55 protein-coding genes (1 of these 55 cut by a window edge) are annotated in these 56,161 nt (G+C 70.3%); 27 read left to right on the top strand and 28 right to left on the bottom strand.

The features are described 5' to 3' along the window. On the bottom strand, positions 1–1,085 hold the 5' end (the start) of the coding sequence (locus ACFVYS_RS18965; RefSeq protein WP_389503357.1) for a phosphoribosyltransferase. The gene continues 1,591 nt to the left of window position 1, outside the view; 1,085 of the gene's 2,676 nt are visible here — the first part of the coding sequence; the start codon lies at positions 1,083–1,085; the stop codon falls past the left edge of the window. A gap of 26 nt (positions 1,086–1,111) precedes the next feature. Then, positions 1,112–2,287 carry an HpcH/HpaI aldolase/citrate lyase family protein gene (locus tag ACFVYS_RS18960; protein ID WP_389503355.1) on the bottom strand — a complete coding sequence of 392 codons (1,176 nt, stop codon included), beginning with the start codon at positions 2,285–2,287 and terminating at the stop codon, positions 1,112–1,114. A 176-nt stretch (positions 2,288–2,463) separates the two neighbouring features. Here ACFVYS_RS18960 and ACFVYS_RS18955 point away from each other — a divergent pair, with 176 nt between their 5' ends. Continuing rightward, complete coding sequence (locus ACFVYS_RS18955; protein WP_389503353.1) at positions 2,464–3,207, top strand: TerD family protein; 744 nt, start codon at positions 2,464–2,466, stop codon at positions 3,205–3,207. A gap of 19 nt (positions 3,208–3,226) precedes the next feature. On the opposite strand, the gene ACFVYS_RS18950 is transcribed toward ACFVYS_RS18955, so the two are convergent. From ACFVYS_RS18950 to ACFVYS_RS18925, 6 genes are all read right to left on the bottom strand, one after another. Continuing rightward, entirely contained in the window at positions 3,227–3,964 is a 738-nt protein-coding gene (locus ACFVYS_RS18950; RefSeq protein WP_389503351.1) for a Tellurium resistance, read from the bottom strand. Between the two features lie 100 nt (positions 3,965–4,064). Next, the gene (locus ACFVYS_RS18945) at positions 4,065–5,213 is read right to left on the bottom strand and encodes a DUF475 domain-containing protein (protein ID WP_389503349.1); all 1,149 of its coding nucleotides are present in this window, start codon (positions 5,211–5,213) and stop codon (positions 4,065–4,067) included. A gap of 74 nt (positions 5,214–5,287) precedes the next feature. Further along, positions 5,288–5,863, bottom strand: coding sequence for a TerD family protein (locus tag ACFVYS_RS18940; protein ID WP_020126912.1), 576 nt, complete (start codon positions 5,861–5,863; stop codon positions 5,288–5,290). 120 nt (positions 5,864–5,983) lie between these two features. Next, on the bottom strand, positions 5,984–6,559 hold the full coding sequence (locus ACFVYS_RS18935) for a TerD family protein (protein WP_389503347.1): 576 nt from the start codon (positions 6,557–6,559) through the stop codon (positions 5,984–5,986). Between the two features lie 112 nt (positions 6,560–6,671). Continuing rightward, entirely contained in the window at positions 6,672–7,139 is a 468-nt protein-coding gene (locus tag ACFVYS_RS18930; protein ID WP_389503345.1) for a peroxiredoxin, read from the bottom strand. A gap of 145 nt (positions 7,140–7,284) precedes the next feature. Beyond that, positions 7,285–7,722 (bottom strand): DUF3052 domain-containing protein, encoded by a 438-nt coding sequence (locus ACFVYS_RS18925; RefSeq protein ID WP_020126915.1) that lies wholly within the window; start codon positions 7,720–7,722, stop codon positions 7,285–7,287. Positions 7,723–8,129: 407 nt separating this feature from the next. Here ACFVYS_RS18925 and aceE point away from each other — a divergent pair, with 407 nt between their 5' ends. Together aceE and ACFVYS_RS18915 are read left to right on the top strand one after the other, a co-directional pair. Continuing rightward, the gene (aceE, locus tag ACFVYS_RS18920; RefSeq protein ID WP_389503343.1) at positions 8,130–10,877 is read left to right on the top strand and encodes a pyruvate dehydrogenase (acetyl-transferring), homodimeric type; all 2,748 of its coding nucleotides are present in this window, start codon (positions 8,130–8,132) and stop codon (positions 10,875–10,877) included. Between the two features lie 69 nt (positions 10,878–10,946). Then, entirely contained in the window at positions 10,947–11,753 is an 807-nt protein-coding gene (locus tag ACFVYS_RS18915; RefSeq protein WP_389503341.1) for a potassium channel family protein, read from the top strand. 21 nt (positions 11,754–11,774) lie between these two features. Here ACFVYS_RS18915 and ACFVYS_RS18910 read toward each other — a convergent pair whose 3' ends face one another. Both ACFVYS_RS18910 and ACFVYS_RS18905 read right to left on the bottom strand, forming a co-directional pair. Beyond that, entirely contained in the window at positions 11,775–12,080 is a 306-nt protein-coding gene (locus tag ACFVYS_RS18910) for a small hydrophobic protein (protein WP_307163084.1), read from the bottom strand. A gap of 230 nt (positions 12,081–12,310) precedes the next feature. Then, positions 12,311–13,930: an MFS transporter gene (locus ACFVYS_RS18905; protein ID WP_389503339.1), complete on the bottom strand. Its 1,620-nt coding sequence runs from the start codon at positions 13,928–13,930 to the stop codon at positions 12,311–12,313. A 67-nt stretch (positions 13,931–13,997) separates the two neighbouring features. Here ACFVYS_RS18905 and ACFVYS_RS18900 point away from each other — a divergent pair, with 67 nt between their 5' ends. The 3 genes from ACFVYS_RS18900 to ACFVYS_RS18890 all read left to right on the top strand — a co-directional run bounded on the left by ACFVYS_RS18900 (position 13,998) and on the right by ACFVYS_RS18890 (position 16,905). Further along, positions 13,998–14,624, top strand: a complete 627-nt coding sequence (locus ACFVYS_RS18900; protein WP_389503337.1) for a TetR family transcriptional regulator — start codon at positions 13,998–14,000, stop codon at positions 14,622–14,624. Positions 14,625–14,753: 129 nt separating this feature from the next. Then, positions 14,754–15,971: an alpha/beta hydrolase gene (locus ACFVYS_RS18895; RefSeq protein ID WP_389503335.1), complete on the top strand. Its 1,218-nt coding sequence runs from the start codon at positions 14,754–14,756 to the stop codon at positions 15,969–15,971. A gap of 58 nt (positions 15,972–16,029) precedes the next feature. Continuing rightward, positions 16,030–16,905, top strand: a complete 876-nt coding sequence (locus ACFVYS_RS18890) for a DUF4429 domain-containing protein (RefSeq protein WP_389503559.1) — start codon at positions 16,030–16,032, stop codon at positions 16,903–16,905. 25 nt (positions 16,906–16,930) lie between these two features. On the opposite strand, the gene ACFVYS_RS18885 is transcribed toward ACFVYS_RS18890, so the two are convergent. Beyond that, positions 16,931–17,947: an aldo/keto reductase gene (locus ACFVYS_RS18885; RefSeq protein WP_389503333.1), complete on the bottom strand. Its 1,017-nt coding sequence runs from the start codon at positions 17,945–17,947 to the stop codon at positions 16,931–16,933. After that, a complete protein-coding gene (locus tag ACFVYS_RS18880; protein ID WP_389503331.1) occupies positions 17,944–18,438 on the bottom strand; it encodes a MerR family transcriptional regulator in 495 nt (164 codons plus the stop codon). The genes ACFVYS_RS18885 and ACFVYS_RS18880 overlap by 4 nt, the downstream gene beginning before the upstream one ends. A gap of 96 nt (positions 18,439–18,534) precedes the next feature. Between ACFVYS_RS18880 and ACFVYS_RS18875 the strand changes: the two genes are divergently transcribed. Beyond that, entirely contained in the window at positions 18,535–19,014 is a 480-nt protein-coding gene (locus ACFVYS_RS18875) for a GNAT family N-acetyltransferase (protein ID WP_389503330.1), read from the top strand. Between the two features lie 33 nt (positions 19,015–19,047). Next, positions 19,048–19,869 carry a serine hydrolase domain-containing protein gene (locus tag ACFVYS_RS18870; protein WP_389503328.1) on the top strand — a complete coding sequence of 274 codons (822 nt, stop codon included), beginning with the start codon at positions 19,048–19,050 and terminating at the stop codon, positions 19,867–19,869. Here ACFVYS_RS18870 and ACFVYS_RS18865 read toward each other — a convergent pair. Then, positions 19,835–20,533, bottom strand: coding sequence for a pirin family protein (locus ACFVYS_RS18865; RefSeq protein WP_389503557.1), 699 nt, complete (start codon positions 20,531–20,533; stop codon positions 19,835–19,837). The two genes, ACFVYS_RS18870 and ACFVYS_RS18865, sit on opposite strands and share 35 nt — an antisense overlap. 115 nt (positions 20,534–20,648) lie before the next feature. On the opposite strand from ACFVYS_RS18865, the gene ACFVYS_RS18860 reads away from it, so the two are divergent. The 5 genes from ACFVYS_RS18860 (at position 20,649) to ACFVYS_RS18840 (ending at position 25,586) form a co-directional block, all read left to right on the top strand. Then, on the top strand, positions 20,649–21,854 hold the full coding sequence (locus tag ACFVYS_RS18860) for a CdaR family transcriptional regulator (RefSeq protein WP_020126928.1): 1,206 nt from the start codon (positions 20,649–20,651) through the stop codon (positions 21,852–21,854). Positions 21,855–21,943: 89 nt separating this feature from the next. Continuing rightward, positions 21,944–22,861 carry an ACP S-malonyltransferase gene (locus tag ACFVYS_RS18855; RefSeq protein WP_389503327.1) on the top strand — a complete coding sequence of 306 codons (918 nt, stop codon included), beginning with the start codon at positions 21,944–21,946 and terminating at the stop codon, positions 22,859–22,861. 9 nt (positions 22,862–22,870) lie between these two features. Beyond that, positions 22,871–23,872, top strand: coding sequence for a ketoacyl-ACP synthase III (locus tag ACFVYS_RS18850; protein ID WP_389503325.1), 1,002 nt, complete (start codon positions 22,871–22,873; stop codon positions 23,870–23,872). Positions 23,873–23,952: 80 nt separating this feature from the next. Next, positions 23,953–24,201: an acyl carrier protein gene (locus tag ACFVYS_RS18845; RefSeq protein WP_020126931.1), complete on the top strand. Its 249-nt coding sequence runs from the start codon at positions 23,953–23,955 to the stop codon at positions 24,199–24,201. Positions 24,202–24,281: 80 nt separating this feature from the next. Next, positions 24,282–25,586, top strand: a complete 1,305-nt coding sequence (locus ACFVYS_RS18840) for a beta-ketoacyl-[acyl-carrier-protein] synthase family protein (RefSeq protein ID WP_389503323.1) — start codon at positions 24,282–24,284, stop codon at positions 25,584–25,586. Between the two features lie 78 nt (positions 25,587–25,664). Here the strand turns inward: ACFVYS_RS18840 and ACFVYS_RS18835 are convergent, their stop codons facing one another. Beyond that, the gene (locus ACFVYS_RS18835; protein WP_054238125.1) at positions 25,665–26,159 is read right to left on the bottom strand and encodes a DUF3145 domain-containing protein; all 495 of its coding nucleotides are present in this window, start codon (positions 26,157–26,159) and stop codon (positions 25,665–25,667) included. 262 nt (positions 26,160–26,421) lie between these two features. Between ACFVYS_RS18835 and ACFVYS_RS18830 the strand changes: the two genes are divergently transcribed. Both ACFVYS_RS18830 and ACFVYS_RS18825 read left to right on the top strand, forming a co-directional pair. Next, on the top strand, positions 26,422–27,324 hold the full coding sequence (locus tag ACFVYS_RS18830) for an SGNH/GDSL hydrolase family protein (RefSeq protein ID WP_389503321.1): 903 nt from the start codon (positions 26,422–26,424) through the stop codon (positions 27,322–27,324). Positions 27,325–27,339: 15 nt separating this feature from the next. Beyond that, on the top strand, positions 27,340–28,317 hold the full coding sequence (locus ACFVYS_RS18825; protein ID WP_389503319.1) for an aldose epimerase family protein: 978 nt from the start codon (positions 27,340–27,342) through the stop codon (positions 28,315–28,317). 102 nt (positions 28,318–28,419) lie between these two features. Here the strand turns inward: ACFVYS_RS18825 and ACFVYS_RS18820 are convergent, their stop codons facing one another. After that, positions 28,420–30,852, bottom strand: coding sequence for a beta-glucosidase (locus tag ACFVYS_RS18820; RefSeq protein WP_389503317.1), 2,433 nt, complete (start codon positions 30,850–30,852; stop codon positions 28,420–28,422). 103 nt (positions 30,853–30,955) lie between these two features. On the opposite strand from ACFVYS_RS18820, the gene ACFVYS_RS18815 reads away from it, so the two are divergent. Beyond that, positions 30,956–31,549, top strand: coding sequence for a TetR/AcrR family transcriptional regulator (locus tag ACFVYS_RS18815; protein WP_389503315.1), 594 nt, complete (start codon positions 30,956–30,958; stop codon positions 31,547–31,549). Here the strand turns inward: ACFVYS_RS18815 and ACFVYS_RS18810 are convergent. After that, a complete protein-coding gene (locus ACFVYS_RS18810; RefSeq protein WP_389503313.1) occupies positions 31,546–31,959 on the bottom strand; it encodes a RidA family protein in 414 nt (137 codons plus the stop codon). The genes ACFVYS_RS18815 and ACFVYS_RS18810 overlap by 4 nt on opposite strands. A 57-nt stretch (positions 31,960–32,016) precedes the next feature. Between ACFVYS_RS18810 and ACFVYS_RS18805 the strand changes: the two genes are divergently transcribed. Together ACFVYS_RS18805 and ACFVYS_RS18800 are read left to right on the top strand one after the other, a co-directional pair. Continuing rightward, positions 32,017–32,958 carry a LysR family transcriptional regulator gene (locus ACFVYS_RS18805; protein ID WP_389503311.1) on the top strand — a complete coding sequence of 314 codons (942 nt, stop codon included), beginning with the start codon at positions 32,017–32,019 and terminating at the stop codon, positions 32,956–32,958. Positions 32,959–33,033: 75 nt separating this feature from the next. Further along, entirely contained in the window at positions 33,034–34,317 is a 1,284-nt protein-coding gene (locus ACFVYS_RS18800; RefSeq protein ID WP_389503309.1) for a pyroglutamyl peptidase, read from the top strand. Positions 34,318–34,342: 25 nt separating this feature from the next. Here ACFVYS_RS18800 and ACFVYS_RS18795 read toward each other — a convergent pair whose 3' ends face one another. Continuing rightward, positions 34,343–34,957, bottom strand: coding sequence for a LysE family translocator (locus ACFVYS_RS18795; protein ID WP_385562319.1), 615 nt, complete (start codon positions 34,955–34,957; stop codon positions 34,343–34,345). Further along, positions 34,954–35,760 (bottom strand): EI24 domain-containing protein, encoded by an 807-nt coding sequence (locus tag ACFVYS_RS18790; RefSeq protein WP_389503307.1) that lies wholly within the window; start codon positions 35,758–35,760, stop codon positions 34,954–34,956. The genes ACFVYS_RS18795 and ACFVYS_RS18790 overlap by 4 nt, the downstream gene beginning before the upstream one ends. A 244-nt stretch (positions 35,761–36,004) precedes the next feature. Between ACFVYS_RS18790 and ACFVYS_RS18785 the strand changes: the two genes are divergently transcribed. Further along, entirely contained in the window at positions 36,005–37,180 is a 1,176-nt protein-coding gene (locus ACFVYS_RS18785; protein WP_389503305.1) for a serine hydrolase domain-containing protein, read from the top strand. Positions 37,181–37,346: 166 nt separating this feature from the next. Here the strand turns inward: ACFVYS_RS18785 and ACFVYS_RS18780 are convergent, their stop codons facing one another. Continuing rightward, positions 37,347–38,366, bottom strand: coding sequence for an NADP-dependent oxidoreductase (locus ACFVYS_RS18780; protein WP_389503303.1), 1,020 nt, complete (start codon positions 38,364–38,366; stop codon positions 37,347–37,349). Positions 38,367–38,464: 98 nt separating this feature from the next. Between ACFVYS_RS18780 and ACFVYS_RS18775 the strand changes: the two genes are divergently transcribed. Then, complete coding sequence (locus tag ACFVYS_RS18775) at positions 38,465–38,917, top strand: MarR family winged helix-turn-helix transcriptional regulator (protein WP_389503301.1); 453 nt, start codon at positions 38,465–38,467, stop codon at positions 38,915–38,917. A 48-nt stretch (positions 38,918–38,965) separates the two neighbouring features. Here ACFVYS_RS18775 and ACFVYS_RS18770 read toward each other — a convergent pair whose 3' ends face one another. From ACFVYS_RS18770 to ACFVYS_RS18760, 3 genes are read right to left on the bottom strand one after another with little or no spacing between them, the layout of a single operon-like run. Then, positions 38,966–39,172 (bottom strand): hypothetical protein, encoded by a 207-nt coding sequence (locus ACFVYS_RS18770; protein ID WP_389503299.1) that lies wholly within the window; start codon positions 39,170–39,172, stop codon positions 38,966–38,968. Further along, complete coding sequence (locus ACFVYS_RS18765) at positions 39,169–39,963, bottom strand: GntR family transcriptional regulator (RefSeq protein WP_389503297.1); 795 nt, start codon at positions 39,961–39,963, stop codon at positions 39,169–39,171. The genes ACFVYS_RS18770 and ACFVYS_RS18765 overlap by 4 nt, the downstream gene beginning before the upstream one ends. Further along, the gene (locus ACFVYS_RS18760) at positions 39,960–40,502 is read right to left on the bottom strand and encodes a GntR family transcriptional regulator (RefSeq protein WP_389503295.1); all 543 of its coding nucleotides are present in this window, start codon (positions 40,500–40,502) and stop codon (positions 39,960–39,962) included. Before ACFVYS_RS18760 ends, ACFVYS_RS18765 begins: the two co-directional genes overlap by 4 nt. A gap of 181 nt (positions 40,503–40,683) precedes the next feature. Between ACFVYS_RS18760 and ACFVYS_RS18755 the strand changes: the two genes are divergently transcribed. Further along, on the top strand, positions 40,684–41,085 hold the full coding sequence (locus ACFVYS_RS18755; RefSeq protein ID WP_389503293.1) for an ATP-binding protein: 402 nt from the start codon (positions 40,684–40,686) through the stop codon (positions 41,083–41,085). A 41-nt stretch (positions 41,086–41,126) separates the two neighbouring features. Here ACFVYS_RS18755 and yjfF read toward each other — a convergent pair whose 3' ends face one another. From yjfF to ACFVYS_RS18725, 6 genes are all read right to left on the bottom strand, one after another. Then, complete coding sequence (gene yjfF / locus ACFVYS_RS18750; protein WP_389503291.1) at positions 41,127–42,149, bottom strand: galactofuranose ABC transporter, permease protein YjfF; 1,023 nt, start codon at positions 42,147–42,149, stop codon at positions 41,127–41,129. Beyond that, positions 42,149–43,270, bottom strand: coding sequence for an ABC transporter permease (locus tag ACFVYS_RS18745; RefSeq protein WP_389503289.1), 1,122 nt, complete (start codon positions 43,268–43,270; stop codon positions 42,149–42,151). Before ACFVYS_RS18745 ends, yjfF begins: the two co-directional genes overlap by 1 nt. Beyond that, positions 43,267–44,811, bottom strand: a complete 1,545-nt coding sequence (locus ACFVYS_RS18740; RefSeq protein WP_389503287.1) for a sugar ABC transporter ATP-binding protein — start codon at positions 44,809–44,811, stop codon at positions 43,267–43,269. Before ACFVYS_RS18740 ends, ACFVYS_RS18745 begins: the two co-directional genes overlap by 4 nt. Before the next feature lie 94 nt (positions 44,812–44,905). Beyond that, positions 44,906–45,913: an ABC transporter substrate-binding protein gene (locus ACFVYS_RS18735; RefSeq protein WP_389503285.1), complete on the bottom strand. Its 1,008-nt coding sequence runs from the start codon at positions 45,911–45,913 to the stop codon at positions 44,906–44,908. A gap of 153 nt (positions 45,914–46,066) precedes the next feature. Then, positions 46,067–47,113 carry a LacI family DNA-binding transcriptional regulator gene (locus ACFVYS_RS18730; RefSeq protein ID WP_389503283.1) on the bottom strand — a complete coding sequence of 349 codons (1,047 nt, stop codon included), beginning with the start codon at positions 47,111–47,113 and terminating at the stop codon, positions 46,067–46,069. 495 nt (positions 47,114–47,608) lie between these two features. Beyond that, positions 47,609–48,496, bottom strand: a complete 888-nt coding sequence (locus ACFVYS_RS18725; protein ID WP_389503281.1) for a hypothetical protein — start codon at positions 48,494–48,496, stop codon at positions 47,609–47,611. A 256-nt stretch (positions 48,497–48,752) separates the two neighbouring features. Between ACFVYS_RS18725 and ACFVYS_RS18720 the strand changes: the two genes are divergently transcribed. The 6 genes from ACFVYS_RS18720 (at position 48,753) to mmsB (ending at position 56,091) form a co-directional block, all read left to right on the top strand. Continuing rightward, positions 48,753–49,913, top strand: coding sequence for a mandelate racemase/muconate lactonizing enzyme family protein (locus ACFVYS_RS18720; protein WP_389503279.1), 1,161 nt, complete (start codon positions 48,753–48,755; stop codon positions 49,911–49,913). Then, on the top strand, positions 49,910–50,914 hold the full coding sequence (locus tag ACFVYS_RS18715; protein ID WP_054238146.1) for a zinc-binding dehydrogenase: 1,005 nt from the start codon (positions 49,910–49,912) through the stop codon (positions 50,912–50,914). Before ACFVYS_RS18720 ends, ACFVYS_RS18715 begins: the two co-directional genes overlap by 4 nt. 120 nt (positions 50,915–51,034) lie before the next feature. Next, complete coding sequence (locus tag ACFVYS_RS18710; protein ID WP_389503277.1) at positions 51,035–52,006, top strand: hypothetical protein; 972 nt, start codon at positions 51,035–51,037, stop codon at positions 52,004–52,006. Positions 52,007–52,157: 151 nt separating this feature from the next. Further along, positions 52,158–53,267: a multiple monosaccharide ABC transporter substrate-binding protein gene (gene chvE / locus ACFVYS_RS18705; RefSeq protein ID WP_054238250.1), complete on the top strand. Its 1,110-nt coding sequence runs from the start codon at positions 52,158–52,160 to the stop codon at positions 53,265–53,267. A 32-nt stretch (positions 53,268–53,299) separates the two neighbouring features. Then, on the top strand, positions 53,300–54,850 hold the full coding sequence (mmsA, locus tag ACFVYS_RS18700) for a multiple monosaccharide ABC transporter ATP-binding protein (protein ID WP_389503275.1): 1,551 nt from the start codon (positions 53,300–53,302) through the stop codon (positions 54,848–54,850). Next, positions 54,847–56,091 (top strand): multiple monosaccharide ABC transporter permease, encoded by a 1,245-nt coding sequence (gene mmsB / locus ACFVYS_RS18695; RefSeq protein WP_389503273.1) that lies wholly within the window; start codon positions 54,847–54,849, stop codon positions 56,089–56,091. The genes mmsA and mmsB overlap by 4 nt, the downstream gene beginning before the upstream one ends. Positions 56,092–56,161: the final 70 nt, after the last annotated feature.

Below are 56,161 nucleotides of genomic sequence, written 5' to 3'. Positions count from 1 at the left end.
AGGCGGGCCGTCATGGCGGGCAGGGCGGTCTCGAGCCGGGCCCGGTGCTTGGGCGTGAACCCGTGCCGACCGCCGTCGGGGAGGCCGCGGGGCCAGTGCAGATCGACGCGGGTGAGGTGGCCCTCGGGGCGCGTCCGGAGGGTGCGGTCGTCTTCCGGGTGCGGGTCCGCTATGGCTGGTCGCGCAGTTCCCCGCGCCCCTGAGGGGTTGCCCTGCACGTCGGCCTCAGCGCTCTGCCGGGGAGCGGTCGCCGTCCCCTCGGGCCCCGTCCGGGCAGTGCCCCCGACGAACGCGGGGAACCGCGTGACAGGTGCCGACGGACCCGCGGACGGCCGATCACCGCTCGCGGCGGCCTCGGCCTCGTACCGGGCGACCAGTTCCTGGCCCTTTTCCAGCACCCCATCCGGCAGGAGAACCGTGCCGGAGGCGGCGGTGACCAGGTCGACGCGGGCGCCGATCTCGCGGGCGAAGTCGTCCAGACGGCCCGCGTCCGCCGCCGACCGCATGTCGACGAGGGCGACGACGACGTACCGCCGCCGCGGATAGCGCTCGTGCAGGGCCCGGATGGTGTTCAGGACCGTGTTGCCGGTCGAGAACTCGTCGTCGACCAGGACCAGCGGCCCGTCCCCGACCAGCAGCGCCGGGTCCTCCGGCAGCAGCAGGTGAGAGGTCGCGTGCGAGTGGGACTCCTCGAAGCCGCCCGCCTGCGCCACCCCGGCGACCGGGCGGCGGGTGGAGTGCAGGTAGGGGGCGGTGCCGAGGCCGTCGGCGACCGAGTGGCCGAGGCCGGTGGCGGTCTCCGCGTAGCCGAGGACGACCGCCTCGGCCGTCTCCTCGGCGCCGAGCAGCTCGCGCACCCGGCGGCCGAGGGCGAGCCCGTGGCCGTGCACCACGGACGGCGACTGCGGGACGTGCTTGCCCAGGACGTTGGAGACCAGCAGATGCGCCCGCTTGGGGTTGCGGCGCAGGGCCAGCCCCAGCAGGCCCGTCAGCGTGTCGTCGCCCACCAGCTCGACACCGAGCCGCTCGGCGACCCACGTCCCGGACCAGATCCCGTCGTCCCCGTTGTTCACTGCGTTGTTCATGCGTCCCTTGTGAGTGAGGTGGTACTTCAGCCGGGTATTCCGGCGGCGAGCAGGTCGACGAAGCTGACGCTGTCGTGCGCGACACCGAAGACCTCGGCGCGGAGCATGGTGCGCTCGGCCCAGGCGCGGTGCGGCTTCACCTCGTTCATCTTGTTCGTGTACTGCGACCGCAGCACACCCCCGCCGCCGCGTTCCGGCCGCAGGATGTCCGCCGCGTCGCTGTACTCCTCGTGACTGACGACGGACAGCGCGTGCACGGCCGGCACATGCGAGGGGTGGATGCAGGTCTTGCCCAGCAGACCGTTGGCGTGATCCAGGGAGATCTCGCGCAGCAGCCCGTCCATCGCGTGCTCTATCAGCTTCTCGCGCAGCTCGACGGCCTGCCCCTCCAGGAAGGGGCTGTGCCGCAACATCGGCTTGAACATGCGCTCGGGGACCCGGAAGTACTCCCACACGGGACCGGTCACCGTGAACCCGGTGCCGTCGGCCCGGCCCAGCATGTTCACCACGTCGGCGATCACCGAGGCGACGATCTGGACATCGTAGGCGGTCATGTCGGGCGCTCTGCGCAGCCCGTACGAGGAGCAGAAGTCCGTCACGCCGAGGCGCAGCGCGAGGACCCGGCTGCGGTACTTGTCGACTGCACGGGCGATGCCCTCCAGGGCGTCCACCCGTGACTCGCGGTACATCAGCTCGGGCGTCTCCAGGACGGGCATGCCGAACAGCCGCCGTCCGCTCGCCGTCTCGGCGCCCGCCAGCGCCTCCAGGAAGGGGATGCCCCGCTCCTCGGTGAACTTCGGGAAGACGAACCCGCTGAGCAGCTCCACGGTGGCCCCGAGCCGCCGGACCAGGTCGAGGATCTGCTCGGGCGTCCGCACCCGGATGAAGAGCAGCGGCAGCTCCACGCCCTGTGTGTCCCTGCGCCCCGCCAGATCGGCGAACTGCCGGACCAGGTTCTCCTCGCCGGCCTCGACGTCCTCGTCTCCGATGGAGTCCTCCAGGCACAGCACCATCGACACCACGCCGCGCCCGGTCTGCTTGACGATGTCGTCCGCCAGCCGGGGCCGGGTGGCCGGGCTGTACAGCGTGGCGCCCAGAGCCGCGGAGAGCAGCCTGGCCGGCGAGTCGGTGTCGAAGACACACGGCTCCCGGTAGAAGAGGCGCTGTCGCACCTCAGGGGCGAGGTGCCCGAAATGACGCATAAATCTCCCCCGTGGTGCAAGGTAACTCTGTGGATTCGGTATGAGGTGGCCGGTAATAGTACGTAGGGATCCATGTCAGAGGTTCCCACCCGGCATGAATTTCAGGTAACTCGCGGATGAGACTTGCCGTGTACCCCGCGTTGTCGTGAGCAGGCCCGAGAAGGCAGGATGACCGCATGACGCACGCGATGCTGAAGGGGTCGAACGTCCCGCTGAAAGCCACCACGGTACGCGCCGTGCTGCGCTGGACCCCCGGACAGGGGGTCCCGGACGTCGACGCCTCGGCGCTGCTCCTCGGCCTCGACGGCCGTGTGCGCTCCGACGAGGACTTCGTCTTCTACAACCAGCCCCGGCACCCTTCCGGGAAGGTGTGGCGGCTCGGCAAGAAGCGCGTCGCCGAGGGCCTCACGGACACCATCCAGACGGATCTGTCCGGTGTCGAGTCCGGCGTCGGCCAGATTCTGCTGGTCGCTTCGGCGGACGGCGTGACGTTCGACCGCGTACGTTCCCTCACCATCGTGCTGTACGACGCGGCAGCCGACGGCGAGCCGCTGGCCACGTTCGACATCCGCCCCGAGACGGGCGAGGAGACGGCGCTGATCTGCGGCGAGCTGTACCGGCGCGGCGAGGGCTGGAAGTTCCGCGCCCTGGGCGAGGGCTACTCCAACGGTCTCAAGGGCCTGGCCACCGACTTCGGCATCTCGGTGGACGAGTCGGAGGAGGCGTCGGGCGCGGCTCCCGAAGCGGCCCCGCAGACTCCCAGCCTCTCCCAGCCCCTGCCGCCCGAGCAGCCGGCCTCGGCCGTCCCCCAGCAGCAGCCGGCGTACGGCTACCCGGCCAGTCTCCCGACCTACGGCTACGGCTATCCGGACGGGTCCTTCCGGCTTCCCCCGCAGGGCCCCCAGTTCGTCGGACGGTGAGCCGCCGGGGGTCCGGGCGCTACTTCTCGACCTTCGTCTTGTAGCCCCGGCCCCATGTCAGCCCCCAGCCGTACAGACGGTCCAGTTCCGCCTGGAACCCGTAGACGAACCGCACCTCACGCCGGACCATGAGCTCGTCCTTCACGTTCTCGATCATGACCACCGCGCAGGACCGGGCCTGCGGGTGCCGTTCGTCGAGGCCTATCTCGATCCGCGGCCCGTTGCTGGGGTACAGCGTGACGATCGCGTGCGTACGGTCGAAGGCCGGCGTCTGGTCGTAGATGTAGACGAAGACCAGCAGCCGCTTGATCTGCTCCCGGTGGTCGAGGTTGACGTACATCGTCTCGCCGGACGCCGACCCGAACCGGTCGTCCCCGCTCAGCTTCACGTACGGGGCGCCGTTCACGTCCCCCAGCAGGCCGCCCAGCGGCTGCACGACCCCCTTCGTCCCGTCGGCCAGCTCGTACAGGCAGCCGAGGTCGAGGTCGACGTTCACCATGCTCTGGCTGTGTCCGACGACCTCCGGGGGCCGCAGGGCCTTGAAGGGGTGCCGCAGCAGGCTCTCCCGCTGCAGGCCGCCGATGTCGGACGTGCGCATCCGCCAGGTCAGGTTGACGCGCAGGTTGCCGGTCGCGGCACCCTGCTTGGTCAGGGAGACCTGGTGATGCCGCTTGGTCAGCTCGATCGCGTTGGTGGCCGCGTTGCCCGAGTCGAAGTCGGCGGCCCGGCTGCCCAGGAGCCCGTCGAAGATGCCCATTCCCGCCCCCACGTCCACTGATGAAAACCGGCGGGGCGGCCGGTGGAGGACTCGTCCTCACCGGCCGCCCCGCTCAGAGCGTTCCTCGCTCAGAAGGTGATCACACCCCGGACGAGACCTCAGTCTTCTCGTCCGAGCCCTGGGCTTTTCCCTCGGCCGCCGCCAATGCGCGGTTGCGGCGGACGGAGGACAGGAAGGACCACCCGATCAGGACGACACCGACGAGGCCGGTGATGACCTCGTTGATCTGGTACTGGATGGTGACCATGAGGATCACGGCGAGGGCGCCGATCGCGTAGTGCGCGCCGTGCTCCAGGTAGACGTAGTCGTCGAGGGTGCCCTGGCGGACCAGGTACACGGTCAGCGAACGGACGTACATCGCGCCGATGCCCAGACCCAGCGCCATCAGCACGATGTCGTTGGTGATGGCGAAGGCGCCGATCACGCCGTCGAAGGAGAAGGACGCGTCGAGGACCTCGAGGTAGAGGAACATGAAGAACGCGGCCTGACCGGCCAGGACGACCGGCGAACGCTTCTTGCCGGTGCGCGCGGCCTCTTCCTCCTCCTCGTGCTCGCGTTCCTCCTCTTCCTCGAGCTTGTCCTCGAAGTAGCCGGAGAGCCCGCCGACGACCATGTACGTGATCAGACCGGCGATGCCGGAGATCAGTACCGTCTCCGCCTTGTCGGCGTGCGCGCCGCCGTGCTGGTGGGCGTGGGCGGCGAAGGTGAAGGAGGTGATCAGCAGGACGATCAGCGCGATGCAGACCGACAGCATGTCGACCTTGCCGAGCTTGGCCAGCGGGCGCTCGATCCAGCGCAGCCACTGGATGTCACGGTCCTCGAAGATGAAGTCCAGGAAGATCATCAGCAGGAACATGCCACCGAAGGCGGCGATCGACGGGTGGGCGTCGGTGACCAGCTGCTGGTACTGGTCCTTGTCGTTGAGCGCGAGGTCGACGGCGTCGATCGGGCCGATCTTGGCGCTGATGGCGACGATCACGACGGGGAAGACCAGCCGCATGCCGAAGACGGCGATGAGCACACCGACGGTGAGGAAGATCTTCTGCCAGAAGGCACTCATCTTCTTCAGGATCCCGGCGTTGACCACCGCGTTGTCGAAGGACAGCGAGATCTCGAGGATGGAGAGGATCGCCACGATGCCGAAGGCCTCCCACCCCCCGTAGAAGACCGCTGCGACCAGGCCGAGCGCGGTGACCGCGAACGACCAGCCGAAGGTTTTCAGAAGCACTGGCTACCCAATCGTGTCTGGGGGTCCCCCCAAGCGAAGCTTGGGGGAAGTTCTCCCCCGCGCCGTACTCGGTTTTACGAAACGTTGACTCCGAAGTCTAGAGCGATGCCCCGCAGCCCCGACGCGTACCCCTGCCCCACCGCCCTGAACTTCCATTCGCCCTGGTAGCGATAGAGCTCACCGAAGATCATCGCGGTCTCCGTGCTGGCGTCCTCGCTGAGGTCGTAGCGGGCGAGTTCCTGCCCGTCGGCCTGGTTGACGACGCGGATGAAGGCGTTGGAGACCTGTCCGAAGGTCTGACCCCGCTCGTCGGCCATGTGGATGGAGACCGGGAAGACGATCTTGTCGCACTGCGGTGGCACCTTGGAGAGGTCCACGAGGAGCGACTCGTCGTCGCCTTCGCCCTCACCGGTGAGGTTGTCGCCGGTGTGCTCCACCGAGCCGTCCGGGCTCTTGAGCTGGTTGTAGAAGACGAACCATTCGTCCCCCATCACCCGCCCGCTGTTGCACAGCAGCGCACTGGCGTCGAGGTCGAAGGGGGCTCCGGTGGTGGAGCGCGCGTCCCAGCCGAGCCCGATCATCACCTGAGTGAGGTTCGGCGCGGCCTTGGACAGGGAGACATTGCCTCCCTTGGCGAGCGTGACGCCCATGATTGCTGGTCCTCCCCTAGGTGGTGCTCAGGTGCTTCCTCTTCGGTTGTCCTGCACGTCCGGCGCCGCCCGTAAACGGTGCGGCGCCGGACGGTCGGACCTCCGGTCCCCGCGGGTGGCTCAGACGTTGACGCCGAAGTCCTGCGCGATACCGCGCAGACCCGACGCGTAGCCCTGTCCGATGGCCCGGAACTTCCACTCCGCGCCGTGCCGGTACAGCTCGCCGAAGACCATCGCGGTCTCGGTCGACGCGTCCTCGCTGAGGTCGTAGCGGGCGATCTCGGCGCCGCCGGCCTGGTTCACGACGCGGATGAACGCGTTGCGGACCTGGCCGAAGGACTGCTGCCGGTTCTCGGCGTCGTAGATCGACACCGGGAAGACGATCTTGTCGACGTCGGCCGGGACACCGGCGAGGTTGACCTTGATCGCCTCGTCGTCGCCCTCGCCCTCACCGGTGGTGTTGTCACCGGTGTGCTCGACCGAGCCGTCGGGGCTCCTGAGGTTGTTGAAGAAGACGAAGTTGGCGTCACTGGCGACCTTGCCGGCGTTGTTCACCAGCAGCGCGCTGGCGTCCAGGTCGAAGTCGGTGCCGGTCGTGGTGCGGACGTCCCACCCCAGACCGACGATGACCGCGGTCAGGCCCGGGGCCTCCTTGGTCAGCGATACGTTGCCGCCCTTGCTGAGGCTGACTCCCACAAGTCCTCCATTGGTGTCCTGGGGCGGGGAGCCCCTGGTGCGTCGGATATCGGATCAACGAGTCGATCCTAGTGACGGGTTCCCGCCCCACGCAGGCCCTGGAGCCGAAGAATCACAGGGTGTCGAGCGCGGCGACGTACTCGCCGAGGTCCCTGGCGTCCGGGAGCGCGTTGACGACGGTCCAGCGCACCAGGCCCTCCTTGTCGATGACGAAGGTGCCGCGCACCGCGCAGCCCTTGTCCTCGGCGAAGACGCCGTAGGCGCGACTGACCTCACCGTGCGGCCAGAAGTCGCTGAGCAGCGGGTATTCCAGGCCCTCCTGCTCGGCGAAGACGCGCAGGGTGTGGATGGAGTCGTTGGAGACGGCGAGCACCTGGGTGTCCCGGTCGGCGAACTTCGGCAGGTTGTCGCGCACCTCGCACAGCTCGCCGGTGCACACGCCGGTGAAGGCGAAGGGGTAGAAGAGCAGGACGATGTTCTTAGGGTTCTCGCCCCCGCGGAAGTCGGAAAGCCTCACGGCCCGGCCGTGGTTGTCCTTGAGCTCGAAGTCGGGGGCCTTGTCGCCGACCTGGATCGCCATCGCCTGGTTTTCCCTTCGGTGGGGGCTGTCTGGGTGAGTCCACCCTACGCAGCGACCACCGAAGACCGCCGGACGGGCTGAGTACGAGGACCCAGCCCGCCCGGCGTCACTTCACATCACTTCTTCGGACGTCACTCCCTGGACGTCACTTCTTGGACTTCGCGGCCTTGGGCGTCACCAGCCGGCTGCCACTCCAGTCCTTGCCCACGCTGACGCTCTTGCTGGCCGACAGACCCGCAGTCGTCGAGGCTTCGGAGATGTCGCTCGGCTCCACGTATCCCGTACGGCCGGTCTTCGGCGTCAGGAGGAGGATCGACCCGCCTTCTTCGATGTACGTGGTGGCATCCACCAGCGCATCCGTCAGGTCTCCGTCATCGTCGCGGAACCAGAGCACCACGGCGTCGGCGACGTCGTCGTAGTCCTCGTCCACCAGATCGCTGCCGATGACTTCCTCAATGGACTCGCGGAGCTCCTGGTCGACGTCGTCGTCGTAGCCGATCTCCTGGACCACCTGCTCGGGCTGGAAACCCAGCCTGACGGCAGGGCTGGTCCGCTCCTCCGCGTGGTCCGCGGTCGCGCTCACGGGTTGCCTCCTGATCATGTTTTGGGGAATTACTCAGCCACGCGCGTGCGCGAAGCATTGGCCGTAGTCCACACGGACGGGACGGATCGCGCAAGTACCCGGCGGTTCGGACCGCCGAAACGGTGACGATCCTGGCCGTGTCGACGCAACTCCAGGCACGCGATTCGGACGGATGGTGACGTACACCACACCTATCTGCCCTGTTTGCGTATTTGAGAACCATCCAAGGGTACGAGATTCGAACGAGTGCCGGTTACCTCGGGGTAGAGATGACGTTTGCGGCCCCTAGGTACACGATGGGGGGCGGTGCAGGCACTGGAGAGTCAGCGAGAACACCCCGCGAGGCACCCGCGAGGCACGAACGAGAAACACCGTCCCACCCAGCCCTCTGACAGGTAAGGAACAGCGTGGCTTCCGGATCCGATCGCAACCCGATCATCATTGGCGGCCTTCCGAGTCAGGTTCCTGACTTCGACCCCGAGGAAACCCAGGAGTGGCTCGACTCCCTCGACGCCGCGATCGACGAGCGCGGCCGGGAGCGGGCCCGCTATCTGATGCTCCGGCTGATCGAACGGGCCCGCGAGAAGCGTGTGGCCGTGCCCGAGATGCGCAGCACGGACTACGTCAACACCATCCCCACCCGGGCCGAGCCCTTCTTCCCGGGCAACGAGGAGATCGAGCGCCGGATCCTCAACGCGACCCGCTGGAACGCGGCCGTGATGGTGTCCAGGGCTCAGCGGCCGGGCATCGGGGTGGGCGGTCACATCGCCACCTTCGCCTCCTCCGCGTCCCTCTACGACGTCGGCTTCAACCACTTCTTCCGCGGCAAGGACGAGGGCGACGGCGGCGACCAGGTCTTCTTCCAGGGTCACGCCTCCCCGGGCATCTACGCGCGCGCGTTCCTGCTCGACCGGCTGAGCGAGCAGAACCTGGACGCGTTCCGCCAGGAGAAGTCGAAGGCGCCGAACGGGCTGTCCTCGTACCCGCACCCGCGTCTGATGCCGGACTTCTGGGAGTTTCCGACCGTGTCGATGGGTCTCGGCCCGATCGGCGCGATCTACCAGGCGCGGATGAACCGCTACATGCAGGCGCGCGGGATCGCCGACACGTCGAAGTCGCATGTGTGGGCGTTCCTCGGCGACGGCGAGATGGACGAGCCGGAGTCGCTCGGCCAGCTGACCATCGCCGCACGTGAGGGCCTGGACAACCTGACCTTCGTCGTCAACTGCAACCTGCAGCGCCTGGACGGGCCGGTGCGCGGCAACGGCAAGGTCATCCAGGAGCTGGAGTCGGTCTTCCGGGGTGCCGGCTGGAACGTGATCAAGCTGATCTGGGACCGCTCCTGGGACCCGCTGCTCGCCCAGGACCGCGACGGCACCCTCGTCAACCGGATGAACACGACCCCGGACGGCCAGTACCAGACCTACGCCACCGAGTCCGGCTCCTACATCCGCGACCACTTCTTCGGCGACGACCAGCGGCTGCGCGCGATGGTCGAGGGCATGACCGACGACCAGATCCTGCACCTGGGCCGCGGCGGTCACGACCACCGGAAGATCTACGCGGCGTTCAAGGCGGCCGTGGAGCACACCGGCCAGCCGACGGTCATCCTCGCCAAGACGGTCAAGGGCTGGACACTGGGGCCCAACTTCGAGGGCCGCAACGCCACGCACCAGATGAAGAAGCTGACGGTCTCCGACCTCAAGGGCTTCCGCGACCGGCTGCACCTGCCGATCTCCGACAAGGAGCTGGAGGGCGGCCTCCCGCCGTACTTCCACCCCGGGCGGAACTCGGAGGAGATCCAGTACATGCACGACCGCCGCAAGGGCCTCGGCGGTTATGTCCCGACCCGTGTCGTGCGTTCGAAGCCGCTTGCGCTGCCGGACGACAAGACGTACGCGAGTGTGAAGAAGGGCTCGGGCCAGCAGTCCATCGCGACGACCATGGCCTTTGTGCGGCTCCTCAAGGACCTCATGCGGGACAAGGAGATCGGTAAGCGCTTCGTACTGATCGCGCCGGACGAGTACCGCACGTTCGGCATGGACTCCTTCTTCCCGAGTGCGAAGATCTACAACCCGCTCGGCCAGCAGTACGAGGCGGTGGACCGGGATCTGCTGCTCGCCTACAAGGAGTCGCCGACCGGGCAGATGCTGCACGACGGCATCTCGGAGGCCGGCTGCACGGCGTCCCTGATCGCGGCGGGCTCGGCGTACGCCACCCACGGCGAGCCGCTGATCCCGGTCTACGTCTTCTACTCGATGTTCGGTTTCCAGCGCACCGGCGACCAGTTCTGGCAGATGTCGGACCAGCTGGCGCGCGGTTTCGTGCTCGGTGCGACCGCCGGCCGGACGACCCTGACCGGCGAGGGCCTCCAGCACGCGGACGGCCACTCGCAACTGCTCGCCTCGACGAACCCGGGCTGTGTCGCCTACGACCCGGCGTTCGGCTTCGAGATCGCGCACATCGTGCGGGACGGTCTGCGCAGGATGTACGGCAGTTCCGCCGAGCACCCGCACGGTGAGGACGTCTTCTACTACCTGACCGTCTACAACGAGCCGATCCAGCACCCGGCCGAGCCGGACGACGTGGACGTCGAGGGCATCCTCAAGGGCGTCCACCGCTTCAGCGCGGGCACCTCGGGGTCGATCCCGGCGCAGATCCTCGCGTCCGGTGTGGCCGTCCCCTGGGCGGTCGAGGCGCAGAAGATCCTCGCCGAGGAGTGGAACGTCAAGGCGGACGTCTGGTCCGCGACCTCCTGGAACGAGCTGCGGCGCGAGGCCGTCGAGGTCGAGCGGCACAACCTGCTGCACCCGGAGGAGGAGCAGCGGGTGCCGTACGTGACGCGGAAGCTGGCCGGGGCCGAGGGGCCGTTCGTGGCCGTCTCGGACTGGATGCGGTCGGTCCCCGACCAGATCGCGCGCTGGGTGCCGGGCACCTACCAGTCGCTGGGCGCGGACGGCTTCGGCTTCGCGGACACCCGGGGAGCGGCTCGCCGCTTCTTCCACATCGACGCGCAGTCGATCGTGGTGGGGGTGCTGACCGAGCTGGCGAAGGAGGGCAAGGTCGACCGGTCGCTGCTGAAGCAGGCCATCGACCGGTACCAGCTGCTGGACGTGTCGGCGGCGGACCCGGGGGCGGCCGGAGGCGACGCGTAGCGCTCGGCGTGCGAAGGGGTGGTGAAGCCGCGGCTTCACCACCCCTTACTCGTTCTTTACGATGCGGGCATGCAAGAACAATCGGCGCAGAGCCGGTGGGAGCTCTGGACCCAGCGACCGCTGCTGGGCCTCGCCGTGGTGTTCGCCGTCGCCTACGCCGTGCCGATCGTGGACACCTCGGCCGACCACTCGCTGACCACCGCCTGCACCGCCGTCGAATGGGTGGTGTGGGGGGCGTTCGCCGTGGACTACGTGGTCCGGCTGGCGCTCACGTCCGACCGGCGGCGGTTCGTGCGCACCCACTGGCTGGACCTGTGCGCGGTATTGCTGCCGCTGGCGCAGCAGCTCAAGCTGCTGCGGCTGGTCTCGACGCTGCTGCTGGTGGGGCGGCGGGCGCGGATGGCCTCGCAGATCCGGATGACGACGTATGTCGTGGGGGCGGTCGTCGGGCTGCTGATGTTCGGTTCGCTCGCCGTGCTCTCGGTGGAGCGGGAGTCGCCGGACGGGAACATCCGCACGCTGGGTGACGCCCTGTGGTGGTCGTTCACCACGATGACGACCGTGGGGTACGGGGACCACGCGCCGACCACCGGACTGGGGCGGATCATCGCCGTCGGGCTGATGCTCTCCGGGATCGCGCTGCTCGGTGTCGTGACCGCGAACATCGCCGCGTGGTTCATCGCCCGGTTCGACAAGGACGACGTCGAGGAACGCGCCCAGACGGAGGCGATCCTGGCCCTGACGCAGGAGGTACGGGCGCTGCGGGCGGAAGTGGCGGCGCTGCGGGACGGGCCCCGGGAGGTGCTGCGGGACGGGCCGGACGGGGCGCTGCGCCCCGCGCCCCCGTCCGTGCCGACCCACCAGCCGTCCCGGTAGGCCGAAGGGCGACGGTCGGTGCTACAGCAGCCCGTTGCCCGTGCCGGTCGCTCCCGCCAGCCAGATGATCGCCAGCAGGGTGTCGATCGCACCCAGGGCGACGGCGACCAGGGCCGGTACCGGGCGGGAACCCGCCCAGCTGCGACCCATGGCCAGCCAGCCGCAGACGATCGCCGCCGGGCCGAGGATGATTCCCAGCGCGAAGAATCCGGCGACCGCGCAGACGAGGCCGACAATGCCGAGCGTCGCGCGATCCGGCCCGGTCCGTGACCCCATGCGGCCACGTGAGCGGGGGTACCTGCGCGTGCCGTTTCCGAAGCCGGCCATCGAACAACTCCCTGGATTCCGGGGGTGTGTTGTTCTTCGGGTACCCGCGACACGCGGAACATTCCCCGCAGTTGCCGGGCAGTCGGCGCGCTGCCCCCCTCCGGCAGCGCGCCGCGGCCCTGGCCGTCCTCCCATCCGGAGGACTTGACTAACTGTGACCTGCGGCGCGTGCCGGACGCGAGGAACCTTTAGCGCTGTCACCCTGATAGGGGAAAGTTGTTGAAGTTCCGTCAGATATGACCCACGCCCGCGCCCGCCTCCGCGTTCTCGCCCCGCTTGGTGAGCAGCGCGACGAACACGGCGACGACCGCGACCCCGGCGGCGACCAGCGAGGCGAGGCTCATCCCGGAGATGAACGTGTCGTGGGCGACGTCCGTGATCTTCGCGGCGATCGCTTCGGGGGTGCCCTTGGCCACCGGCGCCACGCCGACCTGGACCGCCTCGGAGGCCTGGCCCAGCTGGGCGGGGGTGAGCTCGGGCAGGCCCGCGCCCTTCCAGTTGGCGGGCAGGTCGCCGTCCACCTTGGAGGCCATCACGGCACCCAGGACGGCCGTACCGAGGCTGCCGCCGATCTGCATGGCCGCCTGCTGGAGGCCGCCCGCGACGCCGGACAGCTCCATGGGGGCGTTGCCCACGATGACCTCCGTCGCGCCGACCATGACCGGGGCGAGACCGAAGCCCAGCAGGGCGAACCAGATCGACATGACACCGCTGCCGGTGTCCGTCTCCAGCGTGGACATGCCGTACATGGCGATCGCGGTGGCGGCCATACCGCCCGCCAGCGGGATGCGCGGGCCGAGCTTGGTGATGGCCGCGCCCGCGAGCGGGGAGCCGACGATCATCATGCCGGTCAGCGGAAGCAGGTGCAGGCCCGCGTCGATCGGGCTCATGCCGTGCACGTTCTGGAGGTAGAACGTCACGAAGAACAGGCCGCCCATGAAGGCGATCGCCATCAGGACCATGAGGACCACACCCGCCGACAGCGGGACGGAGCGGAACAGCGCCAGCGGGATGAGCGGCTCCTTCACCTTCGTCTCCCAGAAGGCGAAGGCCGCGAAGAGCACCGCGGAGCCGATGAGGAACGCCCAGGTCAGGCCGTCGGCCCAGCCCCAGGTCGGCGCCTTGATCAGGGCCCAGACCAGGCAGAACATCGCGCCCGAGAGGAAGGCGATGCCGAGGAGGTCGAAGGAGCGCGGGGCGTTCTCGGCGCGGTGGTCGAGCAGGATCACCACGCCCAGGACGAGGGCGAGGGCGCCGACCGGCACGTTGATGAAGAACACCGACTGCCAGTTGACGTGCTCGACGAGGACACCGCCGAGGATCGGGCCGCCGGCGGTGGACGCGCCGATGACCATGCCCCACAGGCCGATGGCCATGTTGAGCTTCTCGGCCGGGAAGGTCGCGCGCAGCAGGCCCAGCGCGGCCGGCATCAGCAGGGCGCCGAACAGGCCCTGGAGCGCCCGGAAGGCGACGACCGCGCCGATGCTGCCGGACAGGCCGATCGCGCCGGAGGCGGCCGCGAAGCCGACGACGCCTATCAGGAAAGTCTGGCGGTGTCCGAAGCGGTCACCGAGCTTGCCCGCGGTGATCAGGGAGACCGCGAGGGCGAGGAAGTAGGCGTTGGTGATCCACTGCACCTCGGCGAAGGTGGCGCCCAGGTCGCTGGCGATGGCCGGGTTGGCGATGGCCACGATGGTTCCGTCGAGGGCCACCATCATGACGCCGACGGCGACGGTGATGAGGGTGAACCACGGATGGCCGCGCAGCCCCTTGGCGGGCAGCCCGTCCGACGGGTCCGCCGGTGCCTTGCCGCCCGGTCCCGTCGCGTCGATGGTGGTCTGACTGGTCATGCGTTCGAGGTTAGTGACAGCCGCTGACAATTGACAAACGAGTTCAGAAGTCGGTAACTGACACATCATGGAAACTCTGCGTGAGCGCAAGAAGCAGCGCACCCGGGACGCGCTGCTGCGCGCCGCGGTGGAGCTGTTCACCTCGCAGGGATACGAGGAAACCACCGTCGACGAGATCGCCGCCGCCGTCGACGTCTCGCAGCGCACTTTCTTCCGCTACTTCGCCGGGAAGGACGAGGCCGCGCTGGCCCTGGTGGAGATGACGGTGGAGCGGTTCGTCGAGGCGGTGCGCGAACGCCCGCCGCACGAGCCGCCGCTGGAGGCGCTGCGCCAGGCGGTGCTGGACGGCTGGTACTCGATCAACGAGGTCGTCGAGTCCGTCGTGCCCGTGGAGCGGTATCTGCGCATGTACCGGGTGATCGAGTCGACGCCGGTGCTGCTCGCCGCGCATCTGCGGCGCTCGGCGGAGGTGGAGGAGGACCTCGCGCGGGTGATCGCCGAACGCGAGGGGCTCGACGCGGACGCCGATCCGCGGCCGCGCCTCGCGGTGGCCGTGTTCAGCGGGGTGATGCGGGTGACGGAACGGCAGTGGTCCACCGGCGCGGACTTCAGCCTGGACCGGATCCGCGCGCTGACGTCCCTGTATCTCGACGGGGTGGGCCCCGCCCTGCTGGGAGACTGGCGCGAGGCCTGACGGACATACGCGAGGCCTGGCGGACAAAGAGACCTAAAGGCCTTTATGACCCTTGCCGCGTCCATCGAAACGTGATCCCCGTCACTTGGGTCACCCGAGACCCTCTCGTTCTCCTAGTGTGTCCTTTCAGTGACTTCCTTCGACACCTCCCCGCAACTCAACGTCTGGCGCGCACTGGCCGCCCTGGCCGTGGTGTTCGTGATGCTGGCGACCACCGGCTGGACGGCCCTGCGCCACCAGCGGGAGACCACCGCTCTGCAGACCTCGCGCTCGGAGTGGGAGCACGGCCTGCTGGCCGGGCACCGGTTGCCGGACCCCGGCTCCGCCCCCGCCCGGCTCGCTCGCTTCTTCGCCTCGCTGAGCGCCCCGCAGCGCACCGTGCTCGTGCACGACTACCCGCTCGCGGTGGGCAACATGAACGGCGCACCCGCCGAACTGCGCTACCGCGCCAACCGGGTGGCGCTGCTCCAGCAGGTGCGGCTCGAGCGTGCCCGCATGCACGACAACCGGCTCACGCCCTCGGGGCAGCAGCTGGCCGGCCGGCGCATGCACCGCTACGAGTCGATGAGCACCGCCGACCGGCAGATCCTCGCCTTCGATCCGGAGGGCTCCGGCCGGGTGGCCGAGGTGTTCGGCAGCCTGGACCGGGCCGAGCGGATCTCCGTCGTCGTCCCCGGCGTCGACACCGACCTGCTCACCTTCCAGCGCACGAACCGCAAGTACTCGGCGCCGGCCGGCATGGCCCAGGCCCTCTACTCGGCCGAGCGCGAGGCGAGCCCCTCGACGCGTACGGCCGTGATCGCCTGGGCCGACTACACCTCCCCCGACGGCCTCGGCATCGACTCGGCCACCGCGATGCGCGCCGAGAGCGGCGCCGTCCGGCTGAACGCCCTGCTGACCGCCCTGCCGGGCAGCGCGCCCGTCTCGATGTTCTGCCACAGCTACGGCTCGGTGGTGTGCGGGGTCGCCGCGCACTCGATGCCGGACCGGGTGGCCGACATCGCGGTGGCCGGCAGCCCCGGCATGCGGGTGGAGAACGCGGCCCAGCTGGACACCGGAGCCCGGGTGTGGGCGATGCGGGACGCCGACGACTGGGTACAGGACGTGCCGCACCTGGAGGTCGGCGGCCTCGGGCACGGCGAGGACCCGATGGCGAGCGAGTTCGGCGCGCGGGTGCTGTCGGCACGGGAGGCCAAGGGCCACGGCGGCTACTTCGAACCGGGTACGGACAGCCTGCGCAACTTCGCCGAGATCGGCACTGGCGCGTACCGCTCGGTGGAGTGTGCCCACGATGATGCCGCCTGCACGGCGGGTTTGTCCGATACGACAGAGGCCGGACGCGCGTAGAGACGCAGGAATTGCGGCGCGCGCGGGGAGGGGACGAAGAATGGGTGTCCCGCATACGATGAGCCGCATGGGTGACGTACTGGCCGGATTTCATGCCGCCTGGGAGTTCGAGTCCGACTCCGTCCTCATCCGCTACGAACGGGGGCTGCGCACGCCCAAGCTGCTGTCGGCACTGGGCGAGCGCCGGATTCCGCTGGCGGCCATCGGTCGGGTGTCCCTGACCGCCGGCAAGCGCGGAACGGTCGTGCTCCAGGCGGAACCGAGGCCGGGAGCCGATCCGTTGATGGAAGCGGCGGCGGGACAGCTCAAGGAAGGGTGCGACCCGTACCGGCTGGTGCTGCCCGCCGAACGGGAGACGCTCGCCGAGTACTACGCCGACGAACTGCGGGCGCGGCTGACCGAGTCCGGGCCGGCGGAACGGTTCCTCGTGGACGCGCCCGAGGCGCCGCTGTCGTTCAAGGCCTACGACGGGAAGGCCTCGTTCGACGGGCGCACCGTGCGGTTCCGGTGGTTCTGGACGGGCGCCTCGTCGGCGAAGTGGAAGGCCGGCGACCAGAGTTTCGCCGTGTCCGCGCTGAGCGGCGTCGAGTGGCGGTCGCCCGAGGTGTTCGAGGGGCATCTGCGGCTGCTGCGCGGCGAGGCCGCTCCGGCCCAGGCCGACCAGGATCCGGCGACCGTCGTCTTCGGGCTGGGATACGGGCCGGTGCACGAGTCCCTGCCGTTCGCGGCGGCGGTCCTCGCGGCGGTCCGCGGACGCAAATCCGCGGCCGCGGTCCAGGCGGCGGCCGTCCCGGCAGCGGCCGTGATCGCGCCGCGCCGGGACCCCGCCGACATCGCCGAGCGGATCCGCCACCTCGGGGAGCTGCATCTGGCCGGGCTGGTCACCGACGAGGAGTTCTCCGCCAAGAAGGCCGAGTTGCTGGCCGAGCTCTAGGGCCCGAACGGGCGGGCCCCGGCTCTCACTCGCGTCCGGCGGAGGTGAACCTCATGTCCGGGTAACGGTCGCCCGCCACCTTGCCCGCGATGGGCTCCAGCGAGGCCAGTTCCTCCGGCGTCAGTTCGATGGCCGTCGCCGCCGCGTTCTCCTCGACCCGGGTGGGCTTGCGGGTGCCCGGGATCGGGACCACCGACAGACCGTGGACCTGGGACCGCTGCTGGACCCAGGCCAGGGCGATCTGACCGGGCGTCGCCCCGTGGGCCTCCGCGACCGCGCGGATCGGCTCCAGGAGCGCCCCGTTGGCAACGGCGTTGTCGCCGGTGAAGCGGGGCTGCTGACGGCGGAAGTCGTCGGCGGTGAGATCCTGGTCGGCGTTGGCGAAGGAGCCGGTGAGGAAACCCCGGCCGAGCGGGGAGTACGCGACCAGGGTCACGCCCAGCTCCCGGGCCGCCGGGACCACCTGGGCCTCGATGTCGCGGCTGAACAGCGACCACTCCGACTGCACCGCGGCGATGGGGTGGACCTCCTGGGCCGCGCGCAGTTCGGCGGCCGTCACCTCGCTCAGGCCCAGCTGCTTGACCTTGCCCTCGCGCACCAGTTCGGCCATCACGCCGACGGTGTCCTCGATCGGCACGTTCACATCGCGCCGGTGCATGTAGTAGAGGTCGATGACGTCGACGTCCAGCCGGCTCAGGCTCGCCTCGACGGACTGCCGGATGTAGGGCGCGTCGTTGCGGATGATCCGCCGGGTCGGGTCGTCCGGCGGGACCGCCAGGGCGAACTTGGTTGCGATCACGACCTCGTCGCGGTGGGCCCGGAAGAACGGGGAGAGGAACTTCTCGTTCTCGCCCGCGCCGTACGCGTCCGCCGTGTCGTACATCGTGACGCCGAGCTCCAGGGCGCGTTCCAGGGTGGCCCGGGACTCCTTCGCGTCGGTGGGGCCGTAGGCGAAGCTCATGCCCATGCAGCCGAGGCCCTGGGCGCCGATCTCGGGGCCCTGTCCGCCGAGTCGAGCCGTCGGGATCCTGTGGTCGGTCATCGGGCGATCCCTTCCGCTTCGTGGTGCTGGACGCCGGTGGCGCCCGCATAGAAATTGATCTTGCGGTCGAGCACGGCGAGGGTGTCCTGGAGTTCGGCGATCCGGGCCCGGACGTCCCGCCGGGTCGCCTCCAGCAGCTCGTACCGCTCGCGGAACGTGTTCTCGCCCTCCCGCACCAGCTCGGCGTACCGCACCATGTCGGCGACCGGCATACCGGTCAGCCGCAGCTTCCCGACGAGGTCGAGCCAGTCCAGGTCACGGTTGCTGTAGCGGCGCTGGCCGGTGTGCGAGCGGTCGATGTGGGACATCAGCCCGATCCGCTCGTACCAGCGCAGGGTGTGGGCGGTGAGGCCGGTGAAGGCGACGACCTCGCTGATCGTGTAACTGTCCTGCCCGTCCGGACGGGGGTGCCGCGGGGGCGGCGCGGAGCAGACGTCCGGAGGGTTCGGGGTTTGCTCGATGGTCACGGGCGTGGTCTGCAACACCGTCATGGCCTCCACGCTATGGCCTTGGAGTGCGCTCCAAGCAAGCGGAATCGGTAAGAAAACCGGGGGACGCGGCTTGATCACGCTGGTTAGCGTGCGGGCATGAGTCTCGTACGCCGTGCCCTGCCCGAGGACGCCGCCGAAGTGCTGCGGCTGCGCCAAGTGATGATCGACTCGACTTCTTCGCCCTCCCCGGGGGGCCCCTCCGCCGACTGGCACGCCGAGTCGCTGCCCACGCTACGGGAGCGGCTGGCCGAGCCGGACGGGGACTTCGCGGCCTTCGTCGTGGATCACCCGGACCGGCCGGGGACGCTGGCCGCGCTGGTCGTCGGGACGATCGAGTACCGGATCGGCCGGGCCGGCAACCCGCGGGGGATCATCGGTTTCGTCTTCAGCGTCGCCACCGACCCGGACGCGCGCCGCCGCGGGTACGCGCGCGCCTGCATGGACGCGCTGCTGGCCTGGTTCCGGACGCGGGGCGTCGCACAGGTCCACCTCACCGCGTCCGCCGACGCGGCCCCCCTCTACTCCTCCCTGGGCTTCAAGCCCAAGCCGGACCCGTTGATGGAGCTGCTGCTGTGAGCCGCACCGGCCGGACGGCATAGGCTCGACGGCATGTCGCTCAAGAGCCTCGCGCTGATCGAGAACTGGCCGGTTCCCTCCGCCTCGGCGGGTGTCGTGCGGGCCGACGGTACGGTCCTGGGGACCCATGGCCCGGTCGGCCGGCGCTTCCCGCTGGCCTCGGTCACCAAGCCGCTCGCCGCCTACGCCGCCCTCGTCGCGTACGAGGAGGGGGCGATCGAGCTGGACGAACCGGCCGGGCCGCCCGGGGCCACGGTCCGCCATCTCCTCGCGCACACCTCCGGGCTGGCCTTCGACGAGCACCGGGTGACGGCGCCTCCCGGGGAGCGGCGACTGTACTCCAACGCCGGGTTCGAGCAGCTCGGCGACCATCTGGCGAAGGCGACGGAGATTCCGTTCGCGGAGTATCTGCGGCAGGCGGTACTGGAGCCGCTGGGGATGACCGGCACCTCCCTGGAGGGCTCCCCGGCGAAGGACGGCGTCTCGACGGTCGAGGACCTGCTGCGCTTCGCGGCGGAGGTGCAGGCGCCCCGGCTGCTGGATCCGCGGACCGTGGCGGCGGCGATGACCGTGCAGTACCCGGGGACGAAGGGCGTGCTGCCGGGGTACGGGCACCAGAACCCCAACGACTGGGGGCTCGGCTTCGAGATCCGCGACTCCAAGTCCCCGCACTGGATCGGGAGTTCCTCCTCGCCGCGCACCTTCGGACACTTCGGCCAGTCCGGCACGTTCCTGTGGGTCGACCCCGAGGCGGGCGTCGCCGGGGTGGCCCTGACGGACCGGGCGTTCGGACCGTGGGCGGTCGAGGCGTGGCCCGCGTTCACGGACACGGTGCTGGCGGAGCTCCGGGGCTGAACTCCTGGTCTGCCGGGCCGAACACCCACATCAGCAGCTCCGCGTCGGTCACGCCCACCGCCTCCACGTCCTTGGCGTCCGTGATGCGTGCCGCGTCCCCCGGCGCCAGCTTCTCGCCGTCCAGGCGGGCTTCGCCTCGTACGACATGGACGTAGACGTGCGGCGCGTCCGGCACCGCCGTCCGCTCCCCCGCGCCCAGGCGCCGTACGTGCAGCATGGCGCCCGCCTCCGGGACGGCGTACGGGGTGGAGTCGGCGATGCCGCGGACCGTCTCGTAGGACGGGTCGCCACCGGGGTCGAAGGGGGCCAGCCACATCTGGACGAAGGCCAGCGGCACGTCGGCGTCGTTGCGTTCCACGTGCCGTACGCCGCCCGCGGCGCTGAGCCGCTGCACGTCCCCGGGGCGGACCACGCTCTCGTGGCCGGCCGAGTCACGGTGCGTGAGCTCGCCCTCGACCACCCAGGTCACGATCTCGGTGTGGCTGTGGGGATGCTCGTCGAAGCCGGCGCCGGGTGCGAGGCGCTCCTCGTTGCAGGCGATCAGCGGACCGAAGCGGAGGTTGCCCGGGTCGTAGTGGGGGCCGAAGGAGAAAGCGTGCCGGGTGTCGATCCCGGCGGCCGGGTCCCCGCCTCGGTAGCGCGCGTCGGCGCGCCGTACGTCCATCACGCGTCCACGGTAGACCCGCCGCCGCCCGGCGATGGCCGTGCGACGACCGCGTGCCGCCCCCTCCCGTGACCCGGCGGCGCACGCCCGCGTCCCGATAAGGCAGTCTTGTCCCGTGCCCGAACCCGAAACCAGTCACCCCGATCCCGCGGCGCACGCCGTCCACCCCCACCCCGCGACGCTGAAGCGGCTGGAGAAGTCCTCCGGAAGTCTCGCCGCCCAGGCCATCGCGCGGATGGACGAGACACTGTCGTGGTACCGGGCGATGCCGCCGGAGAACCGTTCCTGGATCGGGCTGGTCGCCCAGGCGGGCATCGCCGCCTTCACCGAGTGGTTCCGGCACCCGGACGCCCCGCAGGCCATCTCCACGGATGTGTTCGGGACCGCGCCCCGTGAGCTGACCCGGGCCATCACGCTGCGCCAGACCGTCGAGATGGTGCGCACCACCATCGAGGTCATGGAGTCCGCGATCGACGAGGTCGCGGCCCCCGGCGACGAGAACGTGCTGCGCGAGGCGCTCCTCGTGTACGCCCGGGAGATCGCCTTCGCCACCGCCCAGGTCTACGCCCAGGCCGCCGAGGCACGCGGCGCCTGGGACGCCCGGCTGGAGTCGCTCGTCGTGAACGCCGTGCTGAGCGGTGAGGCCGACGAGGGGGCGGTGAGCCGGGCCGCGGCCCTCGGGTGGAACGCGCCCGAGCATGTGTGTGTGGTCCTCGGGACCGCGCCCGACGGTGACTCCGAGCTGACCGTCGAGGCGATCCGGCGGGCCGCGCGACACGCCAAGCTCCAGGTCCTCACCGGGGTGCTCGGCTCCCGGCTGGTAGTGATCGCCGGTGGCAGCGACAACCCGCTCGCCGTCGCCAGGTCGCTGATCGGGCCGTTCGCCGCGGGACCCGTGGTGGCCGGACCCGTCGTACCCGACCTGCTCGCCGCGACCCGGTCCGCACAGGCCGCCGCGGCCGGACTCAAGGCCGGTTCCGCCTGGCAGGACGCACCCCGGCCGGTGCTGGCGGACGATCTGCTGCCGGAACGCGCGATCGCCGGTGATCCCGGTGCGCGTGAGCAGTTGGTGGAGGAGATCTACAGACCGCTCGAAGAGGCCGGGTCGGCGCTCCTGGAGACGCTCGCCGTCTATCTCGAACAGGCGTCCAGCCTCGAAGGGGCCGCCCGGATGCTCTTCGTTCATCCGAACACCGTGCGCTACCGGCTCCGACGTGTGACTGACGTCACCGGTTGGTCGCCGTCGGATGTACGCTCCGCGTTCACGCTCCGGATCGCGCTGATCCTGGGGCGCCTGGTCGACGGCGATCCCCAGACCTAGGCTTTTGTCGGGGCTCCACAAAACCCCCTGCCGTTCTTCGTCCCTGTCCCCACGGGCGGCTTTGGCCGTCCACAAGAGAGAGTGTGAGAGTGCTCGTACTCGTCGCTCCCGGCCAGGGCGCCCAGACGCCCGGCTTCCTGACCCCCTGGCTCGAACTCCCCGGTGCCGCCGCCCGCGTCGCCGCGTGGTCGGACGTCATCGGCCTGGACCTCGCCCACTACGGCACCCAGGCCGACGCGGACGAGATCCGTGACACCTCGGTGGCCCAGCCGCTGCTGGTGGCCGCCGGAATCCTGTCCGCGACCGCGCTCGGTGAGGTGACCCCCGGCGCCGTCGCCGGCCACAGCGTCGGTGAGATCACCGCCGCCACCTTCGCCGGAGTCCTCGACGACACCGCCGCGCTGACCCTCGTCCGCAAGCGCGGCCTGGCCATGGCCGCCGCGGCCGCGATCACCGAGACCGGTATGTCCGCGCTGCTCGGCGGCGACCCCGAGGTCTCCGTCGCACACCTGGAGAAGCTGGGGCTGACCCCGGCGAACATCAACGGCGCGGGCCAGATCGTCGCAGCGGGCACGCTGGAGCAGCTCGCCGCGCTGAACGAGGACAAGCCCGAGGGCGTCCGCAAGGTCGTCCCGCTGAAGGTCGCCGGCGCCTTCCACACGCGCCACATGGCGCCCGCCGTCGAGGCCCTCGCCAAGGCCGCCGTGGAGCTCACGCCGGCCGACCCGAAGATCCGTTACGTCTCCAACCGCGACGGGCGGTCCGTCGCCACCGGCGCCGAGATCCTGGAGCGGCTGGTCGGCCAGGTCGCCAACCCGGTCCGCTGGGACCTGTGCATGGAGACCTTCAAGGAGCTCGGCGCGACCGCGCTGATCGAGGTCTCCCCCGGCGGCACCCTGGTCGGCCTCGCCAAGCGCGCCCTGCCCGGTGTGAAGACGCTGGCGCTGAAGACCCCCGACGACCTCGACGCCGCTCGCGAGCTCATCGCCGAGCACGGCGTCGCCTGAGGAGCCCTGATGGCGAAGATCAAGCCCAGTAAGGGCTCCCCGTACGCGCGGATCCTCGGGGTCGGCGGTTACCGGCCCGTCCGGGTCGTCCCCAACGAGGTGATCCTCGAGACGATCGACTCGTCCGACGAGTGGATCCGCTCGCGTTCCGGCATCGAGACCCGGCACTGGGCGAACGACGAGGAGACCGTCGCCGCCATGTCGGTCGAGGCGTCCGGCAAGGCCATCGCCGACGCCGGGATCACCGCCCAGCAGATCGGCGCGGTGGTCGTGTCGACCGTCTCGCACTTCAAGCAGACGCCGGCCGTCGCCACCGAGATCGCCGACAAGCTCGGCACGAACAAGGCCGCCGCCTTCGACATCTCGGCCGGCTGCGCGGGCTTCGGCTACGGCCTGACCCTCGCCAAGGGCATGGTCGTCGAGGGCTCCGCGGAATACGTCCTCGTGATCGGTGTCGAGCGGCTGTCCGACCTGACCGACCTGGAGGACCGCGCGACGGCCTTCCTGTTCGGCGACGGCGCGGGCGCGGTCGTGGTCGGCCCGTCCAAGGAGCCGGGGATCGGTCCGACGGTCTGGGGCTCCGAGGGCGACAAGTCGGAGACCATCAAGCAGACCGTGCCGTGGACGGACTACCGCGACGGCGAGGTCGCCAAGTTCCCCGCGATCACGCAGGAGGGCCAGGCGGTCTTCCGCTGGGCCGTCTTCGAGATGGCGAAGGTCGCCAAGGAGGCGCTGGACGCCGCCGGCATCACCGCCGACGAACTCGACGTCTTCATCCCGCACCAGGCCAACGAGCGGATCATCGACTCGATGGTGAAGACTCTCAAGCTGCCGGAGTCCGTCATGGTCGCCCGTGACGTGCGCACCACCGGCAACACCTCGGCCGCCTCGATTCCGCTCGCGATGGAGCGGCTCCTGGCGACCGGCGAGGCGAAGAGCGGCGACACCGCGCTCGTCATCGGATTCGGGGCGGGTCTCGTCTACGCCGCCACTGTCGTTACCCTCCCCTAGGCACTCCGTGCCGGATCAACCGGTCCGGTGCGGGAGACACCCAAGCCACACCCTCTGGAATATCAAAGAAGGAGCGCCAAATGGCCGCCACTCAGGAAGAGATCGTCGCCGGTCTCGCCGACATCGTGAACGAGATCGCCGGCATCCCGGTTGAGGACGTCCAGCTGGACAAGTCCTTCACCGACGACCTGGACGTCGACTCGCTGTCCATGGTCGAGGTCGTCGTCGCCGCCGAGGAGCGCTTCGAGGTCAAGATCCCGGACGAGGACGTCAAGAACCTCAAGACCGTCGGCGACGCGACGAACTACATCCTCAAGAACCAGGCCTGATCCATCGGCCCCCTGGGCTGAACTGCCCCGCCACCCGGCGGTGGCGCCGCTGAATCCTCGTAACGTTGGAGAAAGAATCCGTGAGCCCGACCAATCGCACCGTGGTCGTCACCGGTATCGGCGCAACCACACCGCTGGGTGGCGACGCAGCCTCTACCTGGGAGGGTCTGGTCGCCGGTAAGTCCGGTGTCAAGGTCCTGGAGCATGACTGGGCGGCCGAGCAGGCCGTCCGTATCGCGGCCCGCGTCGCGGTGGAGCCTCTCGAGGTCCTCCCGCGGCCGCAGGCCCGCAAGCTGGACCGCTCGGCGCAGTTCGCGCTGATCGCGGCCCAGGAAGCCTGGAAGGACGCCGGCTTCTCCGGCAGGGCCGGTGCCGTGACATCAGACGCTGACGCGTCGGGCGGCAGCGAGGGCGACGTCGACCCCGACCGGCTCGGCGCGGTCATCGCCTCCGGCATCGGCGGCGTCACCACCCTGCTCGACCAGTACGACGTGCTGAAGGAGAAGGGCGTCCGCCGCGTCTCCCCGCACACCGTGCCCATGCTGATGCCGAACAGCCCCTCCGCCAACGTGGGTCTGCTCGTGGGCGCCCGCGCGGGCGTGCACACGCCGGTCTCGGCGTGCGCGTCGGGCGCGGAGGCCATCGGCTACGCCATCGAGATGATCCGTACGGGTCGCGCCGACGTCGTGGTCGCCGGCGGTACGGAGGCGGCGATCCACCCGCTGCCCATCGCCGCGTTCGGCAACATGATGGCGATGTCCAAGAACAACGACGACCCGCAGGGTGCCTCGCGTCCCTACGACGTCGCCCGCGACGGTTTCGTCATGGGCGAGGGGGCCGGCGTGATCGTCCTGGAGTCCGCCGAGCACGCCGCGCAGCGCGGGGCCCGGGTGTACGCGGAGGCGGTCGGCCAGGGCATCTCCTCCGACGCCCACGACATCGTGCAGCCGGAGCCCGAGGGCCGCGGTATCGCGCACGCCCTGCAGAACCTGCTGGACAGCACCGACCTGAACCCGGCGGAGATCGTGCACGTCAACGCGCACGCCACCTCGACGCCGGCCGGTGACGTGGCCGAGCTGAAGGCACTGCGCAAGGTGTTCGGTGACGACACCGACCACATGGCGATCTCCGCGACCAAGTCGATGACCGGTCATCTGCTGGGTGGCGCGGGTGGCGTGGAGTCCGTCGCGACGGTCCTCGCGCTGTACAACCGGGTCGCCCCGCCGACCATCAACGTCGAGAACCTCGACCCCGAGGCCGAGGCCGCCGCGGACATCGTGCGGGGCGAGGCGCGCAAGCTGCCCGTGGAGGGCCGTATCGCCGCCCTGAACGACTCGTTCGGGTTCGGTGGGCACAACGTGGTGCTGGCGTTCCGTACGGTCTGAGAACGCTCCTGAGCAGCGCTCGTACAGAGCGAAGGGCCCCCGCCTCGCGAGGCGGGGGCCCTTCGTGTCGCACAGGGGTCAGACCACCTGGTGCAGCCAGCGCACCGGGGCGCCCTCGCCCGCGTATCGGAACGGTTCCAGTTCGTCGTCCCACGGCTTGCCGAGGAGCTTGGACAGTTCGGCCTCCAGGTCCGTCTCGCCGCGCTGACTGCGCAGCAGGGCGGCGCGCAGCCGGTCCTCGGGGATGAGGATGTCGCCGTGGATGCCGGTGACGGCGTGGAAGATGCCCAGGTCCGGCGTGCAGCTGTAGCGCTCGCCCTCTGCGGTGGCGCAGGGCTCTGCGGTGACCTCGAAGCGCAGCAGGTGCCAGCCGCGCAGCGCGGAGGCCAGCTTGGACGCCGTGCCGGCCTCGCCCTTCCAGGAGAACTCCGAGCGCCAGGTGCCGGGCGCGGCGGGCTGCCGGATCCAGTCGAGGTTGACGCGCGTGCCGAGCACCCCGGCGACGGCCCACTCGACGTGCGGGCACAGCGCGCGCGGCGCGGAGTGCACGTACAGAACTCCACGTGTCGTCACCGGGACCTCCGGGCAGAGCGGGACAGTCTTGCAGGCCGGCATGGCTGCGGTGGCAGGCAGCCGCGTTGATGGCGAGGCTACCGTGCGGCGGCGCAAGGAGTGTGACGTACCGTCGGTCCCAGTGCCGTGAAACCTCCGCCATTCACTCGGCAGGACGCCTGTGCGGGCGTGAGGCGTTCCATCTTGTGGGTGTGATTCGCCGGGAACTCCCGCGCGTTGTCATAGGGGGGCGTTGTTCGAGGAGTGAGGGGAACACCAGCGGATGCGGAAACGGAACCGGCACGCGCGGGCCGTGCTCGCGGGCACGACGGCGGCCGTCCTGGGCCTGGCCGGCTGTGACGCACTGGGGGGCGGCGACGCCGGGGGATCCTCGGGCACCCGGGCCCGGGAGGCGAAGCCGTCACCGTCGCCGACCCCGTTGTGGGACTCCAGCCCGTCCTCCATGGCGGCGGTGGGCGACTCCATCACGCGTGGCTTCGACGCGTGTACGGTGCTCGCGGACTGCCCCGAGGTGTCCTGGGCTACCGGCGCCAGCACCGAGGTGAACAGTCTCGCCGTCCGGCTGCTGGGCGCGGCGAAGGCGGCCACGCACAGCTGGAACTACGCGGCGACCGGGGCCCGGATGGCGGACGTGCCGGCCCAGATGGCACAGGCGGCGGCCGAGAAACCGCAGTTGGTGACGGTGATGGCGGGGGCGAACGACGCGTGCCGGGAGTCGACGGCGGCGATGACGTCGGTGGCCGACTTCCGCGCGGAGTTCCAGGACGCGCTGAGCACGCTGCGCCGCGCGCTGCCGAAGACGCAGGTGTATGTGACGAGCGTGCCGAACCTGAAGCGGCTGTGGTCGCAGGGGCGGACGAACGTGCTGGGCAAGCAGGTGTGGAAGCTGGGCCTGTGTCCGTCGATGCTGGGCGACGCGGACGCGCTGGACGCGGCGGCGACCGCGCGGCGGGAGACCGTGCAGAAGCGGGTGGAGGACTACAACTCGGTGCTGGCGGAGGTCTGCGCGAAGGACGTGCGGTGCCGGTTCGACGGCGGGGCGGTGTACGACTTCAGGTTCGGAACCGACCAGTTGAGTCACTGGGACTGGTTCCATCCGAGCAAGGACGGCCAGGCACGGCTCGCTGAGCTGGCCTATCAGGGGGTCACCGCCAAGGCCTCGTGATTTAGGGTTTCGCTCATGAGCGAACACTTCGGAACACTTTCCGACGGCACTGAGGTGCACCGCTGGACTCTGGAGCGGGCGGGCACCCGGGTGCGGGTCCTTTCGTACGGCGGGATCGTGCAGTCCGTCGAGGTCCCCGACCGGGACGGGCGCGCGGCGAACGTGGTGCTGGGGTTCGCGGACCTGGAGGGCTATCTCGCGCACCCGGAGCCCTTTCTCGGCGCGCTGATCGGCCGGTACGCCAACCGGATCGCGCACGCCCGCTTCCCGCTGGACGACGTGACGTACGCGCTGGAGCCGAACAACGCGCCGAACTCCCTGCACGGCGGCCCGCGCGGCTTCGACAAGCGAGTGTGGGACGTCGTGCCGGTCGAGCACGGGCTACGGCTCAGCCGGGTCGCACCGCACGGCGAGGAGGGCTTCCCGGGCCGCCTCGAGGTCACGGCGACGTACACGCTCGACGCGGCGGGGGCGCTGCGGTTCGTGTACGAGGCGGTCACCGACGCGCCGACGGTGGTGAACCTGACCAACCACAGCTACTTCAACCTGGGCGGTCCCGGGAGCGGCGGCGCGGGCGGCCACGAACTGCGGCTGGACGCCGCCCGGTACACGCCGGTGGACGCGGACCTGATCCCGACGGGCGAACTCGCGCAGGTGGCGGACGGCCGCTTCGACTTCCGTGCGGCCCGCAAGGTCGGCGCCGGCTACGACCACAACTTCGTGCTCGACAAGGGCGTCACGGACACCCCGGTCGAGGTGGCGGAGCTGCACGATCCGGCGTCCGGGCGGGTGCTGACGGTGGCGACCACCGAGCCGGGACTCCAGCTGTACACCGCCGATCACCTGGGCGAGCCCTTCGAGCCCGGTGAGGGCGTCGCGCTGGAGACCCAGCACTTCCCCGACTCGCCGAACCGGCCGGAGTTCCCGAGCACCGAGCTGCGGCCGGGGGCCGTGTACCGGTCGGAGACGGTGTACGGCTTCTCGGTCCGGTAGGGGCCGCGGGGCGGGCGGCGGGGCGCGGGCCGGAAAAGATGTTGCCCCGGTCCAGGGGTCAGGTCCCGGACCGGGGCTGTCAGTGGGGCGACGGGCGCCGGTTCACACGTTAATCGTCGCGGTGATCCTGCGGTCGGCGATCGAGCGGCCCACCTGAATTTCGTACGAACCTTTCACAAAGGACCACCGGTGGTCCGCCTCGTCCCACACCTCGAAGGCCCGCTTCGGGATCTCCACGGTGACCTCGGCGCTCTCCCCCGGGCCCGCCTCGACCCCGGCGAAGCCGGCCAGCCAGCGGGCCGGGCGTTCGGGGGCCGGGGCCGTCCCGGTGGGGGCGAGGTAGACCTGCACGACCTCGCGCCCCGGCCGCGCGCCGCTGTTGCGGATCCGCACGGTGACCGTGGAGCCCGTGATGCCGACCGACTCGTACGTCCAGTCGGTGTAGCCGAGGCCGTGGCCGAAGGGGTGGACCGGGGTGCGGCGCGCCTTCTCCCAGGCGCGGTAGCCGATGAAGACGCCCTCGGCGTAGACGAGTTCGCCGTCGGTGGGGGTGACCTCGGTGACGGGGGCGTCGTCGAGGGAGCCCCAGGTGGTGGGGAGCCGGCCGCCGGGTTCGTGGGCGCCCGTCAGGACGTCCGCCAGGGCCGCTCCGCCTTCCTGGCCGGGGAACCAGGTGAGCAGGACGGCCGCGACGTCCTCGCGCCACGGCAGCTCCACCGGGGAGCCCGCGTTGACGACCACGACGGTGTGCGGGTTGGCGGCGGCGACGGCGCGGACCAGGTCGTCCTGCCGGCCGGGGAGGCGGAGATCCTTGCGGTCGAAGCCCTCGGACTCGACGCGCTCGGTGGTGGCGACCACGACGACGGCCGTGTCGGCGGCCCGCGCCGCCTCGACGGCCTCGGCGATCAGCTCGTCGGGGTCGCGCTGCGGCTCCTGGTGGGCGAGGGCGAAGGCGATGGCCTTGAAGGGGATGCCCTCGGGCAGCGCGAAGACATGGGTGAGGGAGATCTCGACCGGTTCACCGGCGGTCAGTGGGGCCTCGGCGCGGGGCACGGGGGCGCCGAAGAACGACTCGAAGGGGTCGCTGTCGTCGGCGGGCAGCTGGACGTCGTCGTAGTACGTCGTCCCGGCGACGGTGAGGGTGAAGCCGCCCGTGCCCTTGATGCCGAAGGTGTGCGGGCCGCTCGCGCGCGGGGTGAAGGTGCCGGTCAGTTCGACCGTGTGGACGGAGTCGTGGGTGACGCCCTCGGGGAGGTCCGTGCCCATCCACTGGATCTGGCCGCTCGGCGCGGACCGGGTGCCGATGACGGTTCCGGCGGCGTCGCGGCAGACCGCCCGCAGCGCGAAGCCCTTGTCGGCGACGGCGAGTTCGGTGGTGGGGTCGGCGCCGACGGTGTAGCTGAGGGTGCCCTCGGGGAGCGCGGCGGTGAGGCCGTCGAGCGGGGAGACCGTGCGGGCCGGGAAGACGGTCGCGGAGCCGCCGCCGAGGACCCGGGCGTCGCGGGCGGCCGCGCCGATGAGGGCGACGGTGCCGGGCCTGAGCGGCAGGGCTCCGTCCTCGTTGCGGACCAGGACGAAGGAGCGGCGGGCCAGTTCGCGGGCCAGGGCCTCGCCGTCGACGGGGGCGGGCAGCCGGGTGACGGCCGGTTCGGCGTCCGCGAGGGCGCCGACGCGGGCGGCCAGCCGCAGGACGCGGCGTACGGCCTCGTCGACCTCGCACTCGTCGAGCCGGCCGTCGCGTACCGCCTCCGCGAGGGCCTCGCCGTAGACGGTCCGCGGTCCGGGCATGGCGACGTCGAGGCCGCCCCTCAGCGCGCCCACGGTGTCCCGGGCGGCCATCCAGTCGGAGACGTTGAAGCCGTCGAAGCCCCATGCGTCGCGCAGCACCTCGTTCACGAGGTGGTGGTGCTCGGTCATGGTCGTGCCGTTGACCGTGTTGTAGGCGGTCATGATGCCCCAGGGGCGGGCGTTCTCGACGATGGCCTCGAAGGGGGCCAGGTACAGCTCGCGCAGGGCGCGTTCGCCGACCAGGTTGTCCACGGTGAAGCGGTCGGTCTCGGCGTCGTTGGCGACGAAGTGCTTGACGGTGGTGCCGACCCCGCCGGACTGGACGCCGTTCACATAGCCCGCGCCGATCACCCCCGTCAGGTGGGGATCCTCGCTGTAGGCCTCGAAGTGACGGCCGCCGAGCGGGGAGCGGTGCAGGTTGACCGTGGGGGCGAGCAGGACGTGGACGCCCTTGCGGCGGGCCTCCTGGGCCAGGAGGACGCCGGCGCGGTGGGCGAGTTCCGGGTCCCAGGTGGCCGCGAGCGCGGTCGGTGAGGGCAGCGCGACGGACGGGTCGTCGGCGGTCCAGCGCACACCCCGGACGCCCACGGGGCCGTCGGACATGACGAGGGACCGCAGTCCGATCTCCGGCAGCTCGGGCAGCGACCACATGTCCTGGCCGGCCAGCAGCCGGGTCTTGGTGTCCAGGTCGAGTCTGCCGAGGGCCTTCTCGACGGCCGCTTCGGTTCCCGCCTCGGTTCCCGCCATGGCGGTGCCTCCTCGTTGAGTGCCGGTGCAACGCCTCCATCGTGCACGGGTCACCTGTAGAGCGGTAGGTTTCGTTATCCTGCCGTTACACGGACAGGTCCGAATGCCGTACCGTGACGGCATGAGCGCCAGGACCAGGAGCGAGGAGCGGCGGGCCGAGATCGTGCGGGCCGCCCTCGGGGTGATCGCCGAACGCGGTTACCGGGGCGCGAGCCTGGCCGCCGTCGCCGAGCGGGTGGGACTGACCCAGCAGGGGCTGCTGCACCACTTCCCGACGAAGGACGCGCTGCTGGTGGCGGTGCTCCAGGAGCGCGACCAGTGGGACGCCGTGCCGGACACCCGGTGGCGGATGGATCTGCTGGCCTCGCTCGTCGAGTACAACGCGATGCGGCCCGGAATCATCCAGACCTTCTCGGCGCTGCTCGGCGAGAGCGTCACGGAGGGGCATCCGGCGCGGGAGTACTTCACCGAGCGGTACGCGCAGGTGCGGGCGAGCATGGCGGCGGTGCTGCGCACCGAGTACGGCGACCGCCTCCCGAACGGCCTCACCCCGGAGCGCACGGCCCCGCTGCTGGTGGCGGTGATGGACGGGCTCCAGTACCAGTGGCTGCTGGACCCGGAGTCGGTGGACATGCCCGGGGCGTTCCGGGACTTCCTGCTGCTGCTGGGCGAGGACGCCCCCGACCGGCCGGCCTAGGCCTCCGTACCCGGGCCGCCGGGCCGGGCCGCGGGTACCGCCGCCACCACCTCGATCTCGATCTGCGCCTCGGGGCGGAACAGCCGGGACACCTCGAGGGTCATGCTGGTCGGCGGGGTGCCGGTGAGGAACTCCTGGCGTACGGCGCCGTATTCGGCGAGCCTGCCGATGTCCGTGAGGTAGGTCCGGATGTTGACGACGTCCGCCAGTCCCGCCCCGTGCGCCCTCAGCAGGGCGTCGATCGTCTCGAAGACGCCCCGGCTCTGCTCGGCGAGCGTGGCGCCCTCGGCGATCTGTCCGGAGAGGAACAACAGGGCGCTGCCGTCCGCCTGTTGCACGCGGGCGACCTGGGAGTAGTAGGGACTCAGGGGCTTGGGGGCGCCGGCCGGGTTGTCGAGGGTGATCTCCATGTCCCGACGCTAGGACGGGACTTGCGATGCGACAAGCGAATGTCCAGCATGGCGGTCATGCCGGATCCGCATCGCATGGCCCTGCCCGAACTCTCCACCGTCTGGCTGCGGGCGTTTCTGGAGGTGGTCCGCCACGGCTCGTTCACCGTCGCCGCGCGGACCCTGGGGTGGACCCAGTCCGCGGTGTCCCGGCAGATCTCCTCGCTGGAGACGGCCCTGGGCGGCGACCCGCTCTTCGACCGGCTGCCCCGGGGGGTGCGGCTGACGGAGGCCGGGCGGGCGCTGGTGCCGTACGCGGAGTCCGTCGCCGAGGCCCTGCACGGCGCGCGGCGCGAGCTGGCCGCGCTGCGGGAGGGCGCGGCCGGGCGGCTGCGGTTCGGGGCGTTCGCGACGGCCGACGCGGCGCTGGTGCCGCGCGCCCTGGCCGCGTTCCGGGACCGCTGTCCCGGGGTGCGCGTGACGAGGGAGGAGGGGCTCACCCCGGCGCTGCTGGAGCGGCTGGGCGCCGGACATCTCGACCTGGCTGTGGTGTCCACGACGGGCCGCGCGGCGCTGGAGTCGTACGCGCTGCGTCACCTCCTGGACGAGTCCCTGTACGTCGCCGTTCCGGCCGGGCATCCCCTGGCGGGCCGCGGTGGGCCGGTGCGGCTGGGCGAACTCGCCGACGCCGACTGGGTGTCCGGCTCCGCCCGGCCCGAGGGCACCCTCCTCGACGCGGCGCTGCGGGAGGGCTTCCGGCCGCGGGTGGCGCATGTCGTCGCCGAGTGGACCGCCAAGCAGGGCTATGTCGCCGCGGGTCTCGGCGTCGCCCTGGTCCCGGCGCTCGCCGCCTCGTCCGTACGGCCGGACGTCGTGCTGCTGCCGGTGCTCGACGAGGACGCCCCGGCGCGGGCGGTGTACGCGGCCACGGAACGGGGGCGCGCGCCGGCCCCGGCGGCGGAGGCGTTCGTCATCGCGCTGCGGGAGGCGGCGACCACGATCCCCGGCGCCATGGCGTAGACCACTTCCGGCACGGGATACTTCCGCCGTCCCACCCCACGCTCTCCCCCACAGCGACGGAAGGACCCGCACCCCGTGCATCCCGCATACTCCGCGCATTCCCTGCGCGTTCGCGTCGGCGTTCTGGCTCTGGCCCTGTCGGCCGGGCTCGCCGTTCCCGCCACCGCCGCCACCACCACCGAGGCGGCGCCCACCCCCACGGTCGAGGAACAGCGTCTGACGCAGGCCGTTCCCCAGGAGATCCTCGCCCGGTCCGGGTTCGACGCGGTGGCTCCGCGCTTCGCCCGGCTGTTGGAGGCCTCGCACTCCTACGCCGGTGCCCGTCAGGTCGTCACCCGCGAGGGCGCGGCCCTGTGGCGGCGGGCGGTGGACCGGGTCCAGGGGCGCGGCCCCGCCGGCGGGGACCTCAGCCGGGACGACGACCGGCCGCTGTACTGGGCGCGGCTCGGCATGACGAGCGAAGTGCGCACCTGGCAGCCCGGCTTCGCGGTCACCGACGGCCAACGGGCCGCCCTGCTCGACGCCTTGGAGCGCACCTCGCGCGGCCAGAGCGACCTGCACTACCCCCGACACGCCAAGGAACTCAAGCGCGTTCTGGTCACCGGCTTCGACCCGTTCACCCTGGACCGGGACATCCGGATCTCCAACCCCTCGGGGGCGACGGCGCTCGCCCTCGACGGCACGGTGATCCAGACCGCGGACGGCCCGGCGCGGGTCGAGACCGCCATGTTCCCGGTGCGCTGGCAGGACTTCGCGGAGCAGACGGTGGAGCGCGCCCTGCGGCGGTATCTGCCGCACGTCGATCTGTTCACCACCGTCAGCCAGGGCCGCGTCGGCCGCTTCGACGTGGAGCGCACCAACGGGGCCTGGCGCGGCGGGTTCCCCGACAACGAGAACATCGGCCGCACGGAGACGGTCCCGGTCACCGACCCCGCCGCACAGCCGCAGTGGACGACCACGACGCTGCCGTACGCGGCGATCGTGGCGGCGGACACGGGCCGGTTCCCCGTCTACGACAACACGAGCGTCACCGAGATACCGGCTGGGGGTGCCCCCCCTGGGGGAGGCACCGAGCCCGTCGTCCGGCCGGACGGGCCGACGGCGGGGTCGACCGCACGGGCCGGGGGCGGCGGGAACTACCTCTCCAACGAGATCGCCTACCGGGCCACCCTGCTCCGCGACCGGCTGGGGCTGCACGACAGCCTGCCGGGCGGGCATGTGCACACGCCGGTCCTGCAGTTCGCGGCGGGCAACACCCAGGACGTGACCGATCCGGAGTTCGTGCGGAACCGGCAGGACATCGTCGCCCAGGTACGGGCGATCCTGGCCGTGGCCGTGGCCGGGACGGCCGGGAGGTAGGCGCGCGCGGCCCCCGGCGCCCGGGTCAGTGCGAGGGCGCCAGCGCCAGGCTGACGCCCAGGCCCGCCAGGACCGAGCCGATGACCTTGTTGAGGACCTTCTGGCCGCGCAGCATCAACGTGCGCATGCGGTCGTGGGAGAAGAAGACGGCGACCACGCCGAACCACAGCAGATGCGCCAGCGACATGAACAGGCCATAGCCGAGCTGCTGCCGGACCGGCGTGCCGGGGCTGACGACCTGGGAGAACGTGGAGACGACGAAGAGGGTCGTCTTCGGGTTGAGGACGTTGGTCAGGAACCCCGCGCGCAGGGCCGCGAGCGGGGTCAGCTCGGTCTTGCCGGTGAGGTCGACCTCGACCTCGCCCTTGGTGCGGAAGGTACGGACGCCGATGTAGATCAGGTACGCCGCGCCGACCAGTTTGATCACGGTGAAGAGGAACGTGGACGACGCGATCAGCAGGCCCACGCCGAGCATCGTGTAGGTGACGTGGACGAGCACGCCCGCGGCGACTCCGGTCGCCGCGAGCAGTCCCGTACGGCGGCCGTAGAGGTAGCTGTTGCGGACGATCATCGCGAAGTCGGCGCCGGGGGCGATGACGGCCAGCACGGTGATGAGGGCGACGGCGAGCAGCTCGGTCATGAGGTGGCGTTCTCCTCCTTCGCGGTGTCGGCGCCCTCGGCCGGGTCGCCCTCGGTGATCTCCTCGCCCAGCAGTTCACGGGCCAGCAGGGTGGCGCCCGCGACCGCGCCCGGCATCAGGAACACCGCGACGACCGGTACCAGGAAGGCCAGCCCCAGGGGGGTGCCGAAGCCCCAGATCAGGGTCTTGCGGGAGCGGAGCAGGGCGAGCCGGGCCCGCAGGTCGACGCCCCTGCGCTGGAGGGCGACGGAGACGAGTTCCTGGGTGAGGAAGAAGCCGGTGACGAAGAAGCCGATCACCGGGACCACGGTCTGCCCGACGACCGGGATGAACCCGAGGGCGAACAGCAGCACAGCCCACAGCAGCGCGCGGCAGAGGATGCGGAGACTGTCCCGGGCGGAGATCCACAGCTCGCGCCAGAGCGGCAGCCCGGACTCGGGGGCTGTGCCGTCGGGCGAGACGTCCCGGTCGACCTTCTCGGAGAGGCTCTCGTAGAACGGCTGCCCGATGAGCAGGGTGACCGCGGTGAAGGTGAGGACGGCGAGCAGCAGTCCGAGGGCGAACAGCACGGCGACGAGGAAGCCGCGGAACAGTCCGCGCCAGGGGCTCGTCCAGTCGTCGGCGAACGGTGTCGACCACCCGACGAAGTCCTCGCCCCACACCGCGAGCGCCACCAGGGCCGCCGCGTAGAGGACAAGGGTGATCAGGCCGGGAACGAGACCGAACCCGTACTGCTTGCCGTGCCGGGCCACCCACCGCTGGCCCTTCAGGAGGTAGCTGAACCCCGCCCCTAGATCGCGCATGGCCGAACTCTATCGGTCGTGCACATTTCACGGCCCGGGGCCGGGCCGGTGCCCGCGAGCCGTGCGCGGCGCGCCCTCGCGGCGGCCCTCGTAGGCCATCCGGGGCAGCGCTGACGCCAACACCTGCTCGATGCGGTTGAGTCGAACAGGTGCGCCTCGCCGTACCGATCTCCGGAAGCAACGATCTCGGCCAGGTGTTGATCACCATGGCACACGCAAGCAGTGGGCTGGTTGAGGAGAGCGAATGACTCGATTGACTCGGACGACGAAGGAGCTCCACGGCAGCGTCGCCGACGGATTCGAAGTGGTGCGGGAGGCGTTCGCCGCGTTCGTGGCGGAGGAGCAGCCCGACTACGAAGGCCAGTTGTGCGCCCATGTACACGGACGACGGGTCGTCGACCTGTGGGTGCCGGGCGACGGCGCCGGCCCCGACTCCCTCTATGGCGTCTACTCCTCCACCAAGGGCGCCGCCCATCTGGTGGTCGCGCTCCTCGTCCAGGAGGGCACCCTGGAGCTGGACCGGAAAGTCACCTACTACTGGCCGGAGTTCGCGGCCGAGGGCAAGGGCGCGCTGACCCTGCGCGAGCTGCTCGCGCACCGGGCCGGGGTGATCGGCACGGACGGCGGGTTCTCGCCGCAGGAACTGGCCGACGACCGGCAGATCGCCGAACGCCTCGCCGATCAGCGGCCGTTCTGGCGACCGGGCACCGCCTTCGGCTACCACGGGCTGGTCATCGGGGCGCTCACCGGCGAGGTCGTCCGGCGGGCCACGGGCCGCACGCTCCAGGAGGTGTACGAGGAGCGGGTGCGCGTCCCGTACGGGCTGGACTTCTTCCTGGGGCTGCCCGCGGCGCACGAGCCGCGGTTCCGCACCGCGCAGCCGATGGCGCCGACCGCCGAGCAGCGGGCGCTGCTGGACGCACTGCCGGGCGGGCCGCACACCCTGGCCGCCGTCGCCTTCAACCGGCACGCGGCCGAGCCGACCGATCTGGAACTCCTGCCCAACGACCCCCTGATCCGGGCCAGGGGGCCGGCCTCGGTGGGCGGGGTGGCCTCGGCGCGCGGACTGGCCGGGCTGTACGCGGCGGCGATCAGCGAGGTCGGCGGGAAGGCGCCGCTGCTGAAGGAGGACACGGCGGCGGAGTTCGGGCAGCTGCACTCGGTGGGCTACGACGTGGTGGCGCGTTCGCACAGGTCGTACGGGCTGGGCTTCCAGGCGACCGCGGACACCTGGCATCCGTTTCTCGGCGCCGGGGCGTTCGGGCACAGCGGGGCGGGCGGCTGCCAGGCCTTCGCGGATCCGCGCAGCGGGCTCGCCTACGGCTACACCCGGCGCCGGTTCGCCTTCCCGGGCGGGGCCGCGCCGGAGAACGACCGGCTGGCGGCGGCGGTGCATGCCGCCGCACTGGCTTCCGGCTGACGGCAGGGCACGGGCGGAAGCCACAGCGGACGGGTCCGGATGAAAGGCCCGGCGGACGGGCCCGGTGGCTGGCCGGCCGAGCGAGCGAAGGCCGCACCCCACGTCCAGGGGTGCGGCCTTCGCCGTACGCGACGACCGGTGTCAGGGCGGTGTCACGGACCGGGGGTCAGAGCTTGACGATCATCTTTCCGGTGTTGTCGCCGCGCAGCACCCCGAGGAACGCCTCCAGGTTGTTCTCGATGCCCTCGACGACCGTCTCGCGGTACTTGAGCTCGCCGGAGCGGACCCAGCCGCCGACCTCCCGGACGAACTCCGGCTGGAGGTCGTAGTGGTCGCCGACCAGGAGGCCCTCGATGCGGCCACGGGTCGCGATGAGGCGGGCGAGGTTCTTCGGGCCGGGGGCCGGCTCGGTGTTGTTGTAGACGGAGATCATGCCGCAGATCACGATGCGGCCCTTCTCGTTGAGCGAGCCGATGGCCGCCTCGAGGTGGTCACCGCCGACGTTGTCGAAGTAGACGTCGACACCGTCGGGAGCGGCCTCGCGGAGCTGCGCGGCCACGGGGCCGTTCTTGTAGTTGAAGGCGGCGTCGAAGCCGTACTCCTCGACGAGCAGCTTGACCTTCTCGTCGGAGCCGGCCGAGCCGATGACCCGGGAGGCGCCCTTCAGCCTGGCGATCTGGCCGACCTGGCTGCCGACGGCGCCGGCCGCGCCCGACACGAAGACGGAGTCGCCCTCCTTGAAGGAGCCGGTGCGCAGCAGGCCCGCGTAGGCGGTCAGCCCGGTCATGCCGAGGACGCCGAGGTAGGTGGAGAGGGGCGCGGCCGCGGGGTCGACCTTGACGGCCTGCTTGGCGTCGAAGGTGGCGTACTCGCGCCAGCCGCCGAAGTGCAGGACGTGATCGCCGACGGAGACGCCCTCGGCGGCGGAGGCGACGACCTCGCCGACCGCTCCGCCCTGCATGGCCTTGCCCAGCTCGAAGGGGGCCACGTAGGACTTGGCCGCGCTCATCCGGCCGCGCATGTACGGGTCGACGGACACGTAGGCGTTGCGGACCAGCACCTCACCCGGGCCGGGCTGCCGGATCTCCGCCTCGGCCAGCTCGAAGTCCTCGGGCTTCGGCCAGCCGACGGGGCGGCTGAGCAGACGCCATTCGCGGCTGGTGGTGGGGAGGGCCGACTCGGTCATGGGGGGCTGCCTTTCCTGTGCTCGCAAATGCTTCACTACCTGAAACAACCATGCTCCTGAATATTTCAGGATGTCAAGTAACGGGGTACCCTGGATCCATGCTCACCCCACATCCGGCCCCTCGTCCCGATGCCCTGACCATGGAGGTCGTCGGCCTGATCGGCGAGGTCGTGGCCCGTTATTACGAGGACTACGAGGAAGCCGCGGCAGGTCACGCCCTCACCGGCGCACAGGCCCGGCTGCTGAGCCTGCTCTCGCTGGAGCCGCTGCCGATGCGGAAGCTGGCGCAGAAACTGAAGTGTGAGCCGTCCAACGTGACCGGCATCGTCGACCGCCTGGAGTCCCGCGGTCTGGTCGAGCGGCGCCCCGATCCGGCCGACCGCCGGGTGAAGCTGGCGGCGGCCACGGCCGAGGGCCGGAAGATAGCCAAGGGGCTGCGCGAGTCGCTGCGCTTCGCCCGCGAGCCGCTGGCGGGCCTGGCGGAGGAGGAGCGGGTGGCCCTGCGGGGGCTCCTGCGCCGCATGCTGGGCACGGAGCACGACCAGGCCTGATGGCGAGGGGCCGGTCGGGGGCGCGTCCTTGCGCCTCCCGGTTCCGCCTCAGTCGTCCGAGCCACCCGAGTTGCCCGAGCCGCCCCAGCCCGACTTCCGCTTCCTGCGGTTGGCCTCGTAGAGCACTTCGCCGATCGTCACGGTCACGAGGGCCACGACGCGCACCCAGCGGGGGCCGCCCCGCTCAGCCCACCAGACGCAGGCGCAGCCGCCGATGACGAGGACGAGGATCCCCGAGAGGACGAGCACGATCACGCTCCTCCCCCTCCTTCCGCTGTGAACTCGTACTGCAGTTCGTAGAGATGGCCCGCCTTCACCATCACGGTGACCTCGACGGGGCGACCGCCGTCGCTGTGGATCATGCGCAGGGTGCGCAGGACCGGCATGCCGCTGGTGAGGCGCAGGGCCTGGTACTGGGCCTGGGTGGGAACCCTGGCGGAGACCCGGTCCGTGCTGCGGCGGGGCGGGTGGCCGAGCGCGGTCAGCAGCGCCGGGGTGCCGCCCCTGATCCTGCGGCGCTCGGCCAGCGGCGTCCCCCGGGCGATGTCCAACGGATAGTAGGACTCCACGAGTTCGGCGGGCTCGTCGTCGACGAGGAGTATCTGGCCGCGGAGCAGCGCGATGCCGTCCGCCGGGAGGTCGAGGGCGGCGCGCACGTCGGCGGGCGGCCGTCTCTCGGCCACGTCGAGGAGCTGTATGCGGGCGTGCGTGCCGTGCTTGGCCGCCTCGGAGAGCCAGCGGTAGGGCGCTCCGGGGCTGCCAGGCCGCATGAGCGCGGCGGGCCGGACGGTGCGCTGGCGGTGCTCGCGGACCGTGACGGAGGCGCCCGCCCGGCCGACCACCAGACGTTCGTCCTTGAGGAGCTGAAGGGCCTTCTGGACCGTGGCGCTCGACGCCTCGAAGCGTTCCTTGAGCCGGGCGGTGGTGGGCAGGTGGGCGCCGGGGGCGAGCTCTCCGCTCATGATGTCGTCGCGCAGATCGGCCGCGATCCGCTCGTGCAGGGAGCGGCGGTCGACGGCTTCCGGGTCTGCCTTGGGCACGGTCATCCGATCCTGATCTGGTAGCGCAGCCTCTGCCGTAGGGCAGGCATCACCATACGGTCGACCTGGATCGGCCGGTCGGCGTGGTCCAGCGTGAGCCGGACGAGCCGCAGGACCGGTTCCTCGGGGGCGGTCCGCAGGGCATGGCGCTCCTCCTCGTCCGGCATCCCGGCCGTCACGTCCTCCCGCACGAGGACGCCGACGTGACCGAGCTCGGCGAGCAGGGTGAGAGCTCCGCCGGGGATCTTGGCGGTCCCGGCGAGACGGGTGCCCGCCGCTATGACCGTCGGGTAGTACGTGTCGGTCAGCTCGCTGGGCTCGTCGTCGAGGAGGATCAGCCGCCGGCGTACGACGACCGGCTCGCCCTCGGGGACGCCGAGCAGCGCCGCCACGTCGGCGGGGGCGGGCACCTCACCGGCGTGCAGGATGCGCTGGCTGCCACGCCGCCCCTGCGCGGCGGCCTCGGCCGCCCAGGCGTCGCCCTGCCCGGTGCCCCGTGGCGTCAGATACGGCAACGATGCGCTGACCCATCCACTCGCACCCACGACTCCTCCTACGGCCGACCGCTCTTTCGACCCTGCCGCCCTACACGGTAGGCGACTTGGCTCATCCGCCAACCGCCACCCTCAGCCACCCCCCTCAGCCACCCTTCACTACCTTGTTACCTTTCGCGAATAACAGTAAGGTTTCGCCGCAGGACGCCCCAGAACCACCGGAGGTGCCCCCGTGCCCCTGTCACGGCAACGTCGTTTCCCCCGCTCGCGCGCGTCCGTACGGGCTGCCCGGGTCTTCGTCCACGAGGTGCTGAGCGACTGGGACTGCGTCGACCGGCTGGACGACATAGAGCTGTGTGTGTCGGAACTCGCCACGAACGCCCTGCTGCACGGGGTGCCCCCAGGCAGGCAGTACTGCGTGACCCTCACCCTCGACGGCCCCCTGGTCCGTCTCGCCGTACGCGACACCGGTGACCATCCCGTGCCCGCCTGCCCGCCGGCCCCCGACGCCTGTTCGGGCCGGGGGCTCTTCCTGACCCGGGAACTGGCGGACGACCTGGGCATCACCGAACACCCCGTGGGCAAGACGGTGTGGGTGACCTTCAAGACCGAGAACCGGCCCGGGTCACCCTGACGACGACGGCTCCCGGCCCGGGCCGGGAGCGTCGCCTCGCCTCAGGTCTTCTTGCGGGTCGTCATGAAGCGCTGGACCAGGATGAACGCGCACAGCAGCGCACCGGTGGCGATCTTCGTCCACCAGGAGCTGAGGGTGCCCTCGAACTGGATGATGCTCTTGATCAGGCCCAGCACCAGCACGCCGAACAGGGTGCCCAGCACATACCCGGATCCACCCGTCAGCAGCGTGCCGCCGATGACCACCGCGGCGATCGCGTCGAGTTCCATGCCGGTCGCGTGCAGGGGGTCGCCGGACTGGATGTACAGGGTGAAGAGCAGTCCGGCCAGCGCCGAGCAGAACCCGCTCACGGTGTACACGGCGATCTTCGTGCCGCCCTGCGGGAGACCCATCAGCATGGCCGACTGCTCGTTGCCGCCGATGGCGTACACCCGGCGCCCGAAGCGCGTGTAGTGCAGGACGTAGAACGCCACGGCGAGGACGACCAGCGAGACGATCGCGCCGATCGACAGGAAGCCCATCCCCAGCTGCACCTGCGCCTGGGCCATGCTGCTCACCGTGGAGTCGCCGATGGAGATCGACTCCTTGCTGATGACCAGGCACAGGCCGCGGAAGAGGAAGAGGCCGGCGAGGGTCACGATGAAGGGCTGGATCTCGAAGTTGTGGATCACATAGCCCATCAGGAAACCGCCGAGCGCGCCCACGCCCAACGCCATGGGGATCACCAGCAGCAGCGGCAGCCCCTGGCGCTCCACCAGCCAGGCCGTGAACATCGTCGTGAAGCCGATCATCGAACCGACGGACAGGTCGATGCCGCCGGACAGGATGACGAAGGTGACACCGACCGCGGCGACCAGCAGATAGCCGTTGTCGATGAACAGGTTGAGGAAGACCTGCGGCTCGCCGAACCCGTAGTTCTGGTACCGGCTCAGGCCCACGCCGTACATCAGCAGGAAGAGCAGGGCCGTCACCGCGACGGGCAGCCGCCGGTCACCGAGCAGACGCGCGGCCGTGGACGGGGTACGGCTGTCGGAGGCCGTGGGGCTCTGGGTGGTCGCGCTCATCACGACACCTCCATCTTGGGGGCGGCCTCGGACGCCGCGGCGGGGTCCGCCGGGGCCGCGGCCGTCTTGCCGCTTCCCTTCGCGCCGGATCCGGCGCCGAACCTGGCACCGAACACCTTGGCGCGGAACTTCGGGGACTGGAGCAGGCAGACGACGATGACGACGGCGGCCTTGAAGACCAGGTTGGTCTGGGTCGGCACGCCGATGGTGTAGATCGTGGTGGTCAGGGTCTGGATGACGAGGGCGCCGACCACCGTGCCGCCGACGGAGAACCGGCCGCCCAGAAGCGAGGTGCCGCCGATCACCACGGCGAGGATCGCGTCGAGTTCGATCCACAGGCCGGCGTTGTTGCCGTCCGCGGCCGAGGTGTTGGAGCTGATCATCAGGCCGGCGATGCCCGCGCAGAGCGCGCAGAACGCGTACACCATGATCTTGATGCGCCGGGACCTGATGCCCACCAGGCGGCTCGCCTCGGCGTTGCCGCCGACCGCCTCGACCAGCAGGCCGAGTGCCGTGCGGCGGGTCAGCACCGCGGTGACGGCCACGACCACGGCCACCACGAAGATGGAGAACGGCAGGGTCAGCCAGTAGCCGCCGCCGATCAGCTTGTACGGCTCGCTGTTGATGGTGATGATCTGGCCGTCGGTGATCAGCTGGGCGACACCGCGCCCGGCGACCATGATGATCAGGGTGGCGATGATCGGCTGGATACCCATCCTGGCGACCAGGAAGCCGTTCCACAGACCGCAGACGACCGCCGCCAGCAGGCCCAGGCCCATGGCGAGCAGCACCCCGGACAGGGCGCCCTGGTCGGACTGGTCACTGATGTACGAGCAGGCCAGTGCTCCGGTGATGGCGACCACGGCGCCGACGGAGAGGTCGATGCCGCCGGTGGCGATGACCAGGGTCATGCCGACCGCCACCAGGATGAGGGGCGATCCGAACAGCACGATCGAGACGAGGCTGCCGTAGAGGTGGCCGTCCGCCATCTTGATCGAGAAGAAGTCGGGGGTGAAGGGGACGTTGACGAGCAGCAGCAGGACCAGGACCGCCACCGGCCAGAACAGGTGGTGGTGGGTCAGCGCTCGCCACCGGGAAGGGGTGGTCGAAGAGGTGGTCACTGGTGCTCTCCGCTCGCGATGGTCTCCAGGATCCGGCTCGTGGTGATCTCGGGCCCGTTGGCGATCTGCGCCACCAGCCGGCGGTCGCGCAGCACTCCGATGGTGTGACTGAGCCGGAGTACCTCCTCCAGCTCGGCCGCGATGTACAGCACCGACATGCCGTCCTCGGAGAGTGAGACGACGAGCTTCTGGATCTCCGCCTTGGCTCCGATGTCGATGCCACGCGTCGGCTCGTCCAGGATCAGCAGCTTCGGACTCGTGATCAGCCAGCGGGCCAGCAGCACCTTCTGCTGGTTGCCGCCGCTGAGCTGGCCCACCCTGGCCTCGGGGTTGGCGGGGCGGATGTCCAGCGCCTTGATGTACTTGGCGACGAGTTCGTCGCGCTGGGCGACCGGGATGGGCCGGGTCCAGCCGCGCGCGGCCTGCAGGGCCAGGATGATGTTCTCCCGCACCGTCAGGTCGGGCACCAGGCCCTCGCTCTTGCGGTTCTCGGAGCAGAAGGCGACACCGGCGTTGATCGCGTCGTTCGGGGCGCTCATCGAGACCTGCTTGCCGCCGATGGTCACCTTGCCGGTGTCCGGCTGGTCGGCGCCGAAGAGCAGCCGGGCGAGTTCGGTCCGGCCCGATCCGAGCAGGCCGGCGAGCCCGATCACCTCGCCCTTCTTGATCTCCATGTCGAACGGGGCGATGCCGCCGGTCCGGCCGAGGCCGTCCGCCACGAGCAGGGTCTCGCCCGTGTCGGAGTGCAGCTGGTGTTCGTGGAGTTCGTCCAGCTGGCCCATGGCCTTGCCGAGCATGAGCTGGACGAGACCGACCTGGTCGAGGTCGCGCACCATGTGCTCACCGACGAGGGTGCCGTTGCGCAGTACGGTCATCCGGTCGCAGACCTCGTAGATCTGGTCGAGGAAGTGCGAGACGAACAGGATCGCGACGCCTTCGTCCTTCAACCGCCGCATGAGCGCGAACAGTTGGAGGACCTCGTCGCGGTCGAGACTGGAGGTGGGCTCGTCGAGGATCAGCACCTTGGTGCCCGGCCCCTCACCGCCGCCCGCGCCGTCGCCGGTGCCCAACGACCGGACGATGGCGACCAGTTGCTGCACGGCCAGCGGGTACGAGGACAGCGGGGCGGTGACGTCGATGTCGAGTCCGAGCCGGTCCACCAGTTCCGCCGCCTGCCGGCGCAGCTGCTTCCAGCGGATGCGGCCCAACCGGGTCGGTTCGCGCCCGATGAAGATGTTCTCCGCCACCGACAGGTTGGGGCAGAGGTTGACCTCCTGGTAGACGGTGCTGATGCCGGCCTGCTGGGCCTCCAGCGGGCTGGTGATCCGCACGGCCTCACCGTCCAGCGTGATCGTGCCGCCGTCCAGGGAGTAGACCCCCGTGAGCACCTTGATGAGGGTGGACTTGCCCGCGCCGTTCTCGCCCATCAGGGCGTGGATCTCGCCGGGGAAGAGCCGGAAGTCGACGTCCGACAGAGCCCGTACCCCCGGAAACTCCTTGACTATGCCCGTCATTTCCAGGACGGGCCGTGGCTCTGCCATGGCAGCGCTCCTCTTGAGATTCGTTCAGGCCCGCAGGGAGCCCCGGGACCGACGGCTCGGTCGGCCGGAGGCTCCCTGCCGGTGGGTGCGTCGGTCAGTACTTGCGGCTCGGGAGCGCGGCCGCGGCCTGGTCCTGCATGAAGTCGCCCTCCTTGGTCTTGATCCAGCGCTCGACCGTCTCGCCGTCCTTGACCTTCTTGACGACGTCCATCAGCTGCGGGCCGAGGAGCGGGTTGCACTCGACGATGGCGTTGATCTTGCCCTCGGACATGGCCACGAAGCCGTCCTTCACGCCGTCGATCGAGACGATCAGGATGTCCTTGCCGGGCTTCTTGCCGGCCGCCTCGATGGACTGGATGGCGCCGATGGCCATGTCGTCGTTGTGCGCGAAGAGCACGTTGATGTCCGGGTTGGACGTGAGGAAGGCCGCCATGACCTGCTTGCCGCCGGCCCGGGTGAAGTCACCGGTCTGGCTGACGACGACCTTCCAGTCGCTCGCGTGGTCGGCGTCCATGACCTCCTTGAAGCCCTTGGCGCGCTCGATCGCCGGGGCGGCGCCGGTGGTGCCCTCCAGCTGGGCGATCTTCACCGGGCCCTTGAGGCCGGCCTTCGCGATGACCTTCTCGAGGATCTTGGCGGCGCGGCGGCCCTCGTCGGTGAAGTCTGAGCCGACCAGCGTCACGTACAGGGACTCGTCGGAGGTCTCGACGGAGCGGTCGGTGAGGACCACCGGGATCTTCTTGGCCTTGGCCTCCTTCAGCACCGCGTCCCAGCCGGTGACGACCACCGGGGAGAAGGCGATGACGTCGACCCCCTGGGTGATGTAGCTGCGGATCGCGGAGATCTGGTTCTCCTGCTTCTGCTGGGCGTCGGAGAACTTGAGGGTGTAGCCCGCCTCCTTGGCCGCCGCCTTCACCGAGTCGGTGTTGGCGCTGCGCCAGCCGCTCTCCGAACCGACCTGGGAGAAGCCGAGCGTGATCGCCTTGCCGCCGTCCCCGGAGGAGCTGCTGGACGCGCCGTCGTCCTCCTTGGCGCAGGCCGCCAGGCCGCCCGCCGCCGCCACGCCGACCGCCGCGGTGAGGAAGTTCCTTCTGCTGAGCATGTTCTTCTCCTTTGAAGAGCCGGCCCGGGGATGGACCTGCTGGTACTCGATGGACAGGCCACACTGCGTCCAGCCTGTCGATCACTGTTCGGCATTTCGGTCACACTGCTGGTCAGGGTTCCGACGGGGTCCGACGAGGTCCGACGGGACCCGTCAGAGGGGTGCGCCCTCCGGTTGAGCGGCGCTCGGGAACGTACTTGCGCGTACGACGAGTTGGGGTTCGATGGCGATCCGGGGCGTGCCGGAGGCCGGCCGGCCCTCGATCTGCTCCAGGAGCAGCGCGATGCCCCGCTGGCCCACCGTCGAGAAGTCCTGCCGGACGGTGGTGAGCGGCGGGGCGAAGAACTCCGACTCCGGGATGTCGTCGAAGCCGACCACCGCGACGTCCTGGGGAGTCCGGACGCCCGCCTCGCGCAGGGCCCGCAACACCCCCAGCGCCATCTGGTCGTTGGCGACGAAGACGGCGGTCAGCCCCCGGCCCACCCAGCCGGCCAGTTCCTGGCCCGCGCGGTAGCCCGACAGCGGACTCCAGTCCCCCCGCAGCAGCATGGGCGGCTCGACGCCCGCCGCTTCGAGGGTGGCCCGCCAGCCGGCGGCCCGGTCGGCCGCCTCCTGCCAGTCCTCGGGTCCGGCGAGGTGCCAGACCGTGCGGTGGCCGGCGGCCAGCAGGTGACCGGTCGCCAGCCGCGCCCCCAGATGCTGGTCGACACCGACGCGGGGGATGTCCATGCCCGGCTCGCCGCCCACGACCACCACCGGGAACGGATGGCGCAGTTCGGCCAGGGCGTCCACCGCCGACCGCTGCGGGGCGATGGCGACCACGCCCTCCACCCCGCCCTCGCTGAGGTGGTCCAGGGCCTCGGAGAGCTTCTCCATGGTCAGCTCGCGCAGACTGACCGTCGAGACGAGATATCCCTCGGCCCGCGCCGCCTCCTCGAGCGCGAACAGCGTGCTGGCCGGCCCGTAGAGGGTGGTGTCGGAGGCGACCACGCCCAGCGTGCGGGTGCGCCGGGTGGCCAGGGCCCGTGCGGAGAAGTTGCGGCGGTAGCCCATCTCCTCGATCGCCCGCAGCACCCTGGCCCGGGTCTCGTCCCGCACGTTGGGGTGCTCCCCCAGCACGCGGGACACGGTCTGGTGGGACACGCCGGCCAGGCGCGCCACGTCGGCCATGGTGGGCGGCCGGAGCCGGGTGTGTGTCACGGCCGCACCTCCTTGGCGCTCGTCTGTCGACAGTTCCGGTAAGTCGTGCGGTGTGGGCGGAGGGTTCCGCGCCACGGGCTTCACTCCGGGATCCCGGTGGGCCCGACGACACCTGCGGGAAAAGCGAGTGGGGACGCTGCGGGCACGACCGCTCGTACCTCCCCGTGCTGACGTCGTCGCCGACTGGTGAATGCGGAGGTCATTGTGAGCGCTAACAATTCACGGCGGTCAAGGGGGTTGCACGGGAAGCTCGTCACGGTTCCATAACGCGCTTGCCGGGGACAGGACATCGTCCCTGGTCACAGGCCGAAAGGCCGGCTGAGGCCGAGGACCGGGCAGCGGCCCGCCGACGGGTCCCGCGGCCGGAACACGCCCAACCCGTTTCAGGGCACACGGATTTCGGCCATACCGGGGCGTCCGGCACGGCGTTCTGGACGGCCCACATGACGATCGCTCAGCGGGGCCGCGGGTCGGCCGGCCCGCCTCGGCGGAGCCTTACGAGCACCACCACAGGAAGCGTGTGCACGTCTGCGAGGGCGACGGGTCCGGGGACGCGTCCGGCGCCGACGGGTCGGCGGTCGGGGTGGGGTCCGAGCCGGAGTCCGGGTCCGAAGGGGTCGATCCGGAGGTCGACCCGGAGGAGCCGGGGAGGGTGGCCGACTGGGCCTCCTTGTCCGGGCTCGGCGTGGCCGACGCGTCCTTCGCCGACTCCGAGGCCGACGGGGAGGCGGAGGGGCTCGGGGAGTTCGATGCCTTGTCCCCGCCCGTGTCGGTCCGGTCGTCCAGGGGCTGCGCGGACGCGCTCGGGCCCGACGACGATCCGTCGACCTCGGACGCCTCTCCCCCGGCCGCCGCCGGGTTCGCCGGAGAGCCGAACCCCGGTGCGTCCACGCCGAGTTCGGCCAGACTCAGGCCGCCGGCCGCGAGCACGAACCCGGCGGTGATCAGTACGATGCGCTTGCGGCGCCTGCGGTGGGCCGAGGCCTTGCGGTCGCGGCGGCTCGCCTCCGGCGCGGTGTCCGCGCCCCGGGGGTCGCGCCGACCGCCCCGCCCCTGCTCGCGGCGCCGCGCGGCCCGACCCTGCGGCTCGCCGCTCCCGGCTTCGTGAACGGCATGCCCGTCGTGATCGTCCCGGCCGTCGTGATCGTCCCGGCCGTCGGGCGCGCCGTGATCGTCGCCTCGGCCGTCGTGGGCGCCGAGGTCGTCCGGGTCGCCTCGACCGTCCGGGTCGCCGGGCGTCCCGTGCGCCGACGCGTCCTGCGCGTACGGCTCGGGTCCGGACGCGCCGGGCGGATACGCGCGTAGCTGTTGAGCAGGTGCGCCGCACCCCGGGCAGGCGAGGGCGCCGTTGAGGTGCCGTCGGCACGGGTGGCAGTAGTCCATGACGCGGGAAGACTAAGTTCCCGGACAGGCGCGTTCCCGGGTTCACCTGTGAAAGTTGTGTGGGAAACCGGCCATACCGGCGCGACACTTCGAGTGACCTGGACCACAGCGCGACAGGCCAAGTTTCGAAAGGAGTACCGAAACTGTCGAAACCGTTACCTGTTCGACCCATTGACACTCGCCTCGCGCAATCCTTACTGTCTGCCCAGCATTTCGAACATGTGACGAAATCTCGAACAGCCGAAGGGTAACTTCCGTGCGCATCACCGGAATCAGCACGCACGTGGTCGGGACGCCGTGGCGCAACCTGACCTACGTCCAGGTGCACACAGACGAGGGCATCACGGGTGTCGGAGAGACCCGCATGCTGGGTCACACCGACGCGCTGATCGGCTACCTGAAGGAAGCCGAGGCCAACCACATTCTCGGCTCCGACCCATTCGCTGTCGAGGACCTCGTGCGCCGGATGAAGTACGGCGACTACGGGCGCGCCGGCGAGATCGTGATGTCGGGCATCGCCGTCGTCGAGATGGCCTGCTGGGACATCAAGGGCAAGGCTCTCGGCGTGCCCGTCTGGCAGCTCCTCGGCGGCAAGGTCACCGACAAGGTCAAGGCCTACGCCAACGGCTGGTACACCACCGAGCGGACCCCGGAGGCCTACCACAAGGCCGCCCAGGGGGTCATGGAGCGCGGCTACAAGGCGCTCAAGATCGACCCCTTCGGCACCGGCCACTTCGAGCTGGACCACCAGCAGACCCTCTACGCGGTCTCCCTCATCGAGGCCGTGCGCGACGCCATCGGGCCGGACGCCGAGCTGATGCTGGAGATGCACGGCCGCTTCTCCCCCGCCACCGCCGTCCGCCTCGCGAACGAGCTCGCGCCCTTCAAGCCCGCGTGGCTGGAGGAGCCGTGCCCGCCCGAGAACCTGAAGGCTCTCGAAAAGGTCGCCGCGAAGGTCGACATCCCCGTCGCCACCGGTGAGCGCATCCACGACCGCGTCGAGTTCCGTGAGCTCTTCGAGAGCCAGGCCGTGGACATCATCCAGCCGGACGTCGGCCACATCGGCGGCATCTGGGAGACCAGGAAGCTGGCCGCCACGGCCGAGGCGCACTACGTGCTCGTCGCCCCGCACAACGTCGGCGGCCCGGTCCTCACCGCCGCCTCACTCCAGGTCGGCTTCACCTCCCCGAACTTCAAGATCCTCGAGCACTTCAACGACTTCGCCGACGCGGAGATCAAGAAGGTCGTCAAGGGCGCGCCGGAGGTGATCGACGGCTACTTCCACCTCTCCGACAAGCCCGGTCTCGGGGTCGAGCTCGACGTGGACGCCGCCGCCGAGTTCCCGCAGCAGCAGGCCCGTTTCGACCTCTGGGCCGAGGGCTGGGAGCAGCGCAAGCCGAAGGGCAGCGCCAAGTGAGTACGGCCGTCGTCGTCGAGGCGCCGGGCGAGCACCGGCTCGTCCCGCACGAGCCTCGGCGGCCGGAACCCGGCGAGGCGCTCGTCCGCGTCCACGCCACCGGGATCTGCGGCAGCGACCGCGAGGTGTACCAGGGCAACCGGCCCGAGGGGTACGTCCGCTACCCGCTGACTCCCGGCCACGAGTGGTCGGGGACGGTCGAGGCGGTCGGCGCCGGGGTTCCCGCGTCGCTCGTCGGCCGCAAGGTCGTCGGTGAGGGCTTCCGCAACTGCCAGGTCTGCGACCGCTGTCACGCGGGCGAGACGACGCTGTGCACGGACGGGTACGAGGAGACCGGCTTCACCCAGCCGGGGGCCATGGCGGCCACCCTCACCCTCCCGGCCCGGCTGCTGCACGTCCTGGCGGACGACGCCGACCTCACCGCGGCCGCCCTGCTGGAGCCGGCCGCCTGTATCGCGGCCGCCGCGATCAAGGCGCACGCGCTGCCGGGCGAGAAGGTGGCCGTCGTCGGCACCGGGACGCTGGGCATGTTCGCCGTTCAGTTCCTCAAGGCGGGATCGCCCGCGGAGCTGCTGGTCGTCGGCACCCGCAACGACCGGGAGGCGCTCTCCCGTCAGTTCGGGGCCACCGACTTCCGGACCAGGGACCAGGAGCTCCCGGACGACTTCGACGTCGTCATCGAGACCGCCGGGTCCGCGTCCGCCGCCCGGACCGCCGCCTCGCTGCTCCGGCGCGGTGGCCGGCTGGTCCTCACCGGGATCCCGGCGCCGGGCGCCGACGGGCTCGACCCGACGGACCTGGTCGTGCGGCAGCTGGAGGTGCACACCGTCTTCGGAGCGCCGCCGGACGCCTGGTCGCACACCGTCCGGGTGTTCGGAGCCGGGCTGCTCGATCCGCTGCCGCTGGTCACGCACGAACTGCCGCTCGCCGAGTTCTCCGCGGCCATCGACCTGGTGGGATCAGGCGATCCGAAGGTGGGCAAGGTGCTGCTCAAGCCGTAAGCCCCTGAACCGTACGCCGGTGCGGGGGCGACCTGACCGCCCCCGCACCGGCGTACACCCACACCCCGCACGACCTGAGCCGCGAACCTTGACCGAAATATCGAACACGAAGGACGGCATGTGACCACCGACGCTTCCGCCACGGCAGCCCGTCGACCTGGTGAGCAGGCGCTCACCGCGCTCGGCCTGGGCGCGCCCGCCCTCGACCCCGCCGACACCTCTGCCCACACCTTCCCGGGCGGCGGCCGCTGGCGCACCGAGGTCCCTTCGTGCGAGGGTCCCGAAGCGCTGGCCGTCATCCTCAAGGAGGCCTCGCGCCTCGATGTGCCGATCCACCGGATCAGCCAGGGCAGCGGCGTGTGGATGCTGACCGACGCCGAGATCACCGAGATGGTCGACTCCACCGGCGAGCGTGACATCGAGCTCTGCCTCTTCACCGGGCCGCGCGGCACCTGGGATATCGGCGGCTCGACCCGCACCGACTCGCGGGGCGGCGGGCTCCGCGCCCGCGGTCACGACGCCGTCGCCGGTTGCGTCGAGGACGCCGTCCGGGCTACGGAACTGGGCGTCAAGTGCCTGCTCGTCGCCGACGAGGGCGTGCTGTGGACGCTGCACCGCGCCCGTGCGGCCGGCATCATCCCGGCCGACACCACGTTGAAGGTGTCCGCGCTCATCGGCCCCGTCAACCCGGCGGCGTACGCGGTGTACGAGCAGCTCGGCGCCGACTCGGTCAACGTGCCCAGTGACCTCACCCTGGACCACCTGACCGAGATCCGCAGGGTCTCCGGCGCCCCCATGGACATGTACATCGAGGCCCCCGACGATCTCGGCGGTTACATCCGGATGTACGAGGTCGCCGAGCTGATCCGGCGCGGTGCACCGCTCTACCTGAAGTTCGGCCTGTCCAAGGCCCCGGGGATCTACCCGTACGGCCATCACATGCGGGATCTGGCGCTCTCCACGGCCCGGGAACGGGTGCGGCGCGGGCGGCTCGCCCTCGACCTCCTCGCCCGTCACGGCGCGGACGGCGACATGGCTCCGCTGGGCTCGCGCCTGCCGGGTGACCTCAAGCGGTTTGACATCCAGTCATAACGTTCCGGAAACCCCGCTTCACAGAAGCCGACACAGGCGCGCAGAATCCCACACACCGCTTCTTCACTTCTTCACTTCGTCCCGGCGTCGCTTCGGGAGCGTCCGTCGCACCGCGATACCGACCCCTGCACACACATCAAGGATGATGATCATGCGCAACCGTAGAGTCTCCCTCGCCGCCATAGCCGGAGCCGCCTCCCTCGCCCTGACCCTGTCCGCATGCGGCCAGAGCGGCGACGGCGGCAGCAAGGACGAGGGCTCGGACAGCGCCAAGGGCGGGACCATCGGTATCGCGATGCCGACCAAGTCCTCCGAGCGCTGGATCTCCGACGGCGCCAACGTCGTCAAGGACCTGGAGGCCAAGGGCTACAAGACCAAGCTGGTCTACGGCGAGGACGACCCCGACCAGCAGGTCTCGCAGATCGAGAACCTGATCACGCAGGGTGTCAAGGCGCTGATCGTCGCGGCGATCGACAACAAGTCGCTGAACAACGTCCTCCAGCAGGCCGCCGACGCCAAGATCCCGGTCATCTCCTACGACCGGCTGATCCTCGGCACGAAGAACGTCGACTACTACGCGTCCTTCGACAACAGCAAGGTCGGCGAGCTCCAGGCCAACTACATCGTCGACAAGCTCGGCCTGAAGTCCGGCAAGGGCCCGTTCAACATCGAGCTGTTCGCCGGCTCCAACGACGACAACAACACCAAGTACTTCTTCAACGGCGCGATGAGCGTGCTCCAGCCGTACATCGACAGCAAGAAGCTCGTCGTCCAGTCCGGCCAGACCGGTCTCACCCAGGTCACCACCCTGCGCTGGGACGGCGCGACCGCGCAGAGGCGCATGGACGACATCCTCACCAAGTCGTACGGCAGCAAGAAGGTCGACGCGGTCCTCTCGCCGTACGACGGCATCTCCATCGGCATCCTGTCGGCGCTGAAGTCGGACAGCTACGGCTCCGCGAGCAAGCCGCTGCCGGTCCTCACCGGCCAGGACGCCGAGCTGGCCTCGGTGAAGTCGATCATCGCGGGCGGCCAGACGCAGACCGTCTACAAGGACCTCCGTGAGCTGGCCAAGGTCGCCACGACCATGGTCGACGACGTCCTCAACGACAAGAAGCCCGAGACGAACGACACCAAGACGTACGACAACGGCACCAAGGTCGTCCCGGCCTACCTGCTCCAGCCGGTGAGCGTGGACAAGACCAACTACGAGAAGGTCCTCGTCGAGGGCGGCTACTACACGGCCGACCAGCTCAAGTAAGCGTCGACCCTCAAGGATTGGAAGGCACGACCATGGCGGGACCCGTCCTGGAAATGCGCTCGATCGTCAAGACCTTTCCCGGTGTGAAAGCGCTGTCGGACGTCACTCTGACCGTCCGCCAGGGCGAGGTCCATGCCATCTGCGGTGAGAACGGCGCCGGAAAGTCCACCTTGATGAAGGTGCTCTCCGGTGTCCATCCGCACGGCACGTACGAGGGCGAGATCCTGTTCGAGGGAGAGACCGTCTCCTTCAAGGACATCCGGGCCAGCGAGCAGCGCGGCATCGTCATCATCCACCAGGAGCTGGCGCTGGTGCCGTACCTCTCCCTCGCGGAGAACATCTTCCTCGGCAACGAGCACGCCACGCGCGGGCTGATCAACTGGAACGACACCCTGCGGCACGCCTCCGAGCTGCTGCGCCGGGTCGGTCTGAGCGATCACCCCGAGACCCGCGTCGCCGACATCGGCGTGGGCAAGCAGCAGCTCGTGGAGATCGCGAAGGCGCTCTCCAAGAAGGTGAAGCTGCTCATCCTGGATGAGCCGACCGCGGCCCTCAACGACGAGGACAGCGACAAACTCCTGGATCTCATCCTGGAGTTGAAGAAGCAGGGCATCACCGCGATCATCATCTCCCACAAGCTCAACGAGATCCGCAAGGTCGCGGACTCGGTGACGATCATTCGCGACGGGCAGTCCATCGAGACGCTCGACGTGAAGTCGGCGGAGACGACCGAGGACCGGATCATCAGCGGCATGGTCGGCCGCGACCTGGACAACCGCTTCCCCGAGCGCACCGCGCACGAGGCGGAGTCGGGCGCGGCTCCGGCCCTGGAGATCCGCAACTGGACCGTGCACCACCCGATCGACCAGCAGCGCAAGGTCGTCGACGACGTGTCGGTCCAGGTGCGGCGCGGGGAGATCGTCGGCATCGCGGGCCTGATGGGCGCGGGCCGCACCGAGCTCGCGATGAGCGTCTTCGGACGCTCCTACGGCCGGCACGCGGGCGGCACCGTCCTCAAGGACGGCAGGGAGATCCGTACGAAGACCGTCGCGGAGGCGGTCGGCCACGGGATCGCCTATGTCACGGAGGACCGCAAGCACTACGGCCTCAACCTCATCGACACGATCAACCGCAACATCTCGCTGACCGCGCTGAACAAGGTGGCCAAGCGGGGGATCGTCGACGAGCACGAGGAGCGGAAGGTCTCCGAGGGCTACCGCAAGTCCATGAACATCAAGGCGCCGACCGTCTTCGAGCCGGTGGGCAAGCTGTCCGGCGGCAACCAGCAGAAGGTCGTCCTCAGCAAGTGGATCTTCGCGGGTCCTGACGTGCTGATCCTGGACGAGCCCACGCGCGGTATCGACGTCGGCGCCAAGTACGAGATCTACACGGTCATCGACCAACTGGCCGCCCAGGGCAAGGCGGTCGTCTTCATCTCCTCCGAGCTGCCCGAACTGCTCGGTATGTGCGACCGCATCTACACCATGGCCGCCGGGCGGCTCACGGGTGAGTTCCCGCGGGCCGAGGCCACGCAGGAAGTGCTGATGCGTCAGATGACGAAGGACAAAGAGGTATCGCGATGAGCACCGACGTGACCAAGAGCCCGGCGGCCGCGCCGCCCGGCAAGAGCGGCGGCCCGGCGGCCGGCGGCGGCCTGCTCCAGCTGGTGCTGGACGGCCTGCGCCGCAACATGCGCCAGTACGGCATGCTGATCGCGCTCGGCCTGATCGTCGCGCTCTTCGCCGTCTGGACCGACGGCGACCTGCTGCTGCCGCGCAACGTCTCCAACCTGGTCCTCCAGAACAGCTATGTGCTGATCCTCGCGATCGGCATGATGCTGGTGATCATCGCGGGCCACATCGACCTGTCGGTCGGTTCACTGACGGCGTTCATCGGCGCGTTCGCGGCCGTGCTGACGGTGCAGCACGACGTCTCGTGGCCCGTCGCGGTGGTGCTGTGCCTGATCGTGGGCGCGATAGCGGGCTCGGTGCAGGGCTTCTTCATCGCGTATCTCGGCATACCGTCGTTCATCGTCACCCTCGCCGGCATGCTGATCTTCCGTGGCATGACGGAGATCTTCCTGGAGGGCCAGACCCTCGGCCCGTTCCCGGACGGTCTGCAGAAGATGGGCAACGGCTTCCTCCCGGAGGTCGGCCCGACCACGAACTACCACAACATCACGCTGCTGCTTGGCCTCGCCGTGATCGTCATGGTGGTGCTCCAGGAGGTGCGCGACCGCAAGCGCCAGCAGGAGTTCTCGCTGGACGTCGTGCCGCGCAACCTGTTCCTGCTCAAGATCGTCGCCATCGTCGCCGCGGTGCTCACCGTCACGATGCTGCTCGCCAGCTACAAGGGCGCGCCGATCATCCTGCTGGTCCTGGGCGCGCTGGTGGTCGGCTACGGCTACGTCATGCGCAACGCCGTCTTCGGCCGTCACATCTACGCGATCGGCGGCAACCTGCCGGCCGCGAAGCTGTCGGGCGTCAAGGACAAGAAGGTCACCTTCCTCGTCTTCCTGAACATGGGCGCGCTCGCCGCCCTGGCGGGTCTGGTGGTCGCGGCCCGACTGAACGCGGCCGGTCCCAAGGCGGGTCTGAACTTCGAACTCGAGGCGATCGCCTCCGCGTTCATCGGCGGCGCGTCCATGAGCGGCGGTGTCGGCACCGTCCTCGGCGCGATCATCGGTGGTCTCGTCCTCGGCGTGCTGAACAACGGCATGAACCTGCTCGGCGTCGGCAGCGACTGGCAGCAGGTCATCAAGGGCCTGGCGCTGCTCGCCGCGGTCGGTTTCGACGTCTGGAACAAGCGCAAGTCCGGTAACTGAGCCGGAAACGGAACGGGCCCCCCCGTTTGGCGGGGCCCGGTCCGGTTCGGTGCACCCCTGCAAGCGGACA

Origin of the sequence: Streptomyces sp. NPDC058295 (genome assembly GCF_042880655.1) — a bacterium.
In the GTDB taxonomy this organism is placed as follows: Bacteria; Actinomycetota; Actinomycetes; order Streptomycetales; family Streptomycetaceae; genus Streptomyces; species Streptomyces coriariae.
Note: the sequence above shows the minus strand (reverse complement) of the source record. Positions and strands in the feature narration are given on the sequence as shown.

Bases quoted from the DNA above. Each gene is read 5' to 3' on its own strand.
- ACFVYS_RS18960 (WP_389503355.1), bottom strand. From the start codon at position 2,287: ATGCGTCATTTCGGGCACCTCGCCCCTGAGGTGCGACAGCGCCTCTTC.
- ACFVYS_RS18955 (WP_389503353.1), top strand. From the start codon at position 2,464: ATGACGCACGCGATGCTGAAGGGGTCGAACGTCCCGCTGAAAGCCACC.
- ACFVYS_RS18950 (WP_389503351.1), bottom strand. From the start codon at position 3,964: ATGGGCATCTTCGACGGGCTCCTGGGCAGCCGGGCCGCCGACTTCGAC.
- ACFVYS_RS18940 (WP_020126912.1), bottom strand. From the start codon at position 5,863: ATGGGCGTCACGCTCGCCAAGGGAGGCAATGTCTCCCTGTCCAAGGCC.
- ACFVYS_RS18930 (WP_389503345.1), bottom strand. From the start codon at position 7,139: ATGGCGATCCAGGTCGGCGACAAGGCCCCCGACTTCGAGCTCAAGGAC.
- ACFVYS_RS18915 (WP_389503341.1), top strand. From the start codon at position 10,947: ATGCAAGAACAATCGGCGCAGAGCCGGTGGGAGCTCTGGACCCAGCGA.
- ACFVYS_RS18910 (WP_307163084.1), bottom strand. From the start codon at position 12,080: ATGGCCGGCTTCGGAAACGGCACGCGCAGGTACCCCCGCTCACGTGGC.
- ACFVYS_RS18905 (WP_389503339.1), bottom strand. From the start codon at position 13,930: ATGACCAGTCAGACCACCATCGACGCGACGGGACCGGGCGGCAAGGCA.
- ACFVYS_RS18900 (WP_389503337.1), top strand. From the start codon at position 13,998: ATGGAAACTCTGCGTGAGCGCAAGAAGCAGCGCACCCGGGACGCGCTG.
- ACFVYS_RS18890 (WP_389503559.1), top strand. From the start codon at position 16,030: ATGAGCCGCATGGGTGACGTACTGGCCGGATTTCATGCCGCCTGGGAG.
- ACFVYS_RS18885 (WP_389503333.1), bottom strand. From the start codon at position 17,947: ATGACCGACCACAGGATCCCGACGGCTCGACTCGGCGGACAGGGCCCC.
- ACFVYS_RS18880 (WP_389503331.1), bottom strand. From the start codon at position 18,438: ATGACGGTGTTGCAGACCACGCCCGTGACCATCGAGCAAACCCCGAAC.
- ACFVYS_RS18875 (WP_389503330.1), top strand. From the start codon at position 18,535: ATGAGTCTCGTACGCCGTGCCCTGCCCGAGGACGCCGCCGAAGTGCTG.
- ACFVYS_RS18870 (WP_389503328.1), top strand. From the start codon at position 19,048: ATGTCGCTCAAGAGCCTCGCGCTGATCGAGAACTGGCCGGTTCCCTCC.
- ACFVYS_RS18865 (WP_389503557.1), bottom strand. From the start codon at position 20,533: ATGGACGTACGGCGCGCCGACGCGCGCTACCGAGGCGGGGACCCGGCC.
- ACFVYS_RS18850 (WP_389503325.1), top strand. From the start codon at position 22,871: ATGGCGAAGATCAAGCCCAGTAAGGGCTCCCCGTACGCGCGGATCCTC.
- ACFVYS_RS18845 (WP_020126931.1), top strand. From the start codon at position 23,953: ATGGCCGCCACTCAGGAAGAGATCGTCGCCGGTCTCGCCGACATCGTG.
- ACFVYS_RS18830 (WP_389503321.1), top strand. From the start codon at position 26,422: ATGCGGAAACGGAACCGGCACGCGCGGGCCGTGCTCGCGGGCACGACG.
- ACFVYS_RS18825 (WP_389503319.1), top strand. From the start codon at position 27,340: ATGAGCGAACACTTCGGAACACTTTCCGACGGCACTGAGGTGCACCGC.
- ACFVYS_RS18820 (WP_389503317.1), bottom strand. From the start codon at position 30,852: ATGGCGGGAACCGAGGCGGGAACCGAAGCGGCCGTCGAGAAGGCCCTC.
- ACFVYS_RS18815 (WP_389503315.1), top strand. From the start codon at position 30,956: ATGCCGTACCGTGACGGCATGAGCGCCAGGACCAGGAGCGAGGAGCGG.
- ACFVYS_RS18810 (WP_389503313.1), bottom strand. From the start codon at position 31,959: ATGGAGATCACCCTCGACAACCCGGCCGGCGCCCCCAAGCCCCTGAGT.
- ACFVYS_RS18805 (WP_389503311.1), top strand. From the start codon at position 32,017: ATGCCGGATCCGCATCGCATGGCCCTGCCCGAACTCTCCACCGTCTGG.
- ACFVYS_RS18795 (WP_385562319.1), bottom strand. From the start codon at position 34,957: ATGACCGAGCTGCTCGCCGTCGCCCTCATCACCGTGCTGGCCGTCATC.
- ACFVYS_RS18790 (WP_389503307.1), bottom strand. From the start codon at position 35,760: ATGCGCGATCTAGGGGCGGGGTTCAGCTACCTCCTGAAGGGCCAGCGG.
- ACFVYS_RS18785 (WP_389503305.1), top strand. From the start codon at position 36,005: ATGACTCGATTGACTCGGACGACGAAGGAGCTCCACGGCAGCGTCGCC.
- ACFVYS_RS18780 (WP_389503303.1), bottom strand. From the start codon at position 38,366: ATGACCGAGTCGGCCCTCCCCACCACCAGCCGCGAATGGCGTCTGCTC.
- ACFVYS_RS18775 (WP_389503301.1), top strand. From the start codon at position 38,465: ATGCTCACCCCACATCCGGCCCCTCGTCCCGATGCCCTGACCATGGAG.
- ACFVYS_RS18765 (WP_389503297.1), bottom strand. From the start codon at position 39,963: ATGACCGTGCCCAAGGCAGACCCGGAAGCCGTCGACCGCCGCTCCCTG.
- yjfF (WP_389503291.1), bottom strand. From the start codon at position 42,149: ATGAGCGCGACCACCCAGAGCCCCACGGCCTCCGACAGCCGTACCCCG.
- ACFVYS_RS18740 (WP_389503287.1), bottom strand. From the start codon at position 44,811: ATGGCAGAGCCACGGCCCGTCCTGGAAATGACGGGCATAGTCAAGGAG.
- ACFVYS_RS18735 (WP_389503285.1), bottom strand. From the start codon at position 45,913: ATGCTCAGCAGAAGGAACTTCCTCACCGCGGCGGTCGGCGTGGCGGCG.
- ACFVYS_RS18725 (WP_389503281.1), bottom strand. From the start codon at position 48,496: ATGGACTACTGCCACCCGTGCCGACGGCACCTCAACGGCGCCCTCGCC.
- chvE (WP_054238250.1), top strand. From the start codon at position 52,158: ATGCGCAACCGTAGAGTCTCCCTCGCCGCCATAGCCGGAGCCGCCTCC.
- mmsA (WP_389503275.1), top strand. From the start codon at position 53,300: ATGGCGGGACCCGTCCTGGAAATGCGCTCGATCGTCAAGACCTTTCCC.
- mmsB (WP_389503273.1), top strand. From the start codon at position 54,847: ATGAGCACCGACGTGACCAAGAGCCCGGCGGCCGCGCCGCCCGGCAAG.